This is a genomic window from Amycolatopsis nivea (assembly GCF_004522235.1).
Taxonomy (GTDB): Bacteria; Actinomycetota; Actinomycetes; order Mycobacteriales; family Pseudonocardiaceae; genus Amycolatopsis; species Amycolatopsis nivea.
In genome coordinates, this window is the sequence record NZ_SDLT01000040.1 from 1 (window position 1) to 56,412 (window position 56,412).

At 70.3% G+C, this 56,412-nt stretch carries 55 protein-coding genes (1 of these 55 only partly in view); 20 read left to right on the top strand and 35 right to left on the bottom strand.

Translation table 11 applies throughout. From position 1 onward, the window contains the following. Positions 1 to 47: 47 nt before the first annotated feature. Both EIZ44_RS44950 and EIZ44_RS44955 read right to left on the bottom strand, forming a co-directional pair. Positions 48 to 200, bottom strand: coding sequence for a hypothetical protein (locus EIZ44_RS44950; protein WP_167754372.1), 153 nt, complete (start codon positions 198 to 200; stop codon positions 48 to 50). A gap of 44 nt (positions 201 to 244) precedes the next feature. Next, positions 245 to 403: a CG2302 family histidine operon protein gene (locus tag EIZ44_RS44955; RefSeq protein WP_162836028.1), complete on the bottom strand. Its 159-nt coding sequence runs from the start codon at positions 401 to 403 to the stop codon at positions 245 to 247. 17 nt (positions 404 to 420) lie between these two features. On the opposite strand from EIZ44_RS44955, the gene EIZ44_RS35030 reads away from it, so the two are divergent. Next, entirely contained in the window at positions 421 to 1,158 is a 738-nt protein-coding gene (locus tag EIZ44_RS35030) for an MBL fold metallo-hydrolase (protein ID WP_134733468.1), read from the top strand. A gap of 177 nt (positions 1,159 to 1,335) precedes the next feature. Here the strand turns inward: EIZ44_RS35030 and hisB are convergent, their stop codons facing one another. The 3 genes from hisB to hisD are packed head-to-tail and all read right to left on the bottom strand — an operon-like array spanning position 1,336 to position 4,363. Continuing rightward, complete coding sequence (gene hisB, locus EIZ44_RS35035) at positions 1,336 to 1,935, bottom strand: imidazoleglycerol-phosphate dehydratase HisB (RefSeq protein ID WP_037367102.1); 600 nt, start codon at positions 1,933 to 1,935, stop codon at positions 1,336 to 1,338. Then, entirely contained in the window at positions 1,932 to 3,041 is a 1,110-nt protein-coding gene (locus EIZ44_RS35040; RefSeq protein WP_134733470.1) for a histidinol-phosphate transaminase, read from the bottom strand. The genes hisB and EIZ44_RS35040 overlap by 4 nt, the downstream gene beginning before the upstream one ends. Then, positions 3,038 to 4,363 (bottom strand): histidinol dehydrogenase, encoded by a 1,326-nt coding sequence (hisD, locus tag EIZ44_RS35045; RefSeq protein WP_134733472.1) that lies wholly within the window; start codon positions 4,361 to 4,363, stop codon positions 3,038 to 3,040. The genes EIZ44_RS35040 and hisD overlap by 4 nt, the downstream gene beginning before the upstream one ends. 84 nt (positions 4,364 to 4,447) lie before the next feature. Here hisD and EIZ44_RS35050 point away from each other — a divergent pair, with 84 nt between their 5' ends. Next, positions 4,448 to 5,245: a carbon-nitrogen hydrolase family protein gene (locus EIZ44_RS35050; RefSeq protein WP_134733474.1), complete on the top strand. Its 798-nt coding sequence runs from the start codon at positions 4,448 to 4,450 to the stop codon at positions 5,243 to 5,245. A gap of 4 nt (positions 5,246 to 5,249) precedes the next feature. On the opposite strand, the gene EIZ44_RS35055 is transcribed toward EIZ44_RS35050, so the two are convergent. The 4 genes from EIZ44_RS35055 to eccB are packed head-to-tail and all read right to left on the bottom strand — an operon-like array spanning position 5,250 to position 9,086. Further along, entirely contained in the window at positions 5,250 to 6,317 is a 1,068-nt protein-coding gene (locus tag EIZ44_RS35055) for a TIR domain-containing protein (protein ID WP_240691507.1), read from the bottom strand. A gap of 2 nt (positions 6,318 to 6,319) precedes the next feature. Beyond that, the gene (locus EIZ44_RS35060; protein ID WP_037809611.1) at positions 6,320 to 6,973 is read right to left on the bottom strand and encodes a response regulator; all 654 of its coding nucleotides are present in this window, start codon (positions 6,971 to 6,973) and stop codon (positions 6,320 to 6,322) included. Beyond that, positions 6,970 to 7,641, bottom strand: coding sequence for a response regulator transcription factor (locus EIZ44_RS35065; protein ID WP_037810075.1), 672 nt, complete (start codon positions 7,639 to 7,641; stop codon positions 6,970 to 6,972). Before EIZ44_RS35065 ends, EIZ44_RS35060 begins: the two co-directional genes overlap by 4 nt. Before the next feature lie 38 nt (positions 7,642 to 7,679). Next, positions 7,680 to 9,086 carry a type VII secretion protein EccB gene (eccB, locus tag EIZ44_RS35070; protein WP_134733478.1) on the bottom strand — a complete coding sequence of 469 codons (1,407 nt, stop codon included), beginning with the start codon at positions 9,084 to 9,086 and terminating at the stop codon, positions 7,680 to 7,682. A 152-nt stretch (positions 9,087 to 9,238) separates the two neighbouring features. Between eccB and EIZ44_RS35075 the strand changes: the two genes are divergently transcribed. Beyond that, positions 9,239 to 10,321, top strand: coding sequence for a type VII secretion protein EccE (locus EIZ44_RS35075; RefSeq protein WP_134733480.1), 1,083 nt, complete (start codon positions 9,239 to 9,241; stop codon positions 10,319 to 10,321). Positions 10,322 to 10,327: 6 nt separating this feature from the next. On the opposite strand, the gene EIZ44_RS35080 is transcribed toward EIZ44_RS35075, so the two are convergent. The 4 genes from EIZ44_RS35080 to EIZ44_RS35095 are packed head-to-tail and all read right to left on the bottom strand — an operon-like array spanning position 10,328 to position 14,854. Further along, positions 10,328 to 11,257, bottom strand: coding sequence for a sugar phosphate isomerase/epimerase family protein (locus EIZ44_RS35080; protein WP_134733482.1), 930 nt, complete (start codon positions 11,255 to 11,257; stop codon positions 10,328 to 10,330). Next, complete coding sequence (locus tag EIZ44_RS35085; RefSeq protein ID WP_240691505.1) at positions 11,254 to 12,780, bottom strand: GMC oxidoreductase; 1,527 nt, start codon at positions 12,778 to 12,780, stop codon at positions 11,254 to 11,256. Before EIZ44_RS35085 ends, EIZ44_RS35080 begins: the two co-directional genes overlap by 4 nt. Beyond that, complete coding sequence (locus EIZ44_RS35090) at positions 12,777 to 13,709, bottom strand: sugar phosphate isomerase/epimerase family protein (protein ID WP_037809606.1); 933 nt, start codon at positions 13,707 to 13,709, stop codon at positions 12,777 to 12,779. The genes EIZ44_RS35085 and EIZ44_RS35090 overlap by 4 nt, the downstream gene beginning before the upstream one ends. Next, positions 13,706 to 14,854, bottom strand: coding sequence for a Gfo/Idh/MocA family protein (locus EIZ44_RS35095; protein ID WP_134733484.1), 1,149 nt, complete (start codon positions 14,852 to 14,854; stop codon positions 13,706 to 13,708). Before EIZ44_RS35095 ends, EIZ44_RS35090 begins: the two co-directional genes overlap by 4 nt. A gap of 152 nt (positions 14,855 to 15,006) precedes the next feature. Here EIZ44_RS35095 and EIZ44_RS35100 point away from each other — a divergent pair, with 152 nt between their 5' ends. Together EIZ44_RS35100 and EIZ44_RS35105 are read left to right on the top strand one after the other, a co-directional pair. Then, the gene (locus EIZ44_RS35100; protein WP_134665777.1) at positions 15,007 to 16,254 is read left to right on the top strand and encodes an ROK family transcriptional regulator; all 1,248 of its coding nucleotides are present in this window, start codon (positions 15,007 to 15,009) and stop codon (positions 16,252 to 16,254) included. A gap of 103 nt (positions 16,255 to 16,357) precedes the next feature. After that, positions 16,358 to 17,632 carry an MFS transporter gene (locus tag EIZ44_RS35105; RefSeq protein WP_134733486.1) on the top strand — a complete coding sequence of 425 codons (1,275 nt, stop codon included), beginning with the start codon at positions 16,358 to 16,360 and terminating at the stop codon, positions 17,630 to 17,632. 31 nt (positions 17,633 to 17,663) lie between these two features. On the opposite strand, the gene EIZ44_RS35110 is transcribed toward EIZ44_RS35105, so the two are convergent. Next, a complete protein-coding gene (locus EIZ44_RS35110) occupies positions 17,664 to 17,945 on the bottom strand; it encodes a hypothetical protein (RefSeq protein ID WP_134733488.1) in 282 nt (93 codons plus the stop codon). Positions 17,946 to 18,420: 475 nt separating this feature from the next. Then, positions 18,421 to 19,014, bottom strand: a complete 594-nt coding sequence (locus EIZ44_RS35115; RefSeq protein WP_134733490.1) for an NIPSNAP family protein — start codon at positions 19,012 to 19,014, stop codon at positions 18,421 to 18,423. Positions 19,015 to 19,098: 84 nt separating this feature from the next. Here EIZ44_RS35115 and EIZ44_RS35120 point away from each other — a divergent pair, with 84 nt between their 5' ends. After that, a complete protein-coding gene (locus EIZ44_RS35120) occupies positions 19,099 to 20,052 on the top strand; it encodes a helix-turn-helix domain-containing protein (protein WP_134733492.1) in 954 nt (317 codons plus the stop codon). On the opposite strand, the gene EIZ44_RS35125 is transcribed toward EIZ44_RS35120, so the two are convergent. Beyond that, a complete protein-coding gene (locus tag EIZ44_RS35125) occupies positions 19,997 to 21,316 on the bottom strand; it encodes an MFS transporter (RefSeq protein ID WP_134733494.1) in 1,320 nt (439 codons plus the stop codon). The genes EIZ44_RS35120 and EIZ44_RS35125 overlap by 56 nt on opposite strands. A 95-nt stretch (positions 21,317 to 21,411) precedes the next feature. On the opposite strand from EIZ44_RS35125, the gene EIZ44_RS35130 reads away from it, so the two are divergent. Next, the gene (locus EIZ44_RS35130) at positions 21,412 to 22,365 is read left to right on the top strand and encodes an Lrp/AsnC family transcriptional regulator (protein ID WP_134665947.1); all 954 of its coding nucleotides are present in this window, start codon (positions 21,412 to 21,414) and stop codon (positions 22,363 to 22,365) included. On the opposite strand, the gene eccD is transcribed toward EIZ44_RS35130, so the two are convergent. From eccD to EIZ44_RS35160, 6 genes are read right to left on the bottom strand one after another with little or no spacing between them, the layout of a single operon-like run. Further along, positions 22,355 to 23,731 carry a type VII secretion integral membrane protein EccD gene (eccD, locus tag EIZ44_RS35135; protein ID WP_134733496.1) on the bottom strand — a complete coding sequence of 459 codons (1,377 nt, stop codon included), beginning with the start codon at positions 23,729 to 23,731 and terminating at the stop codon, positions 22,355 to 22,357. The genes EIZ44_RS35130 and eccD overlap by 11 nt on opposite strands. Next, a complete protein-coding gene (locus tag EIZ44_RS35140) occupies positions 23,728 to 24,051 on the bottom strand; it encodes a YbaB/EbfC family nucleoid-associated protein (protein WP_037809598.1) in 324 nt (107 codons plus the stop codon). The genes eccD and EIZ44_RS35140 overlap by 4 nt, the downstream gene beginning before the upstream one ends. Continuing rightward, the gene (locus EIZ44_RS35145; protein ID WP_037809596.1) at positions 24,044 to 24,535 is read right to left on the bottom strand and encodes a hypothetical protein; all 492 of its coding nucleotides are present in this window, start codon (positions 24,533 to 24,535) and stop codon (positions 24,044 to 24,046) included. The genes EIZ44_RS35140 and EIZ44_RS35145 overlap by 8 nt, the downstream gene beginning before the upstream one ends. Before the next feature lie 5 nt (positions 24,536 to 24,540). Next, positions 24,541 to 25,887, bottom strand: coding sequence for a WXG100 family type VII secretion target (locus EIZ44_RS35150; RefSeq protein WP_134733498.1), 1,347 nt, complete (start codon positions 25,885 to 25,887; stop codon positions 24,541 to 24,543). A gap of 3 nt (positions 25,888 to 25,890) precedes the next feature. Beyond that, complete coding sequence (locus tag EIZ44_RS35155) at positions 25,891 to 26,946, bottom strand: WXG100 family type VII secretion target (RefSeq protein ID WP_134733500.1); 1,056 nt, start codon at positions 26,944 to 26,946, stop codon at positions 25,891 to 25,893. Positions 26,947 to 26,973: 27 nt separating this feature from the next. Continuing rightward, positions 26,974 to 27,753, bottom strand: a complete 780-nt coding sequence (locus EIZ44_RS35160; protein ID WP_037809590.1) for a WXG100 family type VII secretion target — start codon at positions 27,751 to 27,753, stop codon at positions 26,974 to 26,976. A gap of 135 nt (positions 27,754 to 27,888) precedes the next feature. Here EIZ44_RS35160 and eccCa point away from each other — a divergent pair, with 135 nt between their 5' ends. Continuing rightward, positions 27,889 to 31,833 carry a type VII secretion protein EccCa gene (gene eccCa, locus EIZ44_RS35165; protein WP_134733502.1) on the top strand — a complete coding sequence of 1,315 codons (3,945 nt, stop codon included), beginning with the start codon at positions 27,889 to 27,891 and terminating at the stop codon, positions 31,831 to 31,833. Positions 31,834 to 31,839: 6 nt separating this feature from the next. On the opposite strand, the gene EIZ44_RS35170 is transcribed toward eccCa, so the two are convergent. The 6 genes from EIZ44_RS35170 to EIZ44_RS35195 form a co-directional block, all read right to left on the bottom strand. Further along, positions 31,840 to 32,292, bottom strand: coding sequence for an immunity protein CdiI family protein (locus tag EIZ44_RS35170; RefSeq protein WP_134733504.1), 453 nt, complete (start codon positions 32,290 to 32,292; stop codon positions 31,840 to 31,842). Between the two features lie 11 nt (positions 32,293 to 32,303). After that, positions 32,304 to 32,657, bottom strand: coding sequence for a DUF6086 family protein (locus tag EIZ44_RS35175; RefSeq protein WP_051728689.1), 354 nt, complete (start codon positions 32,655 to 32,657; stop codon positions 32,304 to 32,306). Positions 32,658 to 32,669: 12 nt separating this feature from the next. Further along, positions 32,670 to 33,035 carry a hypothetical protein gene (locus EIZ44_RS35180; RefSeq protein WP_037809587.1) on the bottom strand — a complete coding sequence of 122 codons (366 nt, stop codon included), beginning with the start codon at positions 33,033 to 33,035 and terminating at the stop codon, positions 32,670 to 32,672. Then, entirely contained in the window at positions 33,025 to 33,297 is a 273-nt protein-coding gene (locus tag EIZ44_RS35185; RefSeq protein ID WP_134733506.1) for a hypothetical protein, read from the bottom strand. Before EIZ44_RS35185 ends, EIZ44_RS35180 begins: the two co-directional genes overlap by 11 nt. 204 nt (positions 33,298 to 33,501) lie before the next feature. Next, on the bottom strand, positions 33,502 to 34,293 hold the full coding sequence (locus tag EIZ44_RS35190; protein WP_051728688.1) for a colicin immunity domain-containing protein: 792 nt from the start codon (positions 34,291 to 34,293) through the stop codon (positions 33,502 to 33,504). Further along, positions 34,293 to 38,243, bottom strand: coding sequence for a polymorphic toxin-type HINT domain-containing protein (locus EIZ44_RS35195; RefSeq protein ID WP_051728687.1), 3,951 nt, complete (start codon positions 38,241 to 38,243; stop codon positions 34,293 to 34,295). The genes EIZ44_RS35190 and EIZ44_RS35195 overlap by 1 nt, the downstream gene beginning before the upstream one ends. 376 nt (positions 38,244 to 38,619) lie before the next feature. On the opposite strand from EIZ44_RS35195, the gene EIZ44_RS35200 reads away from it, so the two are divergent. The 4 genes from EIZ44_RS35200 (at position 38,620) to EIZ44_RS35215 (ending at position 42,360) form a co-directional block, all read left to right on the top strand. After that, positions 38,620 to 39,102 (top strand): hypothetical protein, encoded by a 483-nt coding sequence (locus EIZ44_RS35200; RefSeq protein ID WP_051728686.1) that lies wholly within the window; start codon positions 38,620 to 38,622, stop codon positions 39,100 to 39,102. Positions 39,103 to 39,181: 79 nt separating this feature from the next. Next, positions 39,182 to 40,738 (top strand): tachylectin-related carbohydrate-binding protein, encoded by a 1,557-nt coding sequence (locus tag EIZ44_RS35205; RefSeq protein WP_134733508.1) that lies wholly within the window; start codon positions 39,182 to 39,184, stop codon positions 40,736 to 40,738. Positions 40,739 to 40,914: 176 nt separating this feature from the next. Then, positions 40,915 to 41,592 (top strand): hypothetical protein, encoded by a 678-nt coding sequence (locus EIZ44_RS35210; RefSeq protein WP_134733510.1) that lies wholly within the window; start codon positions 40,915 to 40,917, stop codon positions 41,590 to 41,592. A gap of 63 nt (positions 41,593 to 41,655) precedes the next feature. Beyond that, on the top strand, positions 41,656 to 42,360 hold the full coding sequence (locus EIZ44_RS35215) for a S1 family peptidase (RefSeq protein WP_037809585.1): 705 nt from the start codon (positions 41,656 to 41,658) through the stop codon (positions 42,358 to 42,360). Positions 42,361 to 42,415: 55 nt separating this feature from the next. On the opposite strand, the gene EIZ44_RS35220 is transcribed toward EIZ44_RS35215, so the two are convergent. Continuing rightward, entirely contained in the window at positions 42,416 to 43,858 is a 1,443-nt protein-coding gene (locus EIZ44_RS35220; RefSeq protein ID WP_134733512.1) for a class I adenylate-forming enzyme family protein, read from the bottom strand. Positions 43,859 to 43,907: 49 nt separating this feature from the next. After that, complete coding sequence (locus tag EIZ44_RS35225) at positions 43,908 to 44,882, bottom strand: hypothetical protein (protein ID WP_134733514.1); 975 nt, start codon at positions 44,880 to 44,882, stop codon at positions 43,908 to 43,910. A 214-nt stretch (positions 44,883 to 45,096) separates the two neighbouring features. On the opposite strand from EIZ44_RS35225, the gene EIZ44_RS35230 reads away from it, so the two are divergent. From EIZ44_RS35230 to EIZ44_RS35255, 6 genes are all read left to right on the top strand, one after another. Beyond that, positions 45,097 to 45,438, top strand: coding sequence for a WXG100 family type VII secretion target (locus EIZ44_RS35230; protein WP_078870305.1), 342 nt, complete (start codon positions 45,097 to 45,099; stop codon positions 45,436 to 45,438). A 16-nt stretch (positions 45,439 to 45,454) separates the two neighbouring features. Further along, positions 45,455 to 45,754 (top strand): hypothetical protein, encoded by a 300-nt coding sequence (locus EIZ44_RS35235; protein WP_037809581.1) that lies wholly within the window; start codon positions 45,455 to 45,457, stop codon positions 45,752 to 45,754. 97 nt (positions 45,755 to 45,851) lie between these two features. Beyond that, positions 45,852 to 46,235 (top strand): hypothetical protein, encoded by a 384-nt coding sequence (locus EIZ44_RS35240; protein ID WP_037809579.1) that lies wholly within the window; start codon positions 45,852 to 45,854, stop codon positions 46,233 to 46,235. After that, complete coding sequence (locus tag EIZ44_RS35245; protein WP_134733515.1) at positions 46,232 to 47,554, top strand: WXG100 family type VII secretion target; 1,323 nt, start codon at positions 46,232 to 46,234, stop codon at positions 47,552 to 47,554. The genes EIZ44_RS35240 and EIZ44_RS35245 overlap by 4 nt, the downstream gene beginning before the upstream one ends. Next, on the top strand, positions 47,551 to 48,828 hold the full coding sequence (locus tag EIZ44_RS35250) for an alpha/beta hydrolase (protein ID WP_134733517.1): 1,278 nt from the start codon (positions 47,551 to 47,553) through the stop codon (positions 48,826 to 48,828). Before EIZ44_RS35245 ends, EIZ44_RS35250 begins: the two co-directional genes overlap by 4 nt. Further along, on the top strand, positions 48,825 to 49,202 hold the full coding sequence (locus EIZ44_RS35255) for a hypothetical protein (protein WP_134733519.1): 378 nt from the start codon (positions 48,825 to 48,827) through the stop codon (positions 49,200 to 49,202). The genes EIZ44_RS35250 and EIZ44_RS35255 overlap by 4 nt, the downstream gene beginning before the upstream one ends. 16 nt (positions 49,203 to 49,218) lie before the next feature. Here EIZ44_RS35255 and EIZ44_RS35260 read toward each other — a convergent pair whose 3' ends face one another. From EIZ44_RS35260 to nadA, 4 genes are all read right to left on the bottom strand, one after another. Next, a complete protein-coding gene (locus EIZ44_RS35260) occupies positions 49,219 to 50,391 on the bottom strand; it encodes a S8 family serine peptidase (protein WP_134733521.1) in 1,173 nt (390 codons plus the stop codon). A gap of 62 nt (positions 50,392 to 50,453) precedes the next feature. After that, positions 50,454 to 51,347, bottom strand: a complete 894-nt coding sequence (gene nadC / locus EIZ44_RS35265; protein WP_037809570.1) for a carboxylating nicotinate-nucleotide diphosphorylase — start codon at positions 51,345 to 51,347, stop codon at positions 50,454 to 50,456. Continuing rightward, positions 51,344 to 52,993: an L-aspartate oxidase gene (locus tag EIZ44_RS35270; protein WP_134733523.1), complete on the bottom strand. Its 1,650-nt coding sequence runs from the start codon at positions 52,991 to 52,993 to the stop codon at positions 51,344 to 51,346. Before EIZ44_RS35270 ends, nadC begins: the two co-directional genes overlap by 4 nt. Continuing rightward, complete coding sequence (nadA, locus tag EIZ44_RS35275; RefSeq protein WP_116205755.1) at positions 52,990 to 54,000, bottom strand: quinolinate synthase NadA; 1,011 nt, start codon at positions 53,998 to 54,000, stop codon at positions 52,990 to 52,992. Before nadA ends, EIZ44_RS35270 begins: the two co-directional genes overlap by 4 nt. A 134-nt stretch (positions 54,001 to 54,134) precedes the next feature. Here nadA and EIZ44_RS35280 point away from each other — a divergent pair, with 134 nt between their 5' ends. Both EIZ44_RS35280 and EIZ44_RS35285 read left to right on the top strand, forming a co-directional pair. Beyond that, a complete protein-coding gene (locus EIZ44_RS35280) occupies positions 54,135 to 54,788 on the top strand; it encodes an NUDIX hydrolase (RefSeq protein ID WP_240015912.1) in 654 nt (217 codons plus the stop codon). Between the two features lie 43 nt (positions 54,789 to 54,831). Beyond that, positions 54,832 to 55,548 (top strand): LON peptidase substrate-binding domain-containing protein, encoded by a 717-nt coding sequence (locus tag EIZ44_RS35285; RefSeq protein WP_134665743.1) that lies wholly within the window; start codon positions 54,832 to 54,834, stop codon positions 55,546 to 55,548. 524 nt (positions 55,549 to 56,072) lie between these two features. Here the strand turns inward: EIZ44_RS35285 and EIZ44_RS35290 are convergent. Then, a protein-coding gene (locus EIZ44_RS35290; RefSeq protein ID WP_134665739.1) for a DUF2567 domain-containing protein crosses the window boundary here: on the bottom strand, positions 56,073 to 56,412 show its 3' portion. 275 nt of this gene lie beyond the right edge of the window; only the last 340 of its 615 coding nucleotides appear in the window; the start codon falls outside the window, past its right edge — the gene reads right to left on this strand; it ends in the stop codon at positions 56,073 to 56,075.

Below are 56,412 nucleotides of genomic sequence, written 5' to 3' on the forward strand. Positions count from 1 at the left end.
ATCCTGCTAACTCGGTGTCCACGACCCGGGGTGAACCTCAGTCCGCATCAATTGCTGGGCGGCACAGGGCAGGCGCGGGCACGCGCCTGCGCGAGAAGGTCCGCGTCGGCGGCCAAGTCCGCGTAGGCGAGCAGGTCCACGTCGGCGAGCAGGTCCACGTCGGCGACCCAAGCCCGCGTCGGCGAGCAGACCCGCGTCAACAGTGCGGGAAGCGTGCGTCGGAAGCGGGAAGATCCCGGAGTGGTCAGCTGACCAGCCAGGCGATGGCCCCGCCGATCGCCAGCACTGCCGCGATGCCCAGCACCACGGCGAAGAACTTCGCGGTCTTCCACAGCGAGTAGACCCCGCCGGCCAGGAAGCCGCCGAGGGCCAGCAGCAGGACCGCGATCAGTTCTTTGCTCACAGGGGTTAGCGTGCCACATGGCTTTCACCGTGACGGTACTGGGCAGCGCGACGCCGTACCCGCGCCCGGACGCTCCGTGCTCCGGGTACCTGGTGCGCCACGAGGACACCGCGATCTGGCTCGACGCCGGGCCCGGCACCCTCGCTGCCCTGCAGGAACACGTCTCGCCGGCCGAGCTGGACGCGATCTGGATCTCGCATCTGCACGCGGACCACGTCGCGGATCTGTTACCGGCGGTGTACGCACTGTTGTTCGCGGATCTCCGCCCGCGGCGGCCGATCCCGCTCTACGGCCCGCCGGGGACGGCGGCGCGGATCTCCGCGTTCCTGAGCAACACCGGCCGCGCGCCGATCGAGGAGGCGTTCGCCGTCCGGGAACTCCACGACGGACATCGGACCCAAGTCGGCGGGCTGCGCCTCGAGACGGTGGCCGTGTCGCACGGGTTCCCGGCGTTCGGGGTGCGGATCACTGACGGAGAGCGGACTTTCGCGTACTCCGGGGACACCGGGCCGTGCTCGGCGCTCTCGGAGCTGGCGAAGGGGACGGATCTGTTCCTGTGCGAAGCGGACAGCATCGAGCCGTCCGCGGAACACCTGACTCCGGCGGAAGCGGGCCACGCGGCTGCCGGAGCCGCACGACTGGTGCTCACGCATCTCGGCCACACGGTCACCGCCCGCGACGCGGTTCGCCTTGCCGCCGAACACTTTCCCGGGCCGGTGGCTTATGCCGCTCCGCGGACGGTGTTCCGTGTGTGAGCGGTCAGAACGAGAACCGAGTGCGCGGTGCCGGTCCGCTGGAGCGAGCTTCCCCGCGAATTACCGACCTGAATATCGCGAGGTCGATTCCCGCTTCTCCTGCTCGATGCGGGCCGCATTCCCGTCGCGGCCACCGTGCGCGGCGTCCAGCAGCAACGCCGCGCACGTTCGTAGCCGTTAAAGCACGCCCTTCGTGGACGGAATCCCCCCGGCGCGCGGGTCCGGTTCCGTGGCCGCCCGCAGTGCCCTCGCCACGGCCTTGTACTCCGCTTCCGCGATGTGGTGCGGGTCGCGGCCGTGGATGACGCGGACGTGCAGGGCGATCTGCGCGTGGAACGCCAGCGAGTCGAAGACGTGCCGGGTCAGGACGAACGGGTAGTTGTTGCCGATCGTGAAGGTGTTGAACTGCTCCGGTTCCCCGACGTGCACGCAGTACGGGCGGCCGGAGACGTCGATCGCGGCGTGGGCGAGGGTTTCGTCCATCGGGATCCACGCGTCGCCGAAGCGGCGGATGCCGCTCTTGTCCCCGAGGGCCTGGCGCAGCGCCTGGCCGAGCACGATCGCGGTGTCCTCGACGGTGTGGTGGGCGTCGATGTGGACGTCGCCGGTCGCTTCGACCTTCAGGTCCAGCGAGCCGTGCACGCCGAACGCGGTGAGCATGTGGTCGTAGAACGGCACGCCGGTGGCGATCTCCACCTGGCCGGTCCCGTCGAGGTCCAGCTGGACCAGGATGGACGATTCCTTGGTGGTGCGCTCCACCTTGCCGACGCGGCTCATCGCTTGACTTCCTTACTCGCTTCGAGGAAAGCGTCGTTCTCTTCCGGGGTGCCGACGGTCACCCGCAGGTGGCCTTCGATGCCCACGTCCCGGATCAGCACGCCGTGGTCCAAATAGGACTGCCAGCTGGCCGGCGCGTCGCTGAACCGTCCGAAGAGGACGAAGTTGGCGTCGCTCGGCACCGGGGTGAATCCCAAGCCCAGCAAGGCTTCCACGACGCGGTCGCGTTCGGCGGAGAGCCGGTGCACCGACGCGAGGGTGGCGTCGGCGTGCCGGAGGGCGGCACGGGCGGCCGCCTGGGTGACCTTGGAAAGGTGGTACGGCAAGCGGACCAGCTGCAGGGCGTCCACGATGGCCGGTGCGGCGGCGAGGTAGCCCAGCCGTCCGCCGGCGAAGGCGAACGCCTTGCTCATCGTGCGCGACACGATCAGCTTCGCCGGGTACTCCGCGATCAGCTCGATCGCGCTGGCCTGCGACGAAAACTCCGCGTACGCCTCGTCCACCACGACGATCCCCGGGGCCGCGTCGAGCACGCCGCGCAGCTGGTCCAGCGGGATCGACCCGCCGGTGGGGTTGTTCGGGCTGGTCACGAAGACGATGTCCGGCTTCCGCTCGGCGACCGCTCGGGCGGCCTGCGCGGTGTCGAGCGAGAAGTCCGCGCGGCGCGGCACCGGCAGCCAGTCGGTACGCGTGCCGGTCGCGATGATCGGGTGCATCGAGTACGACGGCTCGAAGCCCAGCGCGGTGCGGCCGGGGCCGCCGAACGCCTGCAGGATCTGCTGCAGGATCTCGTTCGACCCGTTCGCCGCCCACACGTTCGCCTCGGACAGCACGACCCGGGTGGACACGGTGAGGTAGTCCGCCAGATCGGTGCGCAGCGCCACCGCGTCGCGGTCCGGGTACCGGTGCAGCGACGCGGCTTCGGCGCGCACGGCCTCGGCGACGTCGTCGACCAGTTCGGGCGGCGGCGGGTACGGGTTTTCGTTGGTGTTGAGCCGGATCGGGACGTCCAGCTGCGGCGCGCCGTACGGGGTGCGGCCCCGCAGGTCCTCGCGCAGCGGGAGTTCGGCGAGGGTGACCTCGCCGCCGGGAGTGGCTTCGTTCATCGGCCGTCTCCTTCGAAACGTGCGGTGACGGCTTCGCCGTGCGCGGGCAGGTCTTCGGCGTCCGCGAGCGCGACGACGCGGGGAGCGATCTCGCGCAGGGCGTCCTCGGAGTAGTCCACGACGTGGATCCCCTTCAGGAAGCTCTGCACCGACAGGCCCGAGGAATGCCGCGCGAACCCGCCGGTGGGCAGCACGTGGTTCGAGCCGGCGCAGTAGTCGCCCAGCGAAACCGGGGCGTACGCGCCGACGAAGATCGCTCCGGCGTTGCGCACCCGTGCGGCCACTTCGCGGGCGTTCGCGGTCTGGATTTCCAGGTGCTCGGCGGCATACGCGTCCACGACGCGCAGTCCGTCGTCCACAGTGGACACCAGGATGACGCCGGACTGCTTGCCGCCCAGCGCCTGGCCGACCCGCTCGGAGTGCTTCGTCGCGGGGACGCGGGCGGCCAGTTCCGTCTCGACCGCGTCGGCCAACTCCTCGGACGTGGTCACCAGGACGCTCGCGGCCAGCGGGTCGTGCTCGGCCTGGCTGATCAGGTCGGCGGCGACGTGCGCCGGGTCGGCCGTCTCGTCGGCGAGGATCGCGATCTCGGTCGGACCGGCCTCGGAGTCGATCCCGATCACGCCGCGGACCAGGCGCTTGGCCGCGGTGAGGAAGATGTTGCCGGGGCCGGTGACGATGTCCACCGGGGCCAGTTCGGCGCCGTCGGTGTCGACGCCGCCGTAGGCGACCAGCGCGACCGCCTGCGCGCCGCCGACCGCCCACACCTCGTCGACGCCGAGCAGCGCGGCCGCGGCCAGGATCGTCGGGTGCGGCCGCCCGCCGAACGCGGCCTGCGGCGGCGAGCACACGACCAGCGAGCGCACGCCGGCCAGCTGCGCCGGGACGACGTTCATCACCACGGTCGACGGGTACACCGCCAGCCCGCCCGGCGCGTACAGGCCGACGCGGTCGACCGGCACCCAGCGCTCGGTGACCGTGCCGCCGGGCACGACCTGGGTCGTGACGTCCTGGCGGCGCTGGTCGGAGTGCACCTTCCGGGCGCGCTTGATGGACTCCTCCAGCGCGGCGCGGACCTGCGGGTCCAGCTCGGACAGCGCCTTGGTCAGCTCTTCGGCGGGCACGCGGACCGTCTCCGGGCGCACCTTGTCGAACCGCTCGGTGAACTCGAGGACCGCCTCGACCCCGCGGTCGCGGACCGCCTCGACCACCGGCCGGACCTGATGCAGCGCCGCGTCCACGTCGTACTCGGCGCGCGGAAGCGCGGCACGGAGCTCGGCAGCGGAGGGGACCTGCCCGCGCAGGTCGGTGCGGTTCAACATGGACACCAGGGTACGAGGTGGCCCGCGCGCGCCCGGCAGGGATACTCGATGCCGACCCGCTGTCCCCGGACCAGGGAGGCTCGTGTGCCCCGGATCGCGTTGTGCCAGCTCAACTCGGGCGACGACCCGGAAGAAAACCTGAAAACGGTTCGCTCCGGCGTGGAGGCCGCGGCGGCCGCCGGAGCGCGGGTGGTGGTGTTCCCGGAGGCGACGATGGCCCGCTTCGGCCGCCCGCTCGCCCCGGTCGCGCAGCAGCTCGACGGCCCGTGGGCGACGGCGGTCGCCGCGATCGCCTCGGAGCACGACGTGCTGGTGATCGCCGGGATGTTCACGCCAGCGGACAACGGGCGGGTGCGGAACACACTGCTGATCACCGGGCTGGGGCAGCATCTCGGCTACGACAAGATCCACCTGTACGACGCCTTCGGCTTCGCCGAATCGGACACTGTCGCGCCGGGTGCGGAGGTCGTGACTTTCTCCGCGGAGGGGACCGTGTTCGGGGTCGCCACCTGCTACGACCTGCGGTTCCCGGAGCTGTTCCGACGCCTGGCCGACGACGGCGCGGACGTGGTGACGGTCCCGGCTTCGTGGGGCGCGGGAGCCGGGAAGCGGGAGCAGTGGGAAGTCCTGGTGCGGGCACGGGCCCTGGACTCGGGCTGCTGGGTGGCGGCTTGCGGGCAGGCCGACCCGGCGGTGACCGGGGTGGAAGTGAATCCGAAGGCGCCGACCGGCATCGGGTACTCGCTGGTGGCGGACGGTTTCGGGCGGGTGGAAGCGCAGGCTGGGGCCGGGGTGGAGATGCTGGTGGTGGACGTGGACCCGGAGGTGGCGGGGAAGGCTCGGACGGCTACTGGGGCGTTGGCCAACCGGCGGCTGTCGTGAGCGGTCAGCTCAGCCGGTGACGTTCGAACGCCTCGAGAGCGCGATCGTATTGGGCTGACGCCTCGGGAGAGATCTCCAGCGGGAGGTTCAGCCGGATCGTGATGTCCTCGCCGTTGAGCAGTTGCCCGTGCAGAGGGTCCATGCGATCACGGAACTCGTACACGAAGGACCTCAACCGCTCCACGGGCTGGTACGCGAACTGGGCGAGCGCCGCGAAGACCTCGTGGACCTCGTCCGACTCCGTCGCGTAACCGCGGAGCCGGTAGGACCAGTCCAGGAACGACGCATAGACCGCGACGTAGCGGCTTGCCATGTGGATTATCCGAGGGACGTCCCCGCCTTCGGCGAACGCGGAAGCGTGCGCGTCGCCGGAAAGCACCGCGGCGAAGTTCCTGGTCACGCTGATCACTGTGGCGAGTTCCCGTTGGACGATCGCCGGAACCTGGTCGACCGGCACGTACTCGTCCGGATGGGCAAAGCCCATGCGATGGTCCAGATAAGCGTCGAGCAGCCGCTCGACCCCGCTCACCAGCTGATAAGAAAAGAGCAGATATCCCCAGCCCGCGGGGCGCTCGCCGATCAGCACCGTGGCTTCGTGCTCGTTTCGCGGGACATACCCGTTGAACCCGCCTCCTCCCGCCGCGGCGGCACTGCCCAATTTCTGGCAGATCGCGCTAGCGATGCCGCTCGCCCCGACGATGTTCCCGTCCAGGTAACTGATGCTGTCCCGGACATCGTCGAGCTGGGTCGCGTCCAAGCGCACCGGAAGCAAATACGGTTCCGGCTGATTGATCGCCCGCAACAGCACGCTTCGACGCTCGAACCTCGTCCACGGTTTGGCCGCGTAATGCCGGGAAACGAACATCACGGCGTACCGCGCGCGTTCTTCGTAGATCTTCGGCAGGTACTCGGTCAGGTCTTCGCCCCAGAGCGAAACCTGCTCGTCCTGGTCGTAGAACACCTTATATCCGGCGTCGACCACCTCCCGGACCACCGCCTCGACGAAAACGCGGTCTTCCCCGGCGAAGGACACCGCGACGTCGTAGTCGTAGGCCCGCGCCGGGTCTCTCACCGTCAACGCAGCAACCCTTCCCGGATCGCCACCCGCACGAATCCCGCCCTTCGCCGCTCTCCCGTCTTGTCCCGGATCCGGTCCAGATACGACCGCACCGTCCGGACGCTGATGTCCAGGATCTCCGCGACGTCGACGTCCCGCTCCCCCGCCGCTACCAGGCGCAGGACCTGTTTTTCCCGTTCCGACAGCACGATCTTCGGTCCCGCGTGCCGTTCGTCGCTGTCCTGGATGATCATGCCGGCCAAGGTCGGCGAGACGTACGCGTTGTCCTCCGCGATCGTCCGGATCGCGCGAAGCAGTTCGTCGCCGTCTACGTCCTTCGACAGGAAGCCCTTCGCGCCGGCTTGCATCGCGCCGAGGACCTCGGGCTGTTCCGCGTGCGCGGACACCACGAGCACCTTGTGCCCCATCTGCCCCACCTCGAGCACCGCGGCCGCGTCCTGGACGCCGCGCAGTTTCAGGTCGAGCACGACCACGCTGCCCTTCGGCTGGTCCTGCACCGCGAACCGCGCCACGGAGTCGGCTACCGCGCCCAGTTCGATGTCCGGGGCGTCGTTCAGCACGCGCGCGACCGCGTCCCGGTACAGCGGGTGGTCTTCGATCACCCCGACCTGGATGGGTCCGCTCCGGCGCCGCCCCTCGTCGGCTTTCACGTCACTGTTTCCTTCCCCACCAGGCCGCGGCGGATCGCTTCCTTCACGAGGCCGGGGCGCCGCCGTTCGCCGGTCTTGTCGCGGATCCGGTCGAGGTAGCCGCGCACGGTGCGGACGCCGATGCCGAGGATCCGCGCGATGTCGACGTCCCGTTCGCCCGCCGCGACGAGCCGCAGCACCTGCACTTCTCGCGGCGACAGTTCCATTTCCGGCCGGGTGACCGGGCGGTCGGTGTTGTCCTTGATGATCATTCCGGCGACCACGGCCGACACGTACGCGCCGCCGCCCGCGACCGCGCGGATGGCGATCAGCAGCTCGTCGACGTCGACATCCTTCGACAGGAATCCCTTGGCTCCGGCGGCGATCGCGGCGAGCACCGTCTCCGGCTCGGCTTGCGCCGACACGACCAGCACGTGATGGCCCAGCTCGGCGACCTCGAGCACCGCGGCCGCGCCGGCGACGCCCGGCAGGCCGAGGTCGAGCAGGACGACGCTTCCGGCGGGCTGGCGCGCGACGTGGAAGCGCGCGACCGAATCGACCACCGCGCCCAGTTCGACGTCCGGGGCCTCCATGAGGACGCGTTCCACCGACCGGCGGTACAGCGGATGGTCTTCGATCACTGCGACGTGGACGCTGCCGGAAGCTGGGGATTCGGGGCGGTCCGGCACGTCGCTGGGTCGCTGCGCTGTCGTGGTCACCGGCTCGCTCACCCCGTTCCCGCAGGCTGCCCGGCCGCGGCGGGATCGAGCGCGGGACCGGTCGGCATCAGCGCGAGAAGCCCGCCCGCGACCGGATGCCCGGACCCAGAACCGTAGCCCAGCGACGTGAGCGCCGTCCCGTTCGCCACCGGATATTTTCGCCCCGTGTCCGTGACGAGATAAATGGTTCCCGACCCGGGATCGGTCGCGACCGCGCCGCGCGAGGGCGGGACGTAGACGACATCGGCGACCCGGGCGTCGGTCCGGCTCTGCACCGGCAGCGCGCGGGCGCCGGGCGGGACCGGCAGATCCGCCGAGACCGTCACGCGGCCGTTCTGCGCGCACAGGGTCACCGCGCTGCCGGTGATCGGCGCTTTCCCGGGGATCCGGTCCGGGTACGCCGCCGGATCCTCGCCGCCGGAACGGGGTTCGCTCACCTTCTTCACCGAAGCGACGTCCGCGGCGCGCACCCGCGCCGGTTCCGGACGGCCCGGATACGCCGGTTCGTTCGCCGGAGTCGTGACGAGCAGCGCGGCCTCGGTCTGGCCGACGGGTTCGAGGCCGTCCGGGCGGACGAGGTAGTAGGTCGAGGCGGTGGCGGGCCCGGCCATCGGGTCGACGACCGACAGCACCTGGCCGACGCGCGTCTCCTGCGTCCCGACGCGCGGGCCGGGGTTTCCCGCGCCGTCGACGGGGATCTCGCCGAGGTCGCGTCCGGCCGGCACGGTGTCGATCCAGCGCGCGGACACGGTGATCGTCGGGTAGCTGTCGAATTGCAGGGCCGCCGCGGCTTCGTCGCTCAGCCGGTACCGGTGGCCGCCCGCGAGCAGGAACCGGCCGCCCTGCGGAACGCGCACGATCACGCCCGAATCGCGCGGCAGCTCGACCCCGGACGCGGCGGGTTCCAGCAGCACGGCGACGAGCGGTTCGGCCGACGCGGGCGCGTCCTGGGTGGTGCGGCTGCAACTGGCCCACGGGGTGGTGATCAGCGTGCTGGGCAAGGAATCCGGCGCGCCGACGATGCCGATCTGGGTGCCGCGCGGGGCCGTGCCGAGCTTCTCGGCGGGCACCGTGACGGTCTCGTGTCCGTTGCCGCCGGCGAGCAGCCGCGCGGACGCGTAGTTGAGCACCGGGTGCACCGCGCCGTCCGCGCCGAGCACGAACCGCGCCCCGCTGTCCTCCTCGACGATCACCTTGCCGCCGGCCAGCCAGTCCTTCCCGCCGGACGGGCTGACCAGGCCGATCACCCCGAACACCGCGGTCACGAGCAGCGCCGCGCCGACGCCGAGCAGCGTGCCGAGCACGAGACGGCGGCTGGGCGACACCGGATGGTTGGCGTCCGCGGCGACGAGCGCGGACACGAGACGGCGGCGCAGGAACTGGTACGCCTGGATCTGGTCCCGCTGCGTCCACACGCTGTCCCGGCCCCCTGGAGATCACATCCGCTTCCCGCGCAGGCTAGACAGCTCTCCGGACGCGCACGAGGGTAATTTTTACGCCCACGCGCCCGCGCGGGGACGCTAGCGTTCGCGGGGCCGGGTCCCCGCCCGGGGAAGAGGGGAATGCGTTGTCCGTGTCCGCGCCGCCTGCCCCGGCTCCTGCCCGCGTCCCCGGGACCGCCGGGGTTTCGGGCACCGCGCCGTGGCCGTGGCTGCTGCCGATCCGCCCGTTGCAGGCGGCCGGGTGGGAGATCGCCGCGCTGGCGCTGCTGCTCGCGTTCACCGTGCACGGCCTGGCCCAGCCGATGCGGATCACCATCGCCGTGCTGGCCGGGCTGCTGGTGGTCACGACGTCGATACGGGTCGCCGGACGGCATTTCGCCGGCTGGGCGTGGACGTGGCTCGCGCATCGGCTGCGTCGCCACGACAGCCGCCGCGACAGCCCGGACGCCTTGCTGCGCATCGCCGGTCCGGTGAAGGTGCGTCAGCACGTCGACCGCGCGGGCAACCGCTTCGGCGTCGCCGAGGTCGACGGTGACTGGAGCGCGATCGTGCGCCTCACGCCCGGTGCCGGGGAACCGTCGACGGACGAACTGCTGGCCATCCTCCGCACGACGTTCCGGAACCCGGACATCCCGCTGGCCGCCGTGCAGTTGCTGACGTGGGCGGTGCCCAGGGATTCGCGGGTGTACCGGGTGCGCTGGCTCGCGGTGCGCTACCGGCCGGAAGACGCGCCGATCGCCGCCCTCGCCCGCGGCGGCGGCGAACTGGGGGCGCTGCGGAGCACGGCGAGCGCGGCGCTGAGCTTGATGGTGGCGCTGGCGGAGGCGGGCTTTCCCTCGACGGTGCTGGAGGCTGGCGAGCTGACCAACGAGCTCCGGGTGGCGCTGGGGGTTTCCGCTGGCAACCCGGAGTCCGACGGGGATTTCTGGCGCGCGTGGCAATGGGGCGGGCTCACGCAGACGTGCTACTCGCCGCGGTCTTCGCGGGGGCTTGCCCGGACGCTCGGATTGGCGGTGCCGGGGGCGGCGTTTACCGCTACGTCGGCGACCGTGCGGCGGACGCCGGGCGGGCGGGAGAAGCTGGAGCTGGCTGTCCGGGTGGGAGCGAGGGCGGCGGAAGTGTCTGTGCCGCAGGGGGTTTCGGTGGTGCCGCTGCACGGTGGACACGCCGCCGCAGTACGACGGACCTTGCCGCTCGCCCTCACCTGACAGGCCTCACGCGGCGGGGAAGTTGCTCTCCACCCACTTCCAGCTCGCCCGCGCGCTGGCCAGCGGTTCCATCGACGGCCGGTCGACCTCCACGATGATCCAGCCGTCGAACGCGGCGGGCAGTTCGCCCAGGCAGTCGAGCAGCGGCACGCCGCCGAGGCCCGGTTCGAGGAACAGGTTGTCGGTCGAGCGGGTGTAGGGCCCCGGGGAAGCCTGCAGAGCGCGGACCCGGTCGACGTCGAGGTCCTTGATGTGCAGCGCGGCGATCCGGTCGCGGTGTTCGCGCAGCATCCCGCGGACGTCCGCGCCCGCCCAGAACAGGTGTCCGAGGTCGAAGCCCGCGCCGAGGACGGAATCCGGGATCCCGGCGAGGACGTGCTCGATCTCCTCCCGCGTCTCGACCCACGAGCCGACGTGGTTGTGGAACGCGGGCCGGATCCCTTCCGCGGTCAGGATTTCCGCGGCCCGGCCGAGGAAGTCGGTGTAGTGCTCCAGCCGGGCCCGGTCGAAGGCATGTCCGACACCCGCCGCCTCGTCGAAGCGTGGCATTCCGCCGCCGGTGACCATCTCGGCGGACAGGAAGATCGTGTCGAGGCCGAGGGCGTGCGTTTCGTCGGCGCGGCGGCGCACGCCGTCGAACCAGCGGAATTCCGCCGCGGAACCCGGTTCGAGCGTCACGCCGTGCGATTCCGGCAGCGGGACCTGCAGGTAACCCGGGGCCGCGCGCAGGCCGTTCTCGGCGAGCAGTTCGCGGTAGGCCCGGATGGTCTGGGTGGGCAGGACTTCCATCATCACCGCGGAAAACCCGGATTCGGCGGCCTCGCGGAGCACTCGCGGCTGCTTGTCCAGGAAGGCCGGGTCCTCGTACTCCCAGCCCTTGGCCAGGTCCGTCCACTGCAGGGTGTTGATGGCGAACTGGGAACGGTCGAGCGTCATGGCTGCTCCTGCTTCGTCGAAGTCGAAGATGTCCGGCCGAGCACGGCGCGGGCGGCGCGCACGGCGGTCGTCATGCCGGTGAGGGTCGAGTTGCAGACCAGCGCGGTGGGCACGACGCCGTTGCCTGCCACGTAAAGGTTGTCGAAGCCCCACACCCGGCAGTCCGGATCGCAGACGCTCGTGCCGTCGTCGGCGGGCCCCATCCGGACGGTCCCGGTGAAGTGCAGCGAACATCCCGGGTCCAGCAGTGCCGATTCCGTCGCCGGGTCGAACGAGCCGAGTGCGTCACCGAGCGCCTGCTGGGTGCGCCGGGCCTGCTCGATGAGTTCGCGGTCGCGCTCGGACCATCCGAAGTGGACAGTGAGGCGCGGCATGCCCATCGCGTCGGTCTCCTCGTCGGAGAATTCCAGCCGGTTGTCCGCCTGGATTTCCGTCGGGATGTAGAAGCTCGCGCCGACCTGGTACGCCAGGCGGGTGCCGTCCTCGGCGGTGAACGTCTGCGTGCCGATCTGGGCTTGGAACGGTTGCGCGGCACCGCTGTGCGGCAGCCAGTAGTGCTCGACCATGATCTCGCCGTCGGCTGGCGTCGGCAGCGCGGACAGGTCGAATCCGAGCCGCTGGGGGTCGGCGAGCACACGTCCGGTGAGGAAGGCGTGTTCGTTGAGGTAGCGGCCCAGCGCGGGCGGCCGGATTCCGGAGGCGAACAGCAGTTGAGGGCTGCGCATCGTGTCGGCGCAGACGACGGTGGCGGCGGCCCGGATTTCCCGGGTGGCGCCGGATCGCACGTCCTGCAGCACGGCGCCGCGCACCTCGCCGCCTTCGTGGATCAGCCGGATCGCGCGGGTGCCGGTCAGCAGGGTGAAGTTCGGATCCGTTGCGGCGTCGGCGATCGGCGGGAAGATCACGTTGGGCCCGGTGCGGCGGAGCACTCCCTCGGCGTCCCGCTGGGCCGCCATCGGCATCGGCTGGATGCCGCGGCCGGGAGCGTCGACATCCGCGAACAGCTTCTCGATGGTCGCGGTCACCACCCGGCCCGCTTCGGTGTCCGGGAAGGGATTCCGGTTGACCCGCAGCAGTTCTCCCGCCCGGTCCAGGTCGTTCCGCCATTCCGTGGAGTCCACAAAGGACGGTATCTCGTCGCCCCACGGCGTGGGGGTCGCGGCGGTCCAGTGGACGCCCATTCCGCCCGCGTTCCAGGCGATCGAGGCGGCGGGCATCTCGGCGGCGTTCTCGCCGAGCGACGTGAGGTGGTACATGCCGGGCTCGACGTCGACGAGGGTGGCGCCGACGTCCGCGGTGGGCGCGACGCCGGTGTAGAAGCCCTGGATGCCGGAGGCGACGCGCTGGTTGTAGCGCTCCCAGATCTCCGGGTCGGCGACGTCGTGCAGGTGCTGGCCCGGGGTGGGGCCGATCACCGGGCCGCCGTCGGCGATCACGATGCGGACGTCCGGGTCGGCGTCGCGCAGTTCGCGGGCGACGGCGGCGCCCATGAGCCCGCCGCCGACGATGAGCACGTCGTTCACGCTTCCTCCGGGGTTTCGATCACGTGCGGCCGCAGCGTCCGGTGCGCGATCTCGAGACCACGCGTGACCTTCCCGGGAGTGCCGCCCCAGACCGGGTCCTCGTGCTCGACCGAGAGCGTGCCGTCGAACCCGTGCTCGTGCAGCCGGTCGACGACCTTCGCCCAGTCGACCTGGCCGAGCCCTGGGATCCGATAGCGCCACCAGCCGGTTTCCCACGGGTCGGCCTTGGCGGTCTTGCCGAAGAAGCCGTAGCGCTGCCGGGCACGCGGGTCCAGCTCGACGTCCTTGGCCTGGGCGTGCAGGATGCGGTCGGCGTACGGGGCGATGGTCTCCACCGGGTCGATGCCGATCCAGGTGAGGTGCGAAGGGTCCCAGTTCAGGTACAGGCCGAGGCTGAACATCCACTCCCACAGCTCGGGCGAGTAGGCGAGGTTGCCCGGATAGCCGTCCGGATGCCAGCCCTCCATCACGCAGTTCTCGATGATCAGCCGGACCCCGCGCTCCCCCGCGTACTCGACCAGCGCCGGGAAGACGGTCTCGGCCTCGGCCTGGTTCTCCCGGACCGACTTGCCGGGGTCCCGGCCGACGAACGTGCCGACCAGCCCGACGCCGAGCTCCTGCGCGGCGTCGATCGAAGCCCGCAGATGGGTGTGGATCTCCGCGCGCCGCACCGGATCCGGGTGCAGGTTGTTCTCGTAGTAGGCGAGCGCGGAAATGCCGAGACCGTGGCGCGCCATCAGTTCCCGGGTCCGGTCGGCCTGCTCCGGCCCGAACTCGGCGACCGGCAGGTGGGACGCTTCGAAATCACGGCCGCCGGTCGAGGGCCAGCAGGCCACTTCGAGCGCTTCGTAGCCCGCGCCCGCGGCCCACTTCGCGATCCGTTCGAGGTCCCATCCGGGCAGGCACGCGGTCAGCATTCCGAGTTTCATCGTTCCACCTTCGTCCACGATCCGTCGCGGGCCGAGCGCAGCACCGCGTCGACCAGCCGAGCCGAACGCAGCCCGTCCGCGAAACCGGGCAGGCCGTCGGGCACGGCGCCGTCCACCGCCGCGTAAGTGTCGGCGACGAACGCTTCGAAACACTGGGCGTACCCCTGCGCGTGCCCGGCGGGCAGCTGCGACAGCCTGCGCTGCTCCGGCGAGCCGGTTCCGCTGTCCCGCACGACGATCCGGGACTCGTCCGCGCCGCCGAGCCAGATCGACTCGGGCCGTTCCTGGTCGAAGACCGCGCTGCCGCGGGAGCCGTCGAGTTCGAACCACAGCCGGTTCTTCCGGCCGGCAGCGACCTGCGAGATCGTCGCCGAGGCCAGCACCCCGGTTCCGGTGCGCAGCAGCAGCGTCGCCGAATCCTCGGTCCGCACCGGGACCCGTTCCCCCGAACCGGATCCGCCGAAGCTGGGGCCGCCGGAGCCCGGACGGTCGGGCACGGCGACCGAGGTCGCGGCGGTCAGTTCGGCGAACGGGTCGCCGGTGATCCACTCGACCAGATCGCACCAGTGCGAGCCGATGTCGGCGAACGCGCGCGACGGCCCGCCGAAGTCCGGGAAGACGCGCCAGCCCGAAACGTCCGGGGAGAGCATCCAGTCCTGCAGGTAGCTCCCGTGCACCAGCAGCAGCCGGTCGCCCAGTTCTCCGCTGCGCACGCGGGCCCGCAGTTCGCGGACGATCGGGTGGTAGCGGTAAACGAACGGCACGGTCGCCACGAGCCCGCTCTGCTCGGCGAGGGCGGCCATCCGTCCGGCCTGCTCGACCGAGACGCCCAGCGGCTTCTCGCAGATCACGTGCTTGCCCGCCCGCAGCGCGGCCTCGGCGTATTCGGCGTGCGTAGCGTTGGGCGTGCAGACGTGCACGACCTCGACGCGCTCGTCTTCGAGCACCTCGGCGAGGTCCCGGTATCCGGTGCTGATCCGCCATTGGTCGGCGACCTCGCGGGACCGCTCCGGCGTCGAGGCCAGCACCCCGGTCACCTCCGCGCCCGCCAGCAGCGCGGCCCGGCGGTGCACGGCGGCGATCATCCCCGCACCGAGCACGGCGACGCCTCGCCGGGGTTTCTTCCGGGGGTCCTGCTCCGCCATACGTGTCCTTTCACCTGCGAAGACGTGGCCTGGGGTCTCACGCCCTGCTCCGTCGTGGCCCCACGCTAAGCCGCCGCTTTATGTCGGATCAAGTCAAAAATAAAGCCACTTTCAGTCAAAAAGAACGGCATTAATGGTCTAACATCCGGGCTATGACCGACTGGACCCCCGTCCGGCTCTCCTCCCCGCCCGCCCCGGAAAACGACGCCGCCGACCGGGCGCACAGCCAGCTGCTGCGGCTGATCGCGTCCGGTTCGGCGGAAACGCGAGCGGCGCTCGTGCGCTCGACCGGCATGTCTCGGTCCACGCTGAACGGGCACCTGGACGCGCTGCTGCGCTCCCGCGTCCTGGTCGAATCGGGCACCTCGGCGCACGCCGGCCGCGGCCGTCCGGCGCACCGGCTCCGGCTCGCCGCGCGGGCGGGCGTGGTGCTGGCGGCGGACCTCGGCGCGCACAGCACCCGGGTCGCCGTCGCCGACACGGCGCAGACGATCCTCGCCGAGCAGCAGTTCCCGCTCGCGCTGGAGCAGGGCCCCGAAGCCGCGCTGGACGCGTTGACCGACCGGCTGCGCGAACTGCTCCGCGAGGCCGAGGTCGAGCCCGGCGAGGTCACCGCGCTCGCCATGGGGCTGCCCGGCCCGGTCGACGCGCGGACCGGTTCCCCGGTGCGTCCGCCGATCATGCCCGGCTGGGACCGGTATCCGGTCGGGCAGGTGATGGGCGAGCGGCTTTCCTGCGCCGTGCTCGTGGACAACGACGTGAACCTGATGGCGCTCGGCGAGGCACGGGCCCGGCCTGCCGAAGCGAATCCGTTGCTGTTCCTCAAGATCGGCACCGGGATCGGCGGCGGTCTCGTGCTCGCGGACGGGCGCATCCACCGCGGCTCCGACGGCGCGGCCGGCGACATCGGGCACGTGCGCGTCCCCGGCGACGACCAGACCGTCTGCCAATGCGGCAACGTCGGCTGCGTCGAGGCCGTGGCCTCCGCCGGAGCCGTGCTGCGCATCGTCCAGGCCGAACTGCCCGCGCTTCAGTCCATTGAGGACCTCGCCCGCGCCCTCCGCGACGGGGAGCCGACCGTGGTGCGCTACGTCCGCACCGCGGCCGAAACGATCGGCGAGGTCGTCGCGATGCTGGTGCACTTCTACAACCCGCGCACGATCGCGCTCGGCGGCCTGATCACCGCGGCGGGCGACGACGTGCTGGCCGGGATCCGCAGCGTCGTCTACCGCCGCGCGCTGCCGCTGGCCACCCGGAACCTGGTGCTGACGCACAGCGAACTCGGCAGGCACGCGGGCGTCGCGGGCGGGATCGTCTCGGCGGTCGAGCACACCCTTTCGCCGTCCGGGATCCGGGCGCTGAAGGAATCCGTACTTGACAGGGTGCCCGGCGCGAGGTGAACATCCTTGCTGTCTCACGCCCGAGAACGTCGGAACCGCCACCGCGGGTGGCGTCTGCGTCGCCCCGGCGACCCGCGGAACCGATCCCCTCTCGGAGAAAGCCATGACGCACACGGTCAGTGCGGACCGGTCCGTTCGCACGGCAGGCCCGAAATTCGTCGTCGCCTACATCGCGGCACTGCTCGGCTGCTACTTCGCCCTCATCACCCCGGCGTCGGTCACCGTCGCCCTCCGGCTCCAGCAGATCGACCCCGAGCACAAGGTCGGCGCCCTCGCGCTCGCGCTCGGCCTCGGTGCGCTGCTCGCCGTCGTCGCCAACCCGCTCTTCGGCCACCTCTCCGACCGCACCACGTCCCGGTTCGGCATGCGCAAACCCTGGCTGATCGCCGGGATCTTCGGCGGCACCGGCGGGCTGCTCGTGGTCGCGTTCGCCACCACGACGGCCATGGTCGTGGTCGGCTGGTGCCTGACCCAGATCCTGTTCAACGCCGCGCTCGCCGCGATGGTCGCCCTGCTGCCCGACCAGATCCCGGCGGAGCGGCGCGGCGTGGTGAGCGCGCTGATGGGCGTCTGCTTCCCGGTTTCGATGATCGGCGGCAGCTACGTCGCGCAGGCCGTGACCGGGCTGCCGCCGTTCTGGATGTTCCTGCTCCCCGCGATCGCCGCGCCGATCACCGTCGTCATCCTGTGCGCCGTCCTGCGGGACCGCCGCCTCGACCCGGCGGAGCGGACCCCGTTCGGCATCCGCGACCTCGGCCGGATGTTCTCGTTCCGGCCCCGGCACAACCCGCCGTTCGCGTGGGCCTGCCTGATGGTTTTCCTGCTGTCGATCGGATTCTCGACCTTCACCACCTACCTGGTCTACTACCTGTCCGACGTATTGGGCGTGGGCAGCGGCGAGGTCGCGCACGCCGCGTTCGTCGTGAACCTGATCGCCTTCGGCATCGCCCTGCCCGCGAGCCTGGCCGGCGGCTGGATCACCGACCGGTTCGGCCGCCGCGGGCTGATGATGCTCTCGTCGGCGGTGCTGCTGGCGCTCGCGCTGGCGGTGCTGATCGTGGCGAAGAGCGTCCCGATGCTCTACGTCAGCGCCGCGATCGCCGGCGTCGGGCTGGGCGGGTACTTCTGCGGCCATTTCGCGGTCCCGGCTGCGCTCCTCTCGGGGGACGGCGAGGCGGCGCGCGAGATGGGGGTGGTGAACATCGCGCTCACGCTGCCGAGTTCGCTGGTGCCGGTTTACGGGCCGGTGTTGTTGTCGTTCGGTTCGAGCACGAGCACGAATTACCCGCTGCTGTTCGGGTCCGGTGTGGTCGCTTGTCTGCTGGCGATTCCGGTGATGCGGAAGATCCGCGGGCTCAACCGGCCGCCTGCGGGATGACGGGAAGTTCGTGAGGGGAACCCTGAAGGAATCAGATTCCGTCAGGGTTCCCCTCACGACCTGGGGAAAGCAGGCGCTCCAGTTCGGTTTCGGCCTCGCTGCTTCCGGCGTCCGAAAGCCGTTGCAGTTCCCGCAGATCGCTCCTCGCCACCGCCCGGCGGGTCAGCAAGCGTCCGGCGTGTTCGCTGCCCTCGTCGAGCAGTTCGGACAGCTCGGCCAGGTCGCCGCGGCGGTCGGCGAGATCGGCGAGGCGATCCAGTGCGGTTTCGTTCCCCTCGTCAGCGAGGGCGCGCAGGGTGTCGTAATCGTGCAAGGGCTCATGCCCGAGCGCGCGCGATGCCTCCGGATACCGCCGCTACGACGCGCAGGCGGTCATCGACCTGGCCCGCATCGTCACGCTCGACCGGATCGACGCGGAGTTGCGCGATCGCATCCGGCAACGCGAACAACGCCGCGCCCGGTTGCGAGGCCTCGATCAGTCCGACCGCCTCTTCTGCCGTCCGACGCCATCACGTTCATCGACCGGCTGAAGCGAGCAGGACTGTCCGAGCGGCACGAGAATGCCATCCGCGACGGCTGGATCCTTTGTCTGCGCGCTCGAGCCGGACGTCGCCCGCGTCGTTCTCGCCACCCGCAGGACAATCCGGAGTACGTAGCTGTTCTCCGCGCGTACGACGAGGCGATCGAGTGGAGTCCCGACGATCCCCTGGCTCGAAACGATCGCCGACGCAGCCGCCAAGCTCGGCCAGCGGATGACGTTGCCGTCTGATCTGCCGTCGCCAAGCGGATCAGCGAAGCGAAGAACGCGCCGTCGGAGCCAAGCGAAGCCGCTGCACCTCGGCACCAATAGCGAGCTGGGATTCGAACACCCGCAACGCCGCGAGATCCGGGAAAACCCAGACCCCGACGCGGACGTTCTCCCCTTCGCGCACTGGCAGCGCACGGAAGGTGTTCTCCGCGGGCTCGGTGACGAAGGAGGCAAGCGGCGCAACGAAATCAGCACCAGGCGGGCCGATCAGGACCAGGATTCGCGAGGGCGGTTCGACGGCATCGACGGGCCGGGACATCGGCGGGAAGTCGGTTTCGGCGCGGAGCAGCAGGACGTTGTCGCTGTCGAGCATGGTGGCGTTCGCGGCGGCGCGGTGTTTCCGCCAGGCCTCGCCTTCGAGGTAGAAAGCGGTCAACGCGGCGTGCCGGGCGGCCATGTCCGGGAAGGAACGGAACCACACGAACCGGTCCGGGGCGTCCTCGTCGCGGAATTGGCCGACGACGGTGCAGCCCGCGGCCTCCTGCGGTTCCACCAGCGCACGGTCGAACAGGTCGATCAGGACGTCCCGTTGCCCGGGCCGGAGGGTGTACTGGCGGAGTTCCACGACGGTCACGCGAGCGAATCTGCCACCCCGTCGCGGCGCGAGCGAGTGGCAGGACTGACTCCTTCCGCAAAATTCCTGCCGTATCCTCGCAGCATGCGAACCGTCGCGGTCGCGCTGGTCGACGACATGCCGTTGTTCGAGCTGGCCATCGCCGCCGAGGTGTTCGGGCCGTCCCGGACCGACCTCGCCGACCCCTGGTACGAGCTGCGGTTCTGCGCGGAGAAGCCGGAAACCCGCACCGAGTTCGGCTTCCGGCAGCACGCCAGTTACGGTCTCGAGACGCTCAAAGACGCCGATACCGTGCTGGTTCCCGCCTTGCCGTACGCGTGTGTCCAAACTGGACAGCCGATCCCGGCGCACCTGGTCGACGCCATCCGGGAGGCAGCGGCCCATGGCGCCCGGATCGTTTCGCTGTGCACGGGCGCGTTCGCGCTCGCGGCGGCGGGTCTGCTGGACGGTCGGCGAGCGGCGACGCATTGGATGTACGCCGCCACGCTCGCCATGCTGCATCCGCGGGTCCAGGTTGACGCGTCCGTGCTCTACGTGGACGACGGGCAGGTGCTCACCAGCGCCGGACGCAGCGCGGGCATCGACCTCTGCCTGCACGTCGTGCGCAGCGACCTCGGCGCGCACGTCGCCAACGAGGTCGCCCGCCGGATGGTGCTGCCCGCGCATCGCGGCGGCGGACAAGCGCAGTACGTCTCCGCGACGGTGCCGGACACCGACGACGCCGGGCTCGGGCCGGTGCTGCACTGGGCGACGCGCCACCTCGACCAGCCGCTGACGGTCGAGCAACTGGCCCGCCGAGCCGGGGTCAGCCCGCGTACCTTCGTCCGCCGGTTCCACGACGCCACCGGGACGACGCCGTTGCAATGGCTGCTCGACCAGCGCGTCCTGCGCGCCCGCAGCCTGCTGGAATCCACCGATCTGCCGGTCGGCCTGATCGGCGAACGCAGCGGCCTCGGTTCGGCGGCCAACCTCCGCCGCCATTTCACACTCCGGCTGGGGACGGCTCCGACGGAATATCGGCGCGCGTTCCGCGGATGAGCCCCAGCGCGGTCACTCCGGCCGCGACGGTCAGGGCGACCGCTGTCCAGCACGCGACCGTCACGCCGGCGTCGAGGAAAACCGTGGTCAGCATGGCGACTCCGACGGTTCCGCCGAGTTGCTGCACCGCGTTCAGCAGCCCGGCCGCCGAACCTGTCTCCGAGGGACGGACGAGGGCGAGCGCCGCGGTGAAGAACGGCACGGTGAACAACCCGGTTCCCGTTCCCGCGATCGCCAGCGGGAGCAGCAGTGGCCAGCCCAGTGCGATCCCGGTGATTCCCGCGGCCAGGAAAACCACGCCAGCAAAGAGAATCCGGGTGCCGAAGCGCGGGACGAGCCAGCGTCCGGCCACAAAGGACGATACCGCCAGCCCGCACGACCACGGCAGCAACGAGAGTCCGGCGGTCCGGGCGTCGGCGTGCTGGGTCAGTTGGAGGAACAGGACGACGACCTGGGTCAAGCCGGTCATCACGGCGAAGAACAGCACTGACGTCGTCAATCCAGCCGGGAAACCGAGGCCGCGGAAGAGGCTGCGCTCGATCAGGCCGCCGCGAAACCGTTGCTGCAGAGTGAAAACCACGAGCACCGCCACTCCGGCGGCGACGAGATAACCGTTCCACTGCGTGAGCAGCGGATAGACGACGAGCCCGGCCCCCAGCACGACCAAACCGGTCCCGAGCAGGTCGAGCCGCGGCCGGGAGGCGGACCGGTCTTCGGTCAGCAATCCGGACGCGGCGAGCACGGCGACCCCGAGCGGGACGTTCACCAGGAACACCGACCGCCACGACCAGGCGTCGGTCAGCAGTCCGCCGAGGACCGGACCGCTCACCGCGGCCAGCCCCATCACCGGGCCGATCATGCCGAGCGCTCGTGCCCGGGCCGCGCCGTCGAACAGGACGCGGATCAGGCCGATCGTCTGCGGGATCACCAAGGCGGCCGAAGCTCCTTGCAGGGCCCGGAAAACGAGCAGGAACCCGGGCGTGGTCGCGGCCGCGCACAAGGCCGAGGAGAGCACGAAACCGGCCACGCCGAGCTGGAAGGTGCGGCGTCGGCCGATGATGTCGCCGAGGCGTCCGCCGGTGATCAGCAGGAGCGCGAAGGGCAGCGTGTACCCGGCGGTGTAGAAGGAGATCGTGCTGGGCGCGCCGCCGAGTTCGGCGTGCACCGCGGGCGCGGCGACCTGGACGATGGTGGTGTCGAGGAGGTTCATCGCCTCCGCGACGAGCAGGACCGCCAGCGCGGCCCAGCGACGTGAATCGTTCATGCCGCCAGCCTGGACAGCGGCGAGACACGATTCCAGCCACCGGCTCAAAGGGACAGAAATCTTCCACTCAGGACAGTCTGGTGCAGAATCAAGCCATGCTCGACGACCTCGACCACGCCCTGGTCCACGCACTCCAGATCGACGGCCGCGCCCCGTTCGCGCGGATCGGCACCGTTCTCGGCGTCTCGACGCAGACCGTCGCACGCCGCTACCGACGGCTGCGCGCTGAAGCCGGACTGCGCGTCGTCGGGCTCGCCGCACCGCATCGCGCCGGACAGACGCAGTGGCTCGTGCGGCTCACCGTCGTCCCGGCAGTCGCGCAACGGGTCGCCGACGCGCTCGTCCGCCGCACCGACACGACCTGGGTCAAGCTCGCCGGCGGCGGTACGGAAATCTGCGTCATCGTCCACACCGCCAACGGGTCCGCCCCGGAGCACGGCCTGCTGCTGCACGACATCCCGCGCACGACCGGCATCACTGCCGTGTCCGCGCACCAGCTCCTGCACCTGTATCACGGCGGACCGACCGCCTGGCAAGGCCGCGCCGAGGTTCTCACCGACGCCCAACGCCGCCAACTGGAACCCGAAACCCGCGCCACGGCCGCCGAAGCGACCGCCGCCGACGAGCCCTTGCTCACCGCGTTGCAGCGAGACGGCCGCCTAGGCCAGACCGAGCTGGCGACCGTCACCGGCTGGTCCGCCGCGACCGTCGCCCGCCGGATCGCCGACCTGCGCGCGGCGGAAACTCTCTATTTCGACGTGGAAATCGACGCCCGGCTCTTCGGCGCGACCACGCAGGCGCTGCTGTGGATGGCCGTAGCCCCCGCCGACCTCGACGCCGTCGCTACCGAACTAGCCACCCACCGCGAACTAGCCGTCGTCGCCGCGACCACAGGGCCGACGAACCTCCTTGCGCACGCCCTCTGCGCTGATCCCCCAGCCCTGCACCGCTACCTCACCCACCAACTCGGCGCACTCCCCGGCATCCGCTCCTGCGAAACCGCACCAGTCCTGCGCACCCTCAAAGCCGCCAGCCCACTCACCCGCTGACCGCCTCGTACACCCCAGCGATCAACGCCACGAACGGCACCAACGACAACAGCACCAGAAACTCGGAAATATCCAGCAACCGCGACCAGTACGGCGACCGCACCCCGCGCGCGACCCGCGTCGCGTAGAACAGCGACACCACCGCGGCCAGCACCAGCGCCAGTCCGGCCGCGAGGAGCGCGATCCGCTGGTTGTCCGCGATAAGCCAGAAACCCGCGGTCAGCAAGGCGGCGAGACCAAAACCAACCAGCACCAGCCGTTGCGTGCGGCCCGCGTATGCGCGCGAACGCTGGATCCACGCCGTCCCGACCAGCGCCGCCAGCCCGGCTTCCCACGGTCCGCCGGTGGCGAGCACGATCGACGAACCGATCACCACCAGCCCGAGCGCCACCAGCAGGCTGGTGAGCAACGCCTGCGCATACGTCGTCCGCCCGGCCATTTCCGCGCCGAGCGACGGCTGTTCGTTGGCGCGGAAGGATTCCATGTCGTCCGGCACGCGCGGGAGCGGCATCCGGCCCAGCCGCAATGCGAGCATCGGCGCGACAGCCGCCAACGCGGTCGCCAGCACGGCCGCGACAGCCGCGGCGGCAACTGGCTTCGCGCCCGTCAGCAATACCACGCCGGTCGCAATCGCGCCGATCCCGGCCGAACCGACGACCGCGACGAAGAACGGCAGCCGGTCCGCCACCGAAACCGCGGCCAGCACCCCGTAAACAGTCACCGCGGCGAGCCCAGCGGCAAGCGGCCCGGCGGAGAGCGAGAACATCGAATGCGGTGGCAGCAACGACATTCCGGACAGGAACGCCACTCCGACCCCGGCCAGCGCACCGGCCGCTCCCGCGCCCGAATCGCCGTACGCGCGGCTCAGCGCGCCGCCGCCGAGCAGCAGCACGACCGCGAGCAGCCCGGTGCCGATCGGCGCGAGCACGCTGCCCGCCAGCGACGCCTGGATCAGCAGCCCGCCCGCGAACAACAGCAGCGCAGCCGCCGTGATCCCGGCTCGCCGCGCGACCTTCGGCCCCCACGCGGTCGACGCGGATTCGCCGACGCTCGCGATCGAGTCGACCACGTCGTCGAACAACAGCGGGCCGCGCGGACGTTCGCGCGGGGTCAGGTGCAGCACCTCGCCGTCTCGCACCTGCGCGGCGGCCACGGTGAGCCCGAGCGCGAGCGGCGCGCCGCCGAGCCGCGACAGCACCCAGCCCGGATGCTCGGCCGACGCCTGCCCGGCCGCCCCGGCGAGCCGGACCAGCTGCGGCACCAGCTCGGCGAACGTGCTCTGCTGCGGCAGCGCGACGTCCACCCTGGCGCGCGGGGTGACGATCGTGACGCGCCGGGTCGACCCGGCGACGGCCGGCGCGCTCACTGCTGGGACCTGGACGCCTCGATCACCGGCGCGAACTTCGCGCTGCTCGCCTCGGCGAGCTTCTGCAGGCCGGCGTTCACCGCTTCGAGCACGATCTCCGACAGCGTGCGCGCGTCGTACTCGCGGATCGCGCGCTGGTCGATGTCGACCGAGGTGAACCGGCCGTCGCCGCGCAGCGTCACGGTCACCTCGTTCTGCCGCGACGCGGCCTTGACCTCCATCGCCTCGACCGTGCGCTGGATCCGCTGCACCTCTTCGGTCTGCTTGCGGACCTGCGCGAGCAGCTCGTCCATGTCCGGCACGGCATACGGTTCAGTCACCGTCGTTCTCCTTCTCCTGCGGGGTTTCGCGGCGGACGTGCACGCTGGCGACGAACTTCCGGAAGTCGGGGACGAGCGTGCGCGCATCCTGCGGATCGGCCGTGCAGACCAGTTCCAGCACGACCCGCCCGGCCGGACCGGGCACGGTCAGGAACACCTGGATCTGCACCAGATCCTGGCCTTCTCCGGTGCGCATCCGCAAGGTCTGGGTGCAGCCGGGCGCGACCGCGCTGCCGACCTCTTGGCGGTCGAGGACGTCGAGCAGCGCCATCGTCCGGCCGAGCCGTTCGACCGCCTCGTCGGCGATGTCCTTCATCGGCAGGGAATCCGGGCGCTGCTGGATGCCGAGCGTGATGTTCGGGGTGAACTCCGCCCGCGGATTCGGGTGCACGGCAACGAAAACGAGACCGGGTGCGATCGGCGGCACCGGCGTCCAGCCCTCCGGGACGTCGAAGCCCAGCGGGAGCGTCACCAGATCCGCCATGGCGCTCACCACGAACCCACATACTGGACGGCGTCGTCCCAAGCCCCGCCGAGCGCGTCCGCCGCCTGACCGGCCGCATCGCCGACCGCATCAACCGCCGCGCCGCCGTATTCGCTGACCGCCGCGCCGACCTTCGGCAGGTCGATGTCGATCTTCGCGCCGACTCCGGCCCCGAGACCCAGCGCGGCACCGGCCTTGAAGTTCATCTTCAAATGCCCGTTGTCATACACGAACTGGCCGTCGAGCTGCGCCCCGATTCCATATTGGACACTCCCGCTCGCGCCGACGCCGACCCCCGCGACATCCGCCGCGACCTGGCCCTCCAGCTTGCCGCCCGCGAAAGCGTTGGCGTGCACGCCAAGCCCGTGTATCCCCAACTGCCCCGACGCGCTGACCTCTCCGCCAGCGAAAGCCGAACCGCGAGCGCTGCCGTGCGCGACGCCGTAGCTTCCGCTGGTCCCGATGTCCTCCCGGAACCCCAGCTCGGCATGACCGGACGCCTTCGCGTCCCAGCCTTGCGAGGAGATTTTCCCGTCGTACTCCGGAATGAAGCCGTCCTGCTCGTGCGCCGTCTTGAGGTAAGTGATCTCGGTGGCACGGGCGATCGCGCTCTTCTGCTTCGGCTGCCCGAACGGCGTGTCCGCCTTCTTCGGCGCACGGGTGCCTTCGAGCCCGTTCCAGGTCAGCTTCTTCCAGCCGGAATTGCCGAACCACGACGGCACCGAACGCGGCCGCTTCCGTCCGTCCAGCGTGTCGCCGTTCACCCAGGACAACGGGCCGTAAACGCGTTTGCCCAGCTTGCCCGGCTTGCTCATCGGCCCGGCCCACGGCGCGGGGAACAACTCGGCCAGCGCGTCCGACAGTTCGTCGGCGACCTGCCCGGCCGCCGCGACCGCTTGCTCGCCCAAATCCCTTGCCGCAGCGATAAAAGCGCCCACCGCGTTCGGATCCGCCGATCGGGCTTGGTTGATCAGTTGCGCGCCGTACTGATCGAACTGCGCGGCGACGGAGTCAACACCAGAACGCGCCCACCGCAACAGCTGTCCGGCCATCGACAACCGCTTGCTCTGGTCAGCCAGCTTCGTGCCGTCTTCGTTCAACGCGTGCGCGACGTCGGCCGCTGCTGTCGCGTACGCGGTGTACGCAGCACCGTCCCAATCAGCGTGCAATGCCGTGGCCGCGTCCGCGATTTCGGTGGCTTTGCCGGTGATCGTGGACGCGTTGGTGCCACAGCGGTTCGCCGCCGCTTCGAGCGCCGCCGGGTCGCCCGTGACCCGGCGCTGGTATTCGACCAGCACCTGCCGGTAGTTCGACAGCACCGAGCTGACGACTCCGGACGCGTCCACGGCCACCGGCTACGCGCCCTTCGCGTCGATGTCGACGTGCTGCTGGAAGTGTTTGCCCTGGTAGGTGACGTCGACATCGATGTCCACGTCCTGCCCGGCCGGGGCCTCGACGGTCGACTGCCCGGTGTTCAGGTCGGTGTGGATCACGACCTCGTGCGCACCGGTCGACTGACCCGGCACCGAAGGCACCGAAGGCGCGGGAGACGGTGCCGGTGCCGGAGCCGGGTGGTCCACCGGAATCCAGCTGTTCCCCGCATTGGCCCCCACACCCGCACCGCCGCCAGAAGGCCAGCCACCAGTACCGCTGCCAGTCGGCCAGCCGCCGTTGGACAACGCGGGCGGCGTGTAGTTCGTGAACGACGGGTTGCCGCCGGGCACTCCCCCGCCGCTGCCGCCGATGGCCGCCTGCCCGGACGCGCTCGCGACCGGCGCGGGCATCTGCGGCGCGGTGACCGGCGTGCCGGAGACCGCCGCGTTGCCCGCCGCACCTCCTCCGTCGGAAGAACCGTGGTGGAACAGCTTTTCGAGATCGCCGATGATCGTCGCGACCTGAGTGATCTGGTTCGCGAGATCGCCCGCGCCGAGCGCCTTCAGCAGCCCGCCGACCGCGGTGATGAATCCGCGCAGCGTCGCGCTGGTAGCGGTGGAAAGCGCGACCGCGGCCCCGTAGGTCCACCAGTTCGACATCAGCGACGCGACGGTCGGGTTCACCGCCGCGACCACCGACCGGTACGCCTCCTGCGCCGTCTTCACCAGCGTGCCGGAAACGCCGAGCAGTTCAGCGCCCTTCTCGATCACGGTGATGATCTTCGTGAGCTGGTCGAGCGAGTGGGAGATCTTCTGCAGCGCCGATTCCGACGCCCCGCCGGACCAGACCTTGCCGAGCTGGTCGGCGGCCTTGCTGAGCTCGGTGTAGAGCGAGGTCAGCTCGGCGGCCTTGTGCAGCAGGTCGAGGACGTGCTTCGCGATCTGCTCCGGCTGGCCGGTGACGATCTGCGGCAGCACGGTGATCGGGCCCCCGCCGGAAGCGGTGGCGTCCATCGCGCTGGAGTTCGGGAAGAGCATCGGACCTCACTTGGTCGGGGTTCGGGGTCAGACGGAGGCGGGCCGGTACACGCTGACCTTGGCCAGTCCGCCGAGGCCCGGATCGACAGGGCCGTGGTTGTAGAGAGCGCCGCCGTCCCCGGCGACGCCGATCACCGGATGCTGGTCGGCGAGCAGAAGCGGTTCCACCACGACGACGTCGCCGCTGTGCACGCCGCCGGGCACGTCGCCGAAGGTGCGCGCGGTGCCCGAGTAGACCTCGATCAGGCCGACGCGCGCCTGGTTGTCGGCGTCGCCGGCGAGCCAGTCGTTGAAGTCCGCGACGCCGTGGAACCGGGCGTCGGTGAGCGGATGCTCGGCGAGCCTGCCGAGGTCCGCGTCGCCGAGGTACCGCAGGACGTTGCCGACCGACGACGGTTCGCCGTGCGCACCGGCGCTGTCGGTGATCGCCGCCTCGGCCAGGTGCGCGGCGTGCGGTGTTCCCCAGATTGACGTCAACGACGGCGACGAGGACTGCGCGTGGCCGCCGCCGTAGCCGTCGGATACTGCTTCGTCGGCGCTTTGGTAAGCGTCCGCGCTGTGCTTGACCAGGCCGTTGATCTCCTGCAGCAATTGCAGCAGCGAGCGCACCGCGGTCACCTGCTGCGAGTGCAGCGCCTCGTTCGCCGCCGCGACGACGCTGCCGAAACTGGCGAACGTCGTCGGCTGCAGGACGAGTTTTTCCAGGTCCGCGACGGCGTTGATGCCGTGGGCGATGACGGCGCCCACGTTGCCGACGGTGGAGCGCATGGCCTCCGGCTCGGCCCGGTACTCGCCGGTCGTGCCCATGGCTCTCCCTCCCGCTCTCCCGCGATCGACGCACCGGTGCGGGGCGTCAGCGCAGAGCGTAAGTTCGCGCCGCCGGGCGAGCGGACGGCAAAAGTACCCACCGCGACCGGACAGCGGACGGCCAAAATACGGGGCATGAGTGCCCCCCGCGACCGCCTCGGCCTGCTCGGCGAGCAGCCTGGGGAGATCATGCTGCAGTCCCCGCCGATGCTGCCCAAGAGCGGCTCCGGCGGCGTGATGCAGCTCATGATGTTCCTGCCGATGATGCTCGGCATGGGCGCGATGTCGTTCGTCTACATCGGACGCGACGGCGGGGTGATGACGTGGATCTTCGGCGCGCTGTTCGTCACCGCGATGGGCGGCATGATCGTGATGTCGCTCGGCCGCGGCGGCATGGCGAAGAAGGCGCAGATCAACGAGGAGCGCCGCGACTACCAGCGGTATCTCGCCGGCCTGCGCACGCGCGTGCGCGCGGTCGCCGACTCCCAGCGCGCCACGCTGATCGCGCAGCAGCCGGATCCGGCCGACCTGTGGGCGTACGTCGAAACCGACCAGCACTGGGACCGCCGCCGCGGCGACCGCTCGTTCGCGATGGTGCGCGCGGCCACCGGCCCGCAGCCGCTCGCGACGCCGTTGCGCGCGCCGCAGATCGCGCCGCTGGAAGAGCTGGACCCGGTTTCCTCGACCAACCTCAAGCACTTCATCCAGACCTTCTCGACCGTCGAGGGCCTGCCGGTTTCGATCTCGCTGCGCTCCTACGCGGCCGCGACGCTGTCCGGACGCCGGTTCGAGGTGCTCGGGATGACCCGCGCGGTGCTGGCGCAGCTGGTGACTTTCCATTCCCCGACCGACCTGCGCGTCGCGTTCTGCGTTGCTCCGGACCGTTCGCACGACTGGGAATGGGCGAAGTGGCTGCCGCACGCCACCGCGCCGGTGCTGTCCGACGCGACCGGCCCGCGGCGATTGTTCGCCGACAGCGCCGCGGAACTCGCGAAGCTGCTCGGCCCTGATCTCGGCGACCGCCCAGCGTTCTCGCGCCGTGGTGCCGCCGCCGACCTGCCGCACATCGTGCTCGTCGTCGACGGCGGCGACTCCCACGGCGAACCGCGGCTGCTCGCCGAGGACGGCCGACTGGGCGTCACGGTGCTGGAGATCGGCGGCGACCAGCCGCGGGCGACGTCGACCGATCGGCTGCTGAGCCTGCACGTCGCACCGGATCAGCTCGGCATGGTGGTGCTCGACGGCACCGAAGCGCGGCTCGGGTTCCTCGGCATGCCGGACCGGCTCGACCACGGCGCGGCCGAAGCGCTGGCCCGGATGCTGACGCCGCTGCACCAAGGCGGCGCGGTGGTCAGCGAACAGCCGATGTCCTCGACGTTCGGGCTCGCCGGGCTGCTCGGCATCGGCGACCCGCGCGACACCGACCCGACCGTCACCTGGGCCCCGCGCCCGGCGCGCGACCGGCTGCGGATCCCGTTGGGCGTCAACCCCGACGGCCGTCCGGTCGACCTGGACCTCAAGGAATCCGCCGAGGGCGGCATGGGCCCGCACGGGCTGGTGATCGGCGCGACCGGGTCCGGCAAGAGCGAACTGCTGCGCACGCTGGTCACCGCGCTGGCCGTCACGCATTCGTCGGAGAAGCTGAACCTCGCGCTGATCGACTTCAAGGGCGGCGCGACGTTCGCGGGCATGACCAACCTGCCGCACACCTGCGCGGTGATCACGAACCTGTCCGACGACCTCGCGCTCGTCGACCGCATGGCGGACGCGCTGAACGGCGAACTGCTGCGGCGTCAGGAACTTCTGCACTCTGCCGGGAACTACGCGTCGGTGCGCGATTACGAGAAGGCGCGCGCGGACGGTACGCCGCTGCAACCGTTGCCGTCGCTGCTCGTGATCATCGACGAGTTCTCCGAGCTGCTTTCATCGCGGCCGGAGTTCATCGACCTGTTCGTCGCGATCGGACGGCTCGGCCGTTCCCTCGGAATCCACCTGCTGCTCGCTTCTCAACGGCTGGAGGAAGGCCGCCTGCGGGGACTCGACTCGCACCTGTCGTACCGGATCGGCCTGCGCACGTTCTCCGCCGCGGAAAGCCGTGCGGTGCTGGGTGTCGCGGACGCCTACCAACTGCCGCCGGTACCGGGTTCGGCGTATCTGAAGTCCGACAACGACACCCTGATCCGGCTCAAAGCCGCTTACGTCTCCGGCGAACTCCCGCCGCGCAGCCGGATCGTGCGCTCGGACGGGCAACAACTCGGCGTGCTGCCCTTCACCCTGGGCCCGGTTGAAGTCCCGGTCGCCGAACAACCCACCGCCGAAGCTCCGGAGAAGGGCACCGGCGAGACCATCATCGGCGCGATGCTGTCCCGTTTGGAGGGACGCGGCCCGGCCGCGCACCAGATCTGGCTGCCGCCGCTGGCCGAACCGCCCACTTTGGACCAGCTGCTGCCGCCCATCGGCGAGGACCCGCGCCGCGGTCTGTGCCCGCTCGGCTGGGGCGGCAACGGCAAGCTGACCATTCCCGTCGCGTTGGTGGACAAGCCTTTCGAACAGCGCCGCGACATGCTGTGGGCGGATTTCTCCGGCGCCGCGGGCAACGCGGTCATCGTCGGCGCACCGCAAAGCGGCAAGTCGACATTGATGAAGGACATCGCGGCGATGCTCGCGCTCACCCACACCCCCGCCGAAGTGCAGTTCTTCATCCTGGACATGGGCGGCGGCGCACTGGCCCCGATCGCCGGCCTCCCGCACGTCTCGGGCTACGCCACCCGCCGCGACCCGCAACGCTGCCGCCGGGTCGTCGCGGAACTGGTCACTTTGCTGGAACAGCGGGAAGAATTCTTCGCCGCGCACGGCATCGAGTCGATGGCCGCCTTCCGCAGCCGCCGCGGCGAGTTCACCGAAAGCAACGACGACCGCGAGTTCGGCGACGTGTTCCTGTTCGTGGACAACTGGACCACAATCCGGTCCGAATACGAACGCCTGGAAGAACAAATCACCGCGCTCGCCCAACGGGGTCTCGGTTTCGGCATCCACGTCCTCGTCTCGCTGAACCAGTGGATCGGCGCCCGCGCCCAGCTCCGCGACGCCATCAGCACCCGCTTCGAACTGCGCCTGGGCGACCCGGCGGATTCGTCGATCGACCGCAAGATCGCACAAAACGTCCCCGCCGACCGCCCCGGCCGCGGCCTGACCGCGGACAAACTGCACTTCCTCGCGGCTCTCCCGCGCATCGACTCCGACCAACGCCCGGAAACCGTCGGCGCCGGCGGTCTAGACCTGGTCCGCCGAGTCTCCGCGGCTTGGACTGGCCCCCGCGCCCCTCAAGTTCGCCTCCTCCCGCCGGAAGTCCCGCTGGACTCCTTGCCCGCCGCCCCGTCCGGCCGGATCACGTTGGGATTGGCGGAATCCACCCTGCGCCCCGTCCACCTGGACTTCCGGACGGACCCGCACTTCCTGGCCTTCGGCGACGTCGAATCGGGCAAGAGCTCGCTGCTGCGCGCGCTCGTCACCGGCATCTGCCAGGCGAACACCCCCGACGAGGCGTTGATCCTGGTCGGCGACTACCGCCGCGGCCTGCTAGGCGTGGTAGACCAACCGCACCTGCTCGGCTACGCCGGTGCCGAGAACACGCTGACCGACCTGGTCAACCAATGCGCAACCGCGATGCGCAACCGCCTCCCCGGCCCGGACGTCACGCCCGACCAGTTGCGCAACCGCTCGTGGTGGCGCGGCCCAGACCTGTACGTGGTCATCGACGACTACGAACTCGTCGCCACCGCGGGCCGGAATCCCGTGCTGCCGCTGCTGGAATTCCTCCCGCAAGCCCGGGATATCGGCCTGCACCTGATCCTTGCCCGCTCCTCGGGTGGCGCCGGACGCGGCCTGTACGAGGCGGTAATCCAGCGGGTGCGGGAGCTGGGCTCGCCAGGCCTGGTCATGTCCGGCGGCAAGGAAGAGGGCGCACTGCTGGGCGATGTGAAACCTTCGCCGCAGCCCGCGGGCCGGGGAACGCTGGTGTCGCGGCGGCACGGGACGGAGCTGGTGCAGGTGGCGTGGACCAAGCCGGTGGAGGACTGAACGGGCTCAGTCGAGGAAGATCTCTCGGCTCGACAGATGGCTCGAGTAGGAAACGTCCCATTCCGCGGGCACTTCCCGCCGAACCCGCCGGGCGAGTTCCCAGCCGCGCTCGTCGAAGCTGCGCTCGGCTTCCGCCGAGGGGAACGCGGAGGAAGCCGGGTCGTCGTGGTTCATCGTGGCTTCCCATTCGTCCTGCCAGGCGGACAGGTCGCGAGCCAGCTCCGCGCTCAGCCCCAGCTCCGGCGACGCGGGGTCGACGGGGGTGGTCACGTCGTGGGCGTACGGATCGAAGACCCACAGCGGGTCGGCGCTCCATTCCGCCATGACCTTGATCGACCGCCACTGGATCTCCGGCCATTCCACGGGGAGCGACTTCCGGCGCGTGGGCCAGGAGAAGATGTCCGAGATCCGATGGAAATCCCAGAAACTGACGGGCCGCTCAGGCTCTGGCGTAGTCATTCCGGCCGCCATCAGCTCGGGATGTTCCGCATCAAGTCCCGGCTGCCAGCCACGTCCGGCGGCACGTCGTCGACCGGGATCCCGGACCGTTCCAGCAGTACCAGGCAGACCCCGAGAAACCCGCGCGCCAGTTCCCGGTACACGTGATGAGTCATGACTGAGCCGTCGAGCATCGTCCGGACGAACACGGCGAGCCGGGGCGGATCGACGTAGTAGTAGTCGGCGGCCATCGCGCTCAGCCCGGCGTCGCTGATGTTCAGGTCGAAGTTGTCCGCGAGCGTCACCGCCATGTTCACGAACAGCCGGCCGACCCGAAGCGACGGACTCCAAACGACCTCGTCGCCGACAGCGAAGATATAACTCATCCGACCCCACAGTCACAGTTCGTCGAGGTCCACCGCGAAGCCGGAGCCGTCGTCGTACGGAACCACGTCCCACAAAGACTTCGCCGCCCGCCACACCGCCGTTACCGTCGGCCATTCGTCGTCACCGATCACCGTGAGCGTCACCAGCGCGTCAGCCGCGCCGACCCGGCCCGACGGGTCGTCCGGTGCCGCCTCCGCGATCATCGCCGCGACCAACGGCGTGCCTGCCGAGAACTCGATCCGGCAGCCCGCCTCCGCGGACACCCAGCCTTCGCCGCTGCACCGATCCTCGACCGGCAGACCCGCTGTCAACGCATCGAACCCGACAGCAGCGTCGAGCCCGCCGGTCCGGCAGTACAGCTGGATCTCATACGCCATCGGTCACCAGCTCTCGCAATGCCGCCTGCACTTCAGCGAGCAACTCCGCGAACGCGTCCCCCGCGAACGAAGGCATCGCCGCCAACCGCCGCGTCGTCCACCCGAAGCGAGCACGGGCAACGTCGACGTCTCCGGACACGGCACCAGAAGCGACTGGAGTGCCAGCCACCAGCACATATCCCGCGCCGCTGGCGAGAACGGAACCGGACAAGCCTGGGCTGACGAACAGCACCGAGGCAACGCCGGTCAGCACGGAGTCCACGGGCAACCGCTCAGTCGCCGTCCCAGGTTCGAGACCACAGCGCAGCACCTCCCTCGCGTCGACGAACCGCACCCCGTGCGCAAAACCGGTCCAGGACCGCACTGTCCACTCCGGACGGAGCAGCGATCGGAGCTAGGGACTTCTCGTCCACCGCAAGCATTGGTCGGCAAAGCGCCCTCGGCAGCCGCCCGTTCGCGGCTACGGTCAAGACGGATGGTCCGCCGCCGCCAGTTGCCGCAGCGCCTCGCGCACCCCAGCGGCCAATTCCTCGTCCGTCGTGTCGCCCGGGTCCCGCAGCGCCGGATCGATCGGATAGTCCTCCAGCAGGTAAAAGACCTCGTGCAAGACCCTTGCGAACGGCGTTCGCACCCGTTCCCTTCGTTCGTTGGCCAACCGCCAAGCAGTGCTCCAGGACCGGGCGAACTCCGGCCCGGACAGCTCACCTCGGGCGAACGATTCCATCACCGCCAGCTCCCGCGCTACGAAGGAATCAGCAGGCACTTCGCTCCGCCTGGCCCACGCGCGCACCTCCGGCGGGTACTCCGCCGCGACGGCGGGCAGGCCGGGATACTGCCCAGCCCACCGCTGAGCCTCCTCCTCGAACGAATCCCGGGCATAGTCGACGCCGGCGAGCGCGACGCCGGCGATGAACGCCCGGGTGCCCGCCACAAGCACGTATCCCTCGCCGCCGGCGAGAAGCGCCCCGGACAGGTCCGGCACGACGAACAGCACAGGCAGCTTCTCCGGCACCAAATCGGAGTCCACCGCCAGCCGCTCCGAAACCGCGCCCGGTTCGAGACCGCAGCGCAGCACCTCGTCCGCGCCGACCGACCGCGCCCCCGCGCGCAGCCGGTCGAGGACCGCTTCGTCCGCTCCGGACGGAGCGATCACCGGAACAACCGATTTTTCGTCCGCGGCGAGCCATTCGGCGGCGAAGCTGCGCGGTCCGGCGAGAACAGTCTCAACGGGCCGCAGCAGCGGATCGGGATCCAGCATCACAAATGCCCTCTTTCGACGGCCGCCATCTGGTCCGTTTCGAGGATCCAGGCCGACCAGAACTTCCCGTCTTCGTGCAACATCACCATTTTACCCGTTGCCGGGTCGATGAACCCGATTGCCGTTCCCTGGTTCCGGTAGTTGAACTTGTAGACCTTCGTTCCGGGCGCCGCCATGTGGGCCCGCATCGCTGCCTCGAACTCGGCCAGCTTGGCATTGTTCCGGTTGCCTTCCACACCGAAAACGCCCGCGTGGGTGTCGTACTTCTTCGACATCGACTTCTGGTCGGTGAAGTTCGATTTGCTGATCCACGCGTCCTTGTCGCCGGTCAGGCAGTTGTGGACGAGCAACTGGCCTTCGGTGATGTAGTAGTTGTGGTCTCCTTCGACCTCGAAGTTGTAGACCGTCGTGTCCGCGTCGGCGTCCGTGATCGCCGAGATCGGCTCGGCCTCTCCCCGCTGGCTCAGCAGCCGGTCGCCCGGATGCAGGTCGCCTGCCTCGACCCAGCCCTTGTCGATCACCCAGAACGGGTGCTGCGGCGTGACCCGGATCGTCGCCACCGGGGTGGTGACCGTGCGCAGATGATCGGCATGCTTGTTGAACAGGCCGACTACCGACCGCGTTTCCGTCCGGCCGGTCGCCAGGTCGTGCGCCCACACAGTGTCGCCGACGGCGATGCGTTCGATCGGCTTGCTTCCCGACGGCGTCGACACCAGAGTCCCGGCTGGGAAACAGTTGCACGGCGGCTTGATCTTCGCCTCGCCGCGTGCCCGGTTGATGATGTCCCGGCCCCGGTCGATGATCTTGCGCGCCGCAGCGCCTTCCTCGAAGAACTTCCAGATCCCGGACCCGATGCGCCACAGCGCCTTGCCGACATCGAAAGCCTTGAGGAACGCGGTACCGAGCGACGCGATGTCGACCACGCCCATCAGGCAGTGCACGAAATTCGGGTCGCTGATGCAGGACTTGATTCCACCGGCGAAGAGATCGACGAGGATCTGCCCGCCGTTCTCGATGATCCAGTCGATGACGCTCTTCTTCGAGGTCTCCTGTGCCTTGCGGTACTCGTCAAGCGCCGCCTGGCCGCCGCTGGCGAGAAGTGCTTGCTCGTCTGTCGGAGTGAGTTCGGTTCCGCCGTTCTCCGGCGCGTCGTCGCGGTGGCGTTCCTCGTCCTCTTCTCGTTGTTTCGCCGCGGCGATCCGACCTGCTTCCGAAGCGGCGCGGGCCGCGAGTTCGGCGTCTTTGCCCGCCTGGATCGCTGCTCGGCGAGCGTCCTCGGCATACCGCTGAGCCGCCGACGCGAACGCACTCGCGCGCGTGGCCGAAACTCGTGCCTGTGACGCGGACTTAGCCGCCGAACGCGCGGACTGTTGCGCCTGCTCGGCAGCATTGCGTGCCTGCTTCGCAGAGTTCGCTGCCTCGTCCGCGGACTTCTGAGCGTCGTCGGCGGACTGCTTGGCCTGATCCGCGTATACCTTGGCCTGGTCAGCCTCACGACGAGCGTTGGCGGCCGCCCTCGCCGCCTCATCCGCGGCGTTCGCCGCGCGAGCTGCGGCTTCCGCGGCGTTCGCCGCGTTGGCCCGGGCAGTAGCCGCGATGCTCGCCGCCTCTGCCACATACCGCCGAACATCCGCGGCGTGGACTGCCGTGTCGATGTCCCGCTGCTGGGCCTTGAACTGCCCGTCCGTCAGAAAGGCGCGCAGGAACGATGCCAGACCAGCCAGCGCAGCTGCCGCGCCGGCCTGTACTTCCGGTCCGCCGTTGGTCAGCAGGCGCGTGACCTCGATGCGATCGTCGTGCTCGGCCGCCACGTACTGGCCGGACCGCAGAAACTCGGCGACATCGGCCGGAGTTCCGTTGAGCGCGCGGTTCGCCGCTTCCTTAGTGGCCGGACCACCGCTGTTGAGGATCTTCTGCGTCGCGATCCGGTCGTCGTCAGCCTTGCCCGGATAGTCGCGCGTCGCCAGGAAAGGCGCGACATCCTCCGGAATGCCGAAGCGCGCGTTGTTGGCCGCGTCCACGAACCGCCGGTTGTCCGAGCTGTCCGCCAAGACGCCGATGCTCGCCCGGTTGTCCTCCAGTTCCGCGGCGGGCAGGTCTACGGCCAGGAATTGCCGCAGCCCAGCGTCGTCCCCGCCCAGCGCCGTCGCCGCGGCTGACTTCGTCCACGGGCCGCCCGTCTCCAGAAGCTGAACCGCTGCCTTCCGGATGTCCAGGATCACCGTGTCCGCAGGAGTTTCCGGCTTCACCGCCTCGTCCAGCAGTCGCTGGGTCTCCGCCGACCGCTTGGCCGCTTCGCCCGCCTTCCACTCCGCCGACGACTTGCGGTCGTCCTCGACGCGCTTAGCTTCTTCGGCCTCCGCGACAGCCGCGTCCTTCTGCGCTTCCAACCGAGCCGCATCCGCGTCGCGGGACGTTTTCTCCAGCTGGGCTGCCTGGTTGGCCGTCGTCGTCGCGGTGTTCGCCGACACCTGTGCGGCATCGGCGTATTTCTTTGCCTCAGCGGCATCCTTCTTCGCTTCGTCGGCTGCTGCCGCCGCTCGGTCGGCCGCTGCTGCCGCCGCCTCCGCGTGTGCTGCCGCCGCGTTCGCCGCGTCTCGGGAGTCACGAGCCGCCGCGGCAGCCTGGCCCGCCAAGGCTTCCGAGCGGCTCGCCGCGCGGTTCGCCCGTGCCGCAGCGGCCTTGGCAGCCGCGGCCGCCTGCTCCGCCTGGCGCGCATCCGCCCCGGCTGATCTCGCGTAACCCGCCGCTTGGCTGGCCGCTGCCGCCGCCGCGTCCGCGTTGCCGCTCGCACTCCTGGCCGCACCCGACGCGGTACCCGACGCCTGCGCCGCTTGTCCGGCCGCATCTGCGGCAGCCGCTGCCGCACGGGCGCCAGCGGCGACATCCCGAGCTGCCTCGGCGGCCTTCCGAGCTTCTAGCGCATGCGCACCATCGGCCGCCGCATTCGAAGCCGCGTTGTAAGCCCGCGCGCAAGCCTGCTCAGCCAACGACGCCGCAGCGGCGGCCTGTGCAGCCGCGTTAGCCGCGACACGGGACGCACGGTTGGCCTCCGCAGCCGCACCGATCGCAGTCTTAGCCGCTTCAGCCGCACCACGCGCCGCCGAAGCAGCGCGCGCGGCCGCACCAGCCGCCTGTACCGAAGAATCCTTCGCCTTCTCTGTCTCGTCGCGCGCCTGTTCAGCAGCTTCCTTCGCGCGCTGCGCAGCCTGAATAGCCCGCTCCGCAGCCTCTTGCGCCTGCTTCGTCTGCGCCGCGGCCTGTTCGCCAGCAGCCCGGGCGAGATCGGCCAGGTGCGCGACACTCGCAGTCTCCTGATCCCGCTCCGCCGCGAGTGCGTAGCCGGTTTCCAGGAATGCCTGGACATCTTCGACAGTCCCGCTCAGCGCCCGGTTAGCTGCCTTCTTGACTTCCGGTCCACCGGTGGTCAGGAGCTGCGTGACCTTGATCCGGTCGTCGTCGTTCTGCGCTTGCTGGCGACCGGATTCGAGGAACTTGCGGACGTCCTCTTCAGTGCCGCTGAGCGCTTTCTGCCCGGCGACCTGCACCCAATGCCCGCCAGTGGAGATGTAGCGCGAAACCTGGGCGCGGTCGTCGTCGCGCCACGGGCCTTGCCACCCGGTCGCGAGGAACGTGTGCACGTCCGCCGCGGTGCCGCTCAAGGCCGCTTGCGCCGCGCGCCGCAGGCCTGGCCCGGCGACGGTCAGCAGCTGACTGGCCTTGATCCGATCGTCGTGTTCGGCGGCGACATCCTTGCCCTTGCCCAGAAATGTGCGGACCTCGTCGTCCGACCCGGTGAGCGCCGCGGCCGCGGCCTGCTTCGTGGCCGGACCGCCTGCCTGCCACAGCGCGACGACCTGTGCCCGTTCGCTCGGCCCGGTCGGTTCAGCGGCCCGTGCGGGCACCGTCACCGCTCCCGAAGCCACCGCCGCGACCAGCGTGGTCACCATCGCGGCCCGCGCTCTTCGCGCGGCCGATCTCCAGATTCGCACCCGCCCTGCCCCTCCCGTGCGTACGACGAAGTGATTGCCGGACGGGAACGAAAGGGCAGCGAAAAAGGAAAATAAATGCAGGCACCACGCCGCTCGAATCCCCCCGAGACCGGACGAAAATTAGCAGAACGCCGATACCTCCGGTAAGCGGCAATCGGGTGTCAGATACCTCGCACCGTTCAGCGGGACATCCGGCCGAATCCTCGTTGACCTTGCCCCGTGGAGATCGCTAAAGTCCTGTTCGTGTCCGCTCGGGGTCGGACGCACTTTCGTCGCTCTCATGCCGCAGTGCCGCGGGCTTTGTCACGTCCGCTTTCGACCTCAGGGGGAATCAATGCGCACGCGCCTGTTCGGGCTAGCCGCCGTCGCCGCCATAGCCTCGGGAAGCGCCTTCGCGCTGACGGGCACGGCACACGCGGACGACGCGCCGCCGCCGATCAACGAGGATTACTCGTATCCCGGCGCGGCGAAGATCTTCCAGGACCGGGCCATCAAGCTGATCAGCGGCGACGGGCACATCCTGCTCGCCAAGTGCGGCAGCGAGGCGAACATGGTCGAGGTGCACGCCTACAACTCGGCCGACCACGACCCCGACCCCGGCCACTACTGTTTCCGGGTCACCGGCCCCGCCGGCCGCCTCCGGATGGAGGTTCCGTTCGCCTACCAGGTCTGGGCGGGCAGCCACACCGCGCAGGCCACCGTCGCGGTCAGCGGCAAGAACAGCACTGTCCCACTGGTCAAGAACGGCTGGACCGGCATCGGCGAGGGCGCCGGAACAGACCCGGCCACGCTCCTGGAACTCACCACCTCTCCCTGACGATTCGGCCGTCGCTTTTCCCGCCGAATTCCGTTGCCGATCCACGGCACCGTCTAATCCATCCCGAGAGGGAAGTTCCGTGCGCCCAAAAAATGTCAGACCCGGCGCGGCACCCGCAATAGCCGCTGTCCTCGTCACTACTGCCCTCTGCACCGCCGCGCCCGCTTCCGCAGTTTCCGGCGGAACCGTCGTTCCGCTCGGCTCCAGCCCTTACCTCGCCTGGATCTCCACCGCGACCAAGGCCTGCTCCGGCGTCCTGGTCGATCCGTCGTGGATCCTCACCTCCGCTACCTGCCTCACCCCGGACGACCTCGGCAAACCCACTGAACCCGCGACCGTCTCGGTCGGCGACGTCGACGTCACCGCCGGCACCGGGAAGTCCGCCAAGGTCGCCAAGGTCGTCCGCCGGACCGATCGCGACGTCGTGCTCGCGAAGCTCGACGTTCCCGCGACCGGCGTCGCCGTCGCGACCGTGAGCACCGCGGCTCCGCAGACCGGGGAAACCTTGCAGCTGGCCGGTTTCGGCCGCACCGCGACCGAATGGATTCCGGCCCGGCCGCGGATCGCGCCGTTCTCCGTCGTCAGCAGCAGCGGCTCGACAGTCGCGGTGAAGTCCGCGGACGGGGTCGACACGTGCCTCGGCGACGCGGGCGGTCCGGCGTTCCGCACGGTCGGCCAGAACGTCGAAGTCGTTGCGCTGCACACTGCTTCGTGGCAGCACGGCTGTCTCGGCGTCACCGACACCCGCCAGGGCAGCTCCGAAACCCGCGTCGACGATCTCGGCGACTGGATCCGGCAAACCACCGTCCCGACGCCGGTCTCCTGCCCCGGCGGCGCGACCGTCTGGAGCGCCCGCACCGACGGCACGCTCTGGCGCTACAACCACCACGACCCCGCCGGTGCCAAACCCGACTGGACGGTGCCGACCGCCGACATCGGACAGGGCTGGAACGGCCGGACGATCGCGGGCAAGGGCGGCGTGGTGTGGGACATCCACCGCAACCACGGCGCGAGCGACCCGGTCGGCACCGGCACCATCAAACGCTTCGTGTACTCCCCGGCCACCGGCTGGAGCGGCGGCAAGGCGGCGGGCGGCGGCTGGGACCGCTACCTGACCCCGGCGTACGGCAACCGGATCACCGCCGACGAGCAGGGCCGGATCTTCGCGATCGACGACCAGGCCCAGCTGAAGGTCTACGTGTGGAACGACGCGGCGAACACCTGGGTCGCCAGCGGCGGAACCGTCGTCGACACCGGCTGGGGCGTGTTCGACTCGATCACCGCGGCGGGCGACGGCGTGCTGTACGCGCGCAAACCGAGCGGCGAACTGTTCCGGTTCAAGTACGACTTCGCGGCGGCCAAGTGGACCCAGCGGAACAAGCCGGTGGGCAACGGCTGGCAAATTTTCAGCGAGATCTTCTCGCCGGGCGCCGACATCCTGTACGCCCGCGGCAGCTACGGCAAGAGCCCGTGGGGCAACGAAACGGTGCCAGTGCTGCGCTGGTACCGCTACTCCGACAACACCGACACGTGGGCCCCGGCCGGCCCGGACGGTGCCGGGGTCAGCGTGGGCACCGGATGGAACACCGAACTGCACGTGACCGCGGCTCCCGATTCCTGCAAACTCGCGGGCTGATCGCCAGGCACTGTTCGTGAGGGGAACCCTGCGGGAATCTGATTCCTGCAGGGTTCCCCTCACTGCGTTGCGAAAGCCCAAGCAAGGGGGCAGTTGCCCTCGATCGCGCGCGGCCCAGCGGCCAATCCTCGCCAGTTCTGCCAGCATATGCAGTCCCGCGAGCGAGGGGAGCCCTGATGCCAGGCCTGGTCGAATTGGCCTACACCACCGGCGGAGGCGTCGTCGGCGCCGCACTGACGAACTACCTCACCAAGATCCAAGACCGCCGCCAGCTTCGCGCCGAGGTCTACCGGCGGCTCGAAGCGGCCCGCGCGATCTCCGGCGGTGTGCGCGAAATCCGGATCGGTTTGCCCCCGAATACCTTGACCAGCCGCAAAAACCTCGCCGACGCGCTCGGCATCGTCGCCGTCCTCGAAGACGGGACAGACGCCCACCGCGCCCTCCGCGAAGCCCTCTCCGAACTGCTCACCGCCGTACTGGTCGCCGGAATCCCCCGCCGCGTAGCCGATTTCGCCGCCGGCGCGCACGAACGTGTCCTGGAAAGCGCGGTAGCGACCACCGTCGACCGTCAACTCGGCGGAATCGCCAACTCCGGTCAACTGGCCCAAGCCGCCCAGGCCTACCGGACGGAAACCACCGGCCTCCTGCTCGCCGTCCTCTGGCATCCGTGGCGAGCCCGGCTCCGCACCCGCGGCCGGATCCGCAAGCTTCGCGTCGCCGTGCACGCCCTGCACCGGACGCAGGAAGCCGCCGTCGCGGTGCTCACCCGTCCGGATCAAGCCGATGCCCTCCACCGGCGGCTGGACCCGGACGGCACGCTCCGCGAAACGTGGATCGAAGACCGACTTCCGTAGGTTACCGGATTTCCACTTGCCGCCTACGGTCGGGAAATCACCACCGAGGCGGAGGGATTTTCCATGCGTTACGCGAAAGCGGCGGCCGTGGTCGCCGGGGCTGCGATGGCGTTCGGGGTCGGGGCGGTCGTCCCGGCGAGTGCCGACACGCACATCATCGGCGGCGACACCGTGAAGTCGGCCCCGTGGGGCGCCCAGGTGTTCTGGGACGACGTCACCGACTACGGCGGCTTCGAATGCTCCGGCACGATCATCGCCTCGCAGTGGGTGCTCACCGCGCAGCACTGCCTGAACAAGGGCGGCATGCACGTCAAGGTCGGCGACGTCGCGCTGGGCCAGGGCACCGAAGCCGCGGTCGACGAGCAGAAGGCCTCGCCCAACGGCGACATCGCACTGCTGCACCTGAAGTCCGCTGTGGACACCACGTTCATGAAGCTGGCCGACAAGGACCCGGAAAACGGTGCCACCAACCAGATTTACGGCTGGGGCCGCACCAAGGACCAGAGCCCGCCCTCGGACACGCTCAAGACCGCGGACGTCCAGGTGACCGGCGAGAGCACGGACGCCTTCAACGGCAAGGCGATCGCGAGCAAGGGCGTCACCGGCTCCTCGTGGCACGGCGACTCCGGCGGCCCGCAGCTGGCCGACGGCGTCCAGGTCGGCGTCTGCTCCACCGGCGAGAACTCCGGCAGCGACGAACACGGCACCCAGAACTACGCCAGCGTCGCCAACAGCCGCGACTGGATCAAGCAGACCGCGGGCGTCTGATCCGCGCGTTCCGGCCTGCCGCCCCCGTGCGCGGCAGGCCGGAACCCCGCGGCGATCACCGGGCGAGGGCGCGCAGCGCGGCCTTGTCCGGTTTTCCCGACTCCGCGACCGGAACCTCGTCCAGCACCGTGAACGAAGCCGGAACCGCGGCCTCCCCCAATTCCGCGGCCACCGCCGCCCGCAATTCCTCCGGATCCGGAGTGCGCCCCGGCGCGGCGACGACGAACGCGTGCGCCGCTTCCCCGGTCCGTTCGTCCGGAACCGCGACGACATATGCCTGATCCACGGCGGAATGCGCGGCGAGCGCCCGCTCGATCGGACCGGTGTAATGGATCACCGCGTTCACGATCACCACATCCCGGGCGCGACCGGTCAAATACAGAAAACCGTTCTCGTCGAGCCGCCCGATGTCCTGCGTGCGGACCCAGCCGTCGGCCAGCACCGTCCCGCTCAGCGAAGGATCGCGCCAGTAGCCCGCGAAAGCCCTTGCAGTACGGGCGAAAACCTCCCCCGTCTCCCCAGCGGGAACCGCACGGCCCGAAGCATCCCGCACCTCCAGCGAAACCCCTTCGACCGGCAATCCGACCGAAGCTATCGCCTCCGGATGCGCAGCCACGTCCGCCGTGTCCAGCACCGTCAGTTTCCCGGTCTCGGTCTGCCCGTATCCTTGCCGCAACGCCGGTCCGATTCGCTTGAATCCCTCAGCCAGCAATCCGGGTTCCACTGGAGACCCGGCGACGGTCAGCATTCGCAGCCCGGAAAGATCGATTTCCTCCTCCCGCAGCACATCCAGCATCCGATACAACCGGGGAACCGTCACCAGCGCCGCCGTGATGTCCAACCGCGGCAGAATCCAGGGAAAGTCTGGCAACCCCTCCGGAATCACCGCGGTACCGCCCGCGAGCAAACAAGCCTGCAAATGCAGCACCATCACCGCGCTGCTCAAAGTCCCGAACAGCAGAAACCGCCGGTAGTCCGCCGCCGAATCCCCGGCCCGCTGCTCCAGCCCGAACTCCCCCAACGCGTCGAACCGGTACGCGACCCCCTTGGGCACCCCCGTGCTCCCGCTGGTGAACACCACCCAGCCAACGTCCGACGGTTTCCCGCACGGCACCGGTTCCTCATACGCGGCAAGGAGTTCCGGCCCGATCGGAAGCGTCCGGACCCCCGCCAGCTCCGGCAGTTCGGCGTCGGTCACCACCGCGGCCACCCCGTCCAGCACCGCGTCGAGATGCGCCGCGGGCAACCCAGCCCGCACCCCCATCGCCCGAGCCCCCAGCGTCTGCACCGCGATCTGGGCGGCCCAGCCCTCCGGCGTCACCCCGGTCGCGAGCCCGACGCCGTCTCCCGGCCGGATCCCGGCCGCCCGCAGCCCCGCGGTGAACCGGCCGATCAGGTCGAGCACCTCGCCCCGGCGCACCCGCCGGTCCCCGTGCTCGAACGCGATCGCGTCCGGCGCGCGCCGCAGCGAATCCAGCAGGTCTTGAGGAAATGCCATCACACCGTCCTCCCGTCGGGCCAACCCGCCAAGGCGTACCGGAGAGATCTCAGAATCCCCTCAGCGCATGCCGCTCATCGGGAACACCCGCGCGAGACCGGACCGACAGCAAGCCGCCGAGCGCCACCACGGCGACCAACCCAAATGCCGCCGACAGTGTCCAAAAGTCCGGCCGCACAATCGACTGCCCGCGCATCGCCTGCCACGCCGTAATCGCGATGACCCCCGCGTACCCGACCGCCCCGGTCCACACCAGCCGACGCCGCACCAGTTCGTGCGACAACACCGGATACCGCCGGGACAACGCGACCAACGCCAAAGCGAGCAGGGGCAACGCCTGAATCGCGTGGATCCCCACGAAATGCGGGATCCGCAGGTCCCCGCCGGCCGTGCTCCAGCCCAGCAGCGGCAGCCCCGGCCCGCCGTCCTCGAGACCGATCGTGTGCCCGCCGATCATCGCCGGTTTCCCACCGCCGTCCAGCACCCGCTGCTGCGCCGGGCTGGCCGAGAACATCAGGAGCGCCAACCCCATTCCGCCCGCCGCGAGCGCGGTTCCCCACCGCAGCGCGGACGTCAGCGCGCGGTCCGGCAGCTTTTGGAACAGCAGCAGCACGACCACCGCCGCCGTCGCGCCCCACGCGGTGAACGCGCCGGTGGCCAGGATGTTGCCGATCGTGACGTCGGCCGGCGTCGCGTGGTTGAAGTGCAGCGGCCGGTCCTGGAACAGTACCTGCCACACCAGCAGCGCCATGTCCGTGCCCATGCCGACCGCGAACGCCGTGCCCATCCACCAGCCGGCCCGGCGGCCGCGCTTCACCAGCGAAAGCAGCCATGCCAGCGTCGGCGCGTACAACGCCACCGAAACCGCGAATTTGAACGGTTTCGCCCACAGCGGCGCGTTGACGAGCGTGCGATCATCCAGGAGCAGCCCGAACCCGCACGCGACCAGCAGCACCGCCATCGCCCCGGCCAGCACGCCGAGCGGGCGGTGCAGCCGGAACAGCCGTGATCCCCAGGAAGTCATGGGGGTCAGCCTGGTCGCGCGCGGGGCCGCGAGCACTGGCGTCGTCCCCCGTCTTGCCGGTAGGGAGCACCCCACCTGTGGGTAATAGTGCCGTCAAAGCGACCGGCAGTTGTGCCGTTTGACCACACCCGCTCTTTTTCTAGCGTGACATTCACACCGCGCGGCCCGCCGCGCACCGGGATTTTCCACGAGAGGGAAGGAGGTGGCCCGTCAGATGTCCAGTCCGGGATTCCAGGCAGATTCCGCTGCCATGACGCGCGCCGTCCAGGGCTTCGAGGAAACCGCTTCGAACGCTAAGACGACCATGGCCAGCTTGGAGTCCGAGCTGACCGAGACGCTGCGGAACTACAAGGGCGACCAGGCGGTCGCCTTCTGGGACCTGCAGCGCAGGCTTCAGGAGAAGATGGGCGCCGCCGTCCGGGAGCTCGACACCATGTCGCAGCTCGTGCACACCAGCCACGCGAACTACAACTCGGGCGACTCCGACGTGCACCAGAGCTTCCAGAGCGTCAGCCACACCGTCGAGGGCAACGTGATCCCTCGCCTCAACCCCTGAGAGAGGACAAGACACCATGGCTGACGTCGTAGAAATCAGCTTCGGGGCCCTGCAGCACAGCTCCGCGTCGCTCGCCGCCAAGGCGAAGGCGCTGACCTCCCAGCTGGAGCAGCTGCACCAGAACCTGCAGCCAATCACCCAGACCTGGTACGCCTCGGGCAGCTCCGCCGGTGAAGCGGCGCGCGCGTCCGAGACCCGGCTCCGCCAGGCGACCGCCGACATCGTCGCGATCATCGCGCAGTTCGGCACCAAGGTCGGCGACGCCCACGATCTCCAGCACCAGCTGGAGAACCGCAACCAGGGCCTGTTCGCCTGATCCGGCCCCGACGCCGGCCGTCCGGGGCGGGACCACCCCCCGCCCGCTCCGGACGGCCGGCTTTCCCGCGTCCTGCCGCACGAGAGGTCACCGGCCGATGCCCGACCAGTCGTACTACGTCCACCTGGAATCGCTGACGGACTTCGTCCGGGAGCTGGAAACCCAGATCCACGCGATGTCCCGGCCGAACGACTTCCTGCGCACCCTCGGGGAGCATCCGCTGCTGTTCGGGGAGTTCGGGGAAGCCGCTTCGCTCGCCGACGCCCACCGCGCCGCGGTCGCCGAGATGCAGGGCCTGCTCGAGCAGGTCCGCGGGGCGATCACGTTCGCGCAGGACGTCACCACCACCGTCGCCGACGGATACGCCCAGGCCGACCAGTCAGTCGCGGGCGATCTGCACCAATCGGGTCAGCAGACCGGTCTGCTCGACCCGCTTTTTTCGTTGCTGGGCCTTGATTCTTCAGGGGGTAAGAACACATGAGCGGGCCTCGCACCAACTTCGCCGGCTACACCCACCAGCAGCTCTACGCGATGCTGCAGGCGGGCGACCCGACCACCGCGCGCGCCGCGGCCGAACAGTGGAGTTCGGCCTCGCGCGGGCTGTACGACCAGGCCGAGAACCTGTCGGACCAGCTCACCGACTTCTCCAGCTCGTGGACCGGCGGCGCGGCCGACCAGTACCGGACCATGATGACCGACCTGGTCGGCGGCATCCGCAAGGTCGCGGTCACCGCGCAGAGCATGCGCGACATGCTGGAGGACGCCGCGGACGCGCTGGTCAAGGCGAAGGCCGAGATGCCGCCGCCGGTCGCGGTGCCGGACGTCTCCCCCGCCGACGTCGCGCTCGCGGTCAACCCGCCGCTGCTTCCGGCGGACACCCCGCCGGCCACGATCGTCGCCGCGACGCAGCAGCGGCAGCAGGCGATCGCCAACGTCGAAGCGCAGCAACAGGCCGCCAACGCCGCCGGCTCCGCGCACGCGAAGGCGATCGTCGTCATGAACAACCTCGCGACGAACTACGACACCGCCGAGGACTCGATCCCGGTCTCGCCGAACGCGGCCGCCCCGCCGCCCAAGCCGGTCCCCGGCGGCGGCGCTTCGACCGGCGGTACCGGCGCGATCGGCAACACCCCGGACGGCGGCACCGCGGTCGGCGCGCCGGTCGACTCGCACCCGCTGCCCACCGACGGCACGCAGGTTCCGGGCTCTTCGCTGCCCGGGCACCCGGCGCAGAATCCGGGCAGCCCGCTGTTCGGCGACATGTTCACCGCCGGTCTCGCGGCCGCTTCCGCGGCGGCGTTCGGCCGGTTCGGGTCGATCATGCCGAAGGTTCCGCCGTGGGCCTCGGGCAAGGACAAAGACAAGGACGGCAAGGACAAGGAGCAGGACGCGCCTCCGGGCACGAAGCTCGGCGGCGGGGCCGGTCCCGCGGGCGGTAGCGGCGGCGGGATCCCGGTCGGCGGCGGGGAAGCCCCGTCGATCGACGGCGGCGGCATTCCGTCCGGCGGCGGTCTGAGCGGCGCCGGGGAAGCTCCGGCCGCGCACTCCGGGCTCGCCGGGAACGCGCAGTCGAACGTCCTCAGCGGACTCGCGGGCGGTGCCGCCGGGGCAGCGGGCGCGGCGGCCAAGAGCGCCATGCCGATGATGCCCATGATGCCGATGGGCGGCATGGGAGCGGGCGGTGACCTGGGCTCCGGCCGCCGGATCCCGGCGTGGCTCGTCGAAACCGAGAACGTGTGGGGCCAGCAGGCTCCGGTCGCGCCCTCGGTCATCGGCGAAGAGCCGGCCGACCAGCCGTGACCGACGGCTACCGGGTGGCACCGGCGAAACTCGCCAGTGCGGCGTCCGAATTGGACACTCGCGCCGGCGCGCTCCGGACCGTGCAGCAGGCCGTGGCGGGCGAACGAATCCCCGCCACGGCCTTCGGCCAAGTGTCCGCGTCGTCCGGATGTGCCGCCGGGCTCGCGAAAACGCTCAACGCACTCGCGGCGGACGTCGACCAGCGCGTCGTCCGCGCCCAGGTCCTTCGCGACGGCCTCACGGCTTCGTCCGCGGGCTACCGGCGCGCCGACGAGCAGGTGGCGGCGATGTACCGTTCGCTGCTGCCCGAAGACCCGGTGCCGGCAGCCGGGAAATCGGCCGCGAGCGGCGGCTGGGCCGGGACCATCGCGGCCAACCGGATGAAGGTGTCCGACGCGCTCGCCGCCGAACGGACCCGGCTGGCCGGACTGTCCGATCCGGACGCCATCGCCCGCTCGAAGCGGCGGATAGCGTTGTACCAAAGCATTATCGACGACCACCGGCAGATCCTGCGGTTCGATCCGTCCGGCAACGGCCGGATCGTCGAACTGGTCGGCACGATCCAGCCGGGCACGCGCAACGTCGGGCTGTTCGTGCCCGGCGTGCACACCCGGATGGACACCTTCCAGTCCTACGCCGACCTCGGCCGCAGCCTCGTCGCCGCCGACCCGAGCGGCCGGACCGCGATGGTCGTCTGGGCCGACGGCGTGTTCCCGCAGAACGTGACCACCGAGGGCGCCGAAGCCAGTTACGCACAGACAATGGCCCCGAATCTCAAGGCGTTCGGCGACGAACTGCGCGGCCAGGTCGACTCCCAGACCGGCGGCGCGGCCACGATCACCGCGATCGGCCACAGCTACGGCGGCGCCACCGTCGGGCTCGCTGAGCAGCAAGGCTTGCCAGTGGACCGGGTGCTGCACGTAGAGTCGGCGGGCATGGGACACGGCGTATGGAGCCCAGCAGACCTGCCGCCGAGCCAAGCCGGCGTGCAGCGGTACTCGATGACCGCCCCGCTGGACCCGATCATCCTCGCCCAGGGCAACGCCGGGGCACTGGAATGGACCGGCATCGGCCACGGCGCCGACCCGGACACCTTCCCTGGCGTCACAGAGCTGACCACCGGCCGCGACGCCGCCGGAAACGTGCAGTGGGGCCTGTCCTCGCACAGCGGCGTGCTCAAACCGGGTTCGGATTCGTGGGAGAACATCTACGGCGTGCTGACCGGCGGTCACGTCACTGAAGCGCCCGTGCCGGTTCCGGCGGTGCTGCCGTGATCACGCGCGAGTTGAAGGATCTGGCTGCTGAGCTGACGAACGTCATCGACAGCGTCGCCGCCGCGTTCGGCTCGCGCGCACTGCCCACAGTGGACGGTGAGCTGGACTGCGATCCCGCGCAGCCGGGGCATTTGGTGTGCTGGCAATACGGGGTTCGGTTGGAGGACAGCCCCGCCGCTCTGCGAGTGCTGACCGAAGCGGTGCGGCCGACGCTGGAAAAGGCGGGCTGGGAATCCTACGACCGCAGCACCTATCGGGAAGTGATCGCACGGTTTTCCCGGGACGGCGCGGATTTCAGTGTGCACATCGCCCGCGACGGACGCGGGGTGGCGATCATCGGCTCGACGCGTCTGGTGACTGTCGATCCCGAATAGAATCGCGATCGGCCGCTCACGAGGCCCGAAACCGCGACGGCCGCCACCCACGCCGCCGCCCCCGCCGGAACGCCGCCACACCAATCCCCGCCCCAGCAGCCACCACAACCCCACCCACCGCGACAACTCCAGCCGCCACATCAGACCTCGGCCGAACCTGCGCCGCAGCCGGAACCACCGCAGGCAACTCAGACCGCACCGCAGCCGCACTCGGACCCGGCGCGTTAGCAGGCAAGGTGGAAGACACCGCAGCGTAAGCGTCGAGCATTCCCCAGCCTCGGCGCGGATCATGCGCCCCGGACGGCGGACGGGAAGCAGTGAGCATCAACCGGTTCACCACTTCCTCGCCTTTCAGCTCCGGATGCGCCGAACGAACCAACGCCGCCACCCCGGCGACATACGCCGCGGCGAGGCTCGGGTCGGTGATCGGCCAGCGATGCGCGACCGCGCCCCCGCCCCCGGCCGACGTGCTCACCAAATTCGCGCCAGGCGCGGCGATTCCGAGGTAATCCCCGGCTTCGGACTGCACCGGCGCGCCGGATTCGTCCGTCGAACCGACCGCGAGGACGCCCTTCGAAGCGGTCGGATAAGTATGCGCCCCTTGCTGAGTCGCCGCCGCGGCCGAAATCACCACGGCCCCGCGCGACTTCGCGTGGTCGAGCGCCGCACCGAGCGCCGGGCTGTCCGAACCCGCCGGGACCGCCACGAGAATCACTCCCGCGCCGCGGTCGACCGCCGTGTCGATCGCGCCCGCCAGCGCGACTGGATCGCCGCCGCCGTCCGACGATGAACCGTTGCTTTCGGTGTAGCGCAAGGGAAGCAGCTTCACCCCCGGTGCGACACCGGTGAAAGTGGTCTCGTTCGCCGGCTGCGCACCGACGATGCCCGCGGCGATCGTGCCCCGGCCGTCGCAATCGGAATCCGCGGTGCCGGCACCGCCGAGCACCTGTCCGGGCCCGAATTGCGCGTTCTGCTTGTCGACCCCGGTGCCGATCACCGCGACAGTCTGACCCTCGCCTCTGGTCAGCGCCCACAGCCGCGGCGGGTTGACCAGGCGCTGCCCCCAGGACACCGCCCCGGTATACGGACCGGACGGATTCGCGCACGAAGCCGCTCCGGCCGAGGCAGCCGTGACGGGCAGGCCGAGCGCCACGAGCGCGGCCACCGCTCCGGCGGCAATTCCCCGCACCGCGGCCCCCTCCCCTTGTCGGACAAGGAGATTCTAGTGGAGAGCGGGCCGCGGCGACAGGGTTACCGCAGGTCCATCCCGAGGTCGAGAGCCGGCGAGGAATGCGTGAGCCCGCCGACGGACAGGTAGTCCACTCCGGACTCGGCGTACGGTCGCGCACGGTCGAGCGTCAGCCCTCCGGACGACTCCAGCCGCGTCTTCGGCGACACTTCATTCCGCCGCGCGACCGCCTTCACACAGTCCTCCGGCGTGAAGTTGTCGAGCAGCACCTCGTCCGCCTCGGCGGCCAGCGCCTCGTCCAGCTGGGCCAGATCGTCCACCTCGACCTCGCACGCCAGCTGCGGCGCGAGTTCCCGGGCCGCCGCCAGCGCCGCGGTGACCGAACCGGCCGCGACCACGTGGTTGTCCTTGATCAGCACCGCGTCGCCGAGACCCATCCGGTGGTTCACGCCGCCGCCGCAGCGCACCGCGTACTTCTGCAGCAGCCGCAAACCCGGGATCGTCTTGCGCGAATCCCTTACCGCAGCACCGGTTCCCTCGATCGCGGACACCCACGCCGCGGTCGCCGTCGCCACTCCGGACAGCAGGCACAACAGGTTCAGCGCCGTGCGCTCCGCGGTCAGCAGCCCGCGCACCGGACCGCGCAGCACGAGCACCGGCTCCCCCGCGACGGCGGGCGAACCGTCCTCGCGGATCGAGACCACCTCGTAGTCGGAGCCGAGCACCTCGTCGAAAACCGCCAGCGCCACCGGAATCCCGGCCACGACCCCGGCGACGCGCGGCGTCAGTTCGGCCACCGCGCGGGCGTCCGCCGGGACCGTGGACGCCGTCGTCGCGTCCGGCCCGTACCGCAAATCCTCTTCCAGCGCGGTGGTCACGACCCGCCGGACGTCGGCGACGTCCAGCCCGTCCACCACCAATGCCCGCACGACTGCTTCCGAGAATTCCCCGCTCATGCCACCCCTTCCAACGACGCCGCCTCGACCAGCACCGGCTGTCCCGACGGGCTCAGCCGGATCAGCTGGCTCCGCCGCAACCCTTCGACCCGCTCCGGGAAGTCCGTCCGCACGTGACATCCCCGCGATTCCGTCCGCCGCTCCGCCGCCGCGAGCAACGCCTGTGCCGCCACGGTGAGCGCCGCGTCCTCCACTGCGGAATGCGTCCACAGCGGACTGTCCTTTGTCGACAAGTCGAGCGCCGAGCCCGCCGCGGCGAGGCCGTCCGCGTCCCGGCCGATCGCCGCGTACCGGCTCATCACCCGTTGCAGCACATCGCGTTCCGCCGCCGGTGCGGTGGTCCGTTCCGGGATCCGGCCGCGCGAAGGATCCGGCAGCAATCCAGCGGCCAGATCCGCAGCCACCGCCTCCGCGGCTCGCTGCCCGACGACCAGCCCTTCGAGAAGGCTGTTGGACGCCAAGCGGTTCGCCCCGTGCAGCCCGGTGCGAGCCACCTCGCCCGCCGCGTACAGCCCGCGCACCGTCGATCGTCCGTCCACAGTGGCCACCACGCCGCCGCACGCGAAGTGCGCCGCGGGGGTCACCGGAATCGCGTCCACCGCCGGGTCGATTCCCAGCACCGCGCACGCCGCGTGCACCGTCGGGAACCGCTTCGCGAACCCGGGAATGCCGGTGGCGTCAAGGAAAACGTGATCGTCGATGCCGCCGGGAGCCAACGCCTGCCGCCGGGTGATCGCCGCCGCCACGACGTCGCGCGGAGCCAGATCGCCGAGCGGATGCACTCCGGCCATCACCGACGCACCCGCGCCGTCCACGAGCGTCGCACCCTCGCCGCGCACCGCCTCAGTGACGAGCGGACACCGCCCGCGCGCGCCCGGCGTGTACAGCACCGTCGGGTGGAACTGCACGAACTCGATGTCGGCCGCCGCCGCACCGGCGCGCAATGCGAGCGCCAGCCCGTCGCCCGTCGCGATTTCGGGATTGGAGGTCGCCTGGTACAGCTGCCCGTACCCGCCGCTGGCCAGCACGACTGCGGACGCGCGCACCACCCCGGGCACGCCGTTGCGGTCGAGCACCGTCACCCCGGCCACCTCGCCCGCGGACGTGCGCAGCGCGTCGACCGCGATGTGGTGCTCCAGCACCGGAATCCGCCGTTCGCCGGCCTGCGCGACGAGCGCGCGCTCGACCTCCGCACCGGTCGCGTCGCCGCCCGCGTGGATGACCCGGAACGCGCTGTGCCCGCCCTCGCGAGCCCGCGCCAGTGCACCCGCGCTGTGGTCGAACACCGCGCCGTTCTGCCGCAACTCCGTGACCGCCGCCGGACCGCCGCCGACGATCGACCGCACCGCGTCCTCGTCGCAGAGCCCGGCTCCGGCGGTGAGCGTGTCCGCCGTGTGCTTCTCGACCGTGTCGCCCTCGTCGCGCTCGCCGTCCAGCACCACGGCCACGCCGCCCTGCGCCCACCGGGTGTTGCCGTCGGCGACCGCCGCCTTGGTCACGACCAGCACATGCAGCCCGAGTTCGCGGGCCCGCAGCGCCGCCGACAACCCGGCCACGCCGCTGCCGATCACGACCACATCGGCCCGGGCCTCCCACCGCGGATTTGGTGAGGTTTTCGCCTCATCGGCGTTAACTAGGCCGCTCATTCCCCACCGCCAGGCTGCCCGATTTCGATCATCCGCTGCACCGAGGCGCGGGCCCGCGAGGCCGTCTCCGGGTCGACGTGGACCTCGTCCGCGCCCTCGGTGAGGCTCCGCAGCAGCGCGGCCGGGGTGATCATCTTCATGTACCGGCACGACGCCCGGTCGTTCACCGCGCGGAAGTCGATCTCCGGCGCGGCCTTGCGCAGCTGGTGGATCATGCCGATCTCGGTGGCCACGAGCACCGAGGTCGCCTTGGTGTCGCGGGCCGCGTGCACCATGTCGCCGGTGGACAGGATCTTGACCCGTTCCGGGGCCACCGCACCCTCTCCGGCCAGGTAAAGCGCCGAGGTCGCGCAGCCGCATTCGGGGTGGATGAACAGGTCGGCGTCCGGGTTCTCCTCGGCGCGCGCGGCCAGCTCGGCCCCGTTGATGCCGGCGTGCACGTGGCATTCCCCAGCCCAGATGTGCATGTTCTCGCGCCCGGTCACGCGCTTGACGTGCGCGCCGAGGAACTGGTCCGGCAGGAAGAGAACTTCCTGGTCAGCCGGGATGGAAGCGACCACGTCGACCGCGTTCGACGACGTGCAGCAGATGTCCGTCTCGGCCTTGACCTCGGCCGTCGTGTTCACGTACGACACGACCACCGCGCCCGGGTGCTCGGCCTTCCATTCGCGCAGCTGAGCGCCGGTGATGGAGTCGGCGAGCGAGCAGCCTGCCCGCGCGTCCGGGATCAGCACCGTCTTCTCCGGGGCCAGGATCTTCGCGGTCTCGGCCATGAAGTGCACGCCGCAGAAGACGATCGTGGACGCGTCGCTGCTGGCCGCGATGCGGCTGAGCGCCAGAGAGTCGCCGGTGAAGTCCGCGATGTCCTGGATCTCCGGGACCTGGTAGTTGTGCGCGAGCAGCACCGCGTCGCGCTTGCGGGCGAGCTCCCGCACGCGGGCGGCCCAGTCGGCGTCCGCCTCGACCCCGCCGTAAGGGGTCAGATCCTGGTCAAGCGTGGTGGTCATGTGTTCGGCCCTCTCGAGAATCGCCGGCCTCGGAACCGGATCGACCCCGGTTCCTCCCCAACCCAGTTTTCGCCTTATAATCGAAAACCGTGCGAAGCCATCTTAACACCCGAGCCCCCCTCGCCCACGAGGTTCTGGCGGCAGTCCTTCAAGTGCGCTCGGACACACTGCGCGTGCTTCTGTGGCGCCGAGCGCTCGATCCGCACCTGGGCCGCTGGTCGCTCCCCGGCGGCCGATTGCGCCCCGACGAGGACGTCGAAACCTCCATCCGGCGGCAGCTCGCGGAGAAGGTGGACGTCCGCCAGCTGAAGCACGTCGAGCAGCTCGCCGTGTTCAGCGCCCCCGACCGCGTCCCCGGCCCCCGCGTCGTAGCCACCGCGTTTCTCGGGCTGGTCCCCTCCGACGTCGACCCGGCCGTCCCCGAAGACACCGAGTGGCACGACGTGAACGCCCTGCCCCGCACCGCCTTCGACCACGAGGCGATCGTCCTGCGCGCCCGCGACCGCCTGCGGTCGAAACTGAGCTACACCAACCTCGGTTTCGCGCTGGCCCCAGAGGAATTCACCATCTCCGCGCTACGGGGTCTGTACTCCGCCGCACTCGGCTACAAAGTGTCCGCGACGAACCTGCAACGCGTGCTCCAACGGCGTGGCTTGCTGGTCCCCACGGGCCACACCGCGGCCCCCGGCCGGACCGGCGGACGACCTGCGGCGCTGTTCTCCTTTGCCGCGAAAGACATGCACATCACCGACCCTTTCGCGGTCCTGAAGCCCCCGCCGCGACGGTAAACACGAACTGCGGCGGGGCTCCGCAGCCCGTACCGTGGACGCCGTGACCGAGTCTGAGCAGTGCCCCAGCGGAACGGCGACCCTGCCGTTGTTCCCGCTGCAGACCGTGCTGCTCCCCGGGACGCACCTGCCGCTGCACATCTTCGAACCGCGCTACCGGCAGCTCACCGCGGACCTCGTCACGGGCAACGTCCCGGAACACGAGTTCGGCGTGGTCGCCCTGCGCGCCCCGCTCGTCCGCGAGGTCAGTGGTTTGGACCACGTGTACAGCGTGGGCTGCAGCACGATCCTCCGCGAAGCGAAACGCCTCCCCGACGGCCGCTACGACGTAGTCACCCGCGCAGCCCGCCGCTTCCGCCTGCGCGAACTGCACCGAGCGTCCGCGCCGTACCTGATGGCCGTGGTCGACTGGCTCCCCGACGACCCAGTACCCGCCACCGCGGAGTCAACGGCCCGCCAACTGGCCGACGTAGCGAGAGGCGCCCACCAGCGATACTGCGAAGCCGCCTGGCACGCAGACGACTGGCGCCCACCCCACGACGACGCCGACCTGGGCGAACTCGCCTACCAACTAGCCGCCGACTGCCTCCTCCCGCTGGAAGACCGGCAGCTGCTGCTGGAGGAAACGCACCCGCTGCGCCGCCTGCGCATCGCCTGCCGCCTGCTAACCCGAGAAGCCGGTTTCCTGGAAACCCTGGGCGCAGTGCCCCTGCCGCCGACCGAACTGGCGACCTTCACCAAACCCGCAGACCTGAACTAGCTCTCCCCCGGGGTTGCGCCTGCCGTGAGGGCCACCCTCATTGCCCCTGATTCCCCCAGGGTTCCCCTCACGCCCTCCCGCGCGCCGTGAAGGACCCCTTCACGTACCTAGATTCCCTCAAGGAGCCCTTCACAGCCCGCCCCACCCGCCGCCGCAATGCGCCCGAATGCCGCATTGGGTGCGTCCCACGCACCCAATGCGGCATTCGGTGCGTCACATGCACCCAATGCGGCATTCGGTGCGTCACATGCACCCAATGCCACATTGGGGCGCTAAAACCGCCACCGCGAACCCCACCGCAACCCACCACCTAAGTCGCGCACCCACCGCAGCCGACGCACCCAACGAAGAAAGGCACCCACACCCCCCACAACCCCGATACGAAGCCAAAAACACGGGCGGCGGGTGCTTGTCAAGGCATCTTTCCCGCCTTGACAAGCACCCGCCGCCCGTAGTCACAATCAGGCTGAGGGGTGGTGGGCCCACCTAGAAGCGCAATGTCGCCGCCAGGCGACGAGCCAAACTCACCCCAGCCGCCGCCCAAGATCCTCCCGCCCATTCCACGCCGTCATCAACGCATAAACCAAACACGTCACCAACGGCGCGGCCAGCACCACCCACCCAGTCTCCAGCCGAGGCGCCTGCTCGATCACCGCCCCCAACGCAGGCGGCGCATCCACCGAATACTTCGAATTGGCGAACGCAGGCCCCATCTGCGTCCCCAGCCAAGCCGCGACCAATGCCCCGCCAGCAGCAGCCACCAAAACAACGGGCCCCCGCCGCTCGCGCAGGAACCACACCACCAGCCCGATCAACAACCCAGCAGCCATCGCCAAAAACCCGAACACAGCCAGATCGTCGAAC

Bases quoted from the DNA above. Each gene is read 5' to 3' on its own strand.
- EIZ44_RS35160 (WP_037809590.1), bottom strand. From the start codon at position 27,753: ATGGGCACGACCGGCGAGTACCGGGCCGAGCCGGAGGCCATGCGCTCC.
- EIZ44_RS35245 (WP_134733515.1), top strand. From the start codon at position 46,232: ATGAGCGGGCCTCGCACCAACTTCGCCGGCTACACCCACCAGCAGCTC.
- EIZ44_RS35225 (WP_134733514.1), bottom strand. From the start codon at position 44,882: ATGACTTCCTGGGGATCACGGCTGTTCCGGCTGCACCGCCCGCTCGGC.
- EIZ44_RS35230 (WP_078870305.1), top strand. From the start codon at position 45,097: ATGTCCAGTCCGGGATTCCAGGCAGATTCCGCTGCCATGACGCGCGCC.
- EIZ44_RS35130 (WP_134665947.1), top strand. From the start codon at position 21,412: ATGCTCGACGACCTCGACCACGCCCTGGTCCACGCACTCCAGATCGAC.
- EIZ44_RS35215 (WP_037809585.1), top strand. From the start codon at position 41,656: ATGCGTTACGCGAAAGCGGCGGCCGTGGTCGCCGGGGCTGCGATGGCG.
- EIZ44_RS35180 (WP_037809587.1), bottom strand. From the start codon at position 33,035: ATGGCGTATGAGATCCAGCTGTACTGCCGGACCGGCGGGCTCGACGCT.
- EIZ44_RS35120 (WP_134733492.1), top strand. From the start codon at position 19,099: ATGCGAACCGTCGCGGTCGCGCTGGTCGACGACATGCCGTTGTTCGAG.
- EIZ44_RS35210 (WP_134733510.1), top strand. From the start codon at position 40,915: ATGCCAGGCCTGGTCGAATTGGCCTACACCACCGGCGGAGGCGTCGTC.
- EIZ44_RS35030 (WP_134733468.1), top strand. From the start codon at position 421: ATGGCTTTCACCGTGACGGTACTGGGCAGCGCGACGCCGTACCCGCGC.
- EIZ44_RS35170 (WP_134733504.1), bottom strand. From the start codon at position 32,292: ATGACTACGCCAGAGCCTGAGCGGCCCGTCAGTTTCTGGGATTTCCAT.
- EIZ44_RS35240 (WP_037809579.1), top strand. From the start codon at position 45,852: ATGCCCGACCAGTCGTACTACGTCCACCTGGAATCGCTGACGGACTTC.
- EIZ44_RS35270 (WP_134733523.1), bottom strand. From the start codon at position 52,993: ATGAGCGGCCTAGTTAACGCCGATGAGGCGAAAACCTCACCAAATCCG.
- EIZ44_RS35100 (WP_134665777.1), top strand. From the start codon at position 15,007: ATGACCGACTGGACCCCCGTCCGGCTCTCCTCCCCGCCCGCCCCGGAA.
- EIZ44_RS35175 (WP_051728689.1), bottom strand. From the start codon at position 32,657: ATGAGTTATATCTTCGCTGTCGGCGACGAGGTCGTTTGGAGTCCGTCG.
- EIZ44_RS35220 (WP_134733512.1), bottom strand. From the start codon at position 43,858: ATGGCATTTCCTCAAGACCTGCTGGATTCGCTGCGGCGCGCGCCGGAC.
- hisB (WP_037367102.1), bottom strand. From the start codon at position 1,935: ATGAGCCGCGTCGGCAAGGTGGAGCGCACCACCAAGGAATCGTCCATC.
- EIZ44_RS35105 (WP_134733486.1), top strand. From the start codon at position 16,358: ATGACGCACACGGTCAGTGCGGACCGGTCCGTTCGCACGGCAGGCCCG.
- EIZ44_RS35155 (WP_134733500.1), bottom strand. From the start codon at position 26,946: ATGCTCTTCCCGAACTCCAGCGCGATGGACGCCACCGCTTCCGGCGGG.
- nadA (WP_116205755.1), bottom strand. From the start codon at position 54,000: ATGACCACCACGCTTGACCAGGATCTGACCCCTTACGGCGGGGTCGAG.
- eccCa (WP_134733502.1), top strand. From the start codon at position 27,889: ATGAGTGCCCCCCGCGACCGCCTCGGCCTGCTCGGCGAGCAGCCTGGG.
- EIZ44_RS35145 (WP_037809596.1), bottom strand. From the start codon at position 24,535: ATGGCGGATCTGGTGACGCTCCCGCTGGGCTTCGACGTCCCGGAGGGC.
- EIZ44_RS35090 (WP_037809606.1), bottom strand. From the start codon at position 13,709: ATGAAACTCGGAATGCTGACCGCGTGCCTGCCCGGATGGGACCTCGAA.
- hisD (WP_134733472.1), bottom strand. From the start codon at position 4,363: ATGTTGAACCGCACCGACCTGCGCGGGCAGGTCCCCTCCGCTGCCGAG.
- EIZ44_RS35200 (WP_051728686.1), top strand. From the start codon at position 38,620: ATGCGCACGCGCCTGTTCGGGCTAGCCGCCGTCGCCGCCATAGCCTCG.
- EIZ44_RS35125 (WP_134733494.1), bottom strand. From the start codon at position 21,316: ATGAACGATTCACGTCGCTGGGCCGCGCTGGCGGTCCTGCTCGTCGCG.
- EIZ44_RS35080 (WP_134733482.1), bottom strand. From the start codon at position 11,257: ATGACGCTCGACCGTTCCCAGTTCGCCATCAACACCCTGCAGTGGACG.
- EIZ44_RS35040 (WP_134733470.1), bottom strand. From the start codon at position 3,041: ATGAACGAAGCCACTCCCGGCGGCGAGGTCACCCTCGCCGAACTCCCG.
- EIZ44_RS35095 (WP_134733484.1), bottom strand. From the start codon at position 14,854: ATGGCGGAGCAGGACCCCCGGAAGAAACCCCGGCGAGGCGTCGCCGTG.
- nadC (WP_037809570.1), bottom strand. From the start codon at position 51,347: ATGAGCGGGGAATTCTCGGAAGCAGTCGTGCGGGCATTGGTGGTGGAC.
- EIZ44_RS35235 (WP_037809581.1), top strand. From the start codon at position 45,455: ATGGCTGACGTCGTAGAAATCAGCTTCGGGGCCCTGCAGCACAGCTCC.
- EIZ44_RS35195 (WP_051728687.1), bottom strand. From the start codon at position 38,243: ATGGTGACCACGCTGGTCGCGGCGGTGGCTTCGGGAGCGGTGACGGTG.
- EIZ44_RS35190 (WP_051728688.1), bottom strand. From the start codon at position 34,293: ATGCTGGATCCCGATCCGCTGCTGCGGCCCGTTGAGACTGTTCTCGCC.